Genomic DNA, 56,399 nt, shown 5'->3' with positions numbered 1-56,399 from the left:
TTGCTCTGTCGGTCGGATCCGTGTGTGCTGGGTGTGCACCCCCGCCGGCGGCCGGTGACCGCCGCCCGGGACAATCAACCGCGGTTGGATGAGCGCGGCGAACCTTGCCGCGGACCTGGACGCATGGCTGCGGATCCTGACCCTCCACGACGAGGCGGACCTCGCCGAGGCCGAGCCGCAGACCATGCGGCTGCGGATCTACCACCAGCCCGCCCGCCTCGCCCGTCCTGGGCCAAGGCTTTCGTCCTCGCCTGGAACCGCCTCACCGCCCTGCCACAACCGACTCGAACCGCACGACCGCATTCCGACGAGGGCCGGCCCCGCCCCGACGAAGACCAGGACGGAGGACACCCGCACTACCCCGGAAACGTGGAAACCGGCGCAGCCGCAGCGACACGCGAAGACCCCACCCGACAACCTCGGGAACAAACGGGGCGAACCGATCACCTCACCGAACAGCAATCACCGCTGACGAATCGAGGCTCGAACGAAATCCGGTTTGCCACAACGCACTGACCTCTACTCCCCGGCTTAACAAACCACCGCCAGATGCCGGGTCCTGAGGTCTTCATGCGCGACGAAGTCGTGTGCGCGGACCAGGTCGCGCGCGGTCTCATGTGCGTGGTCGAGCCGCCGACGACGCACTTTGCCGTGGAGCTGGGCAAAGACCCGGGCCTACGAGGGGCGGCGGTACCGGGGCCGTCCCGGCTGCGGCGAGCAGAGCCCGGACGACGGGCCGTACCCAGACCCGACGCACTCACCACCGGGCTCCGGCAGACCGGGACCGTCCCGGGTGTGCCTCCGGGGCTGCGCGCCGCACGACAGCGTACGAGCGCGGTGGCGTTCGCACCCCGGCCCCGGAGCGGACCCCCTCCAGGCTTCTCACGCACCCTCGTCGACGCAGCACATTCGGTGCCCGAGCCCATTGACAAGCCCGTTGATTTCTCCGAAACTCAGTCACCTTGCGAACCATTGTTCATTCAGCGAACGCGAGATTTCAGTGGGCCCACTCCGGCCTCTGCGGCAGGGAGACCGCGCCGCCTCCTTTCGGCGTGTATCGCGCGCATCGCATGTATCGCGACGAGTGTGAGAGAAGTGAGTATCTGTGACCACCCGCTCCGCCCCGCCCGAGCGCTCGTTCCGCGCCGTCGGCGCCGTCATAGCCCTGTGCTGGCTGGCCGTGTTCTTCGACGGCATGGACGTCAACATCTACGGCGCCGTGATGCCGCACCTGCTCGACGACCCCTCCCTCGGCTTCACCGCCTCGACCGCCGGCTCCGTCGGCAGCTGGACCACCTTCGGCATGCTGATCGGCGCCCTGGCCGCAGGCACGCTCACCGACTGGCTCGGACGCCGGCCTGTCGTGGTCTGGAGCGTCTCGCTGTTCTCCGTCGGCTCCGCACTGTGCGCGCTCGCGCCGTCCGCGACCGTCTTCGGCGCCGGGCGGTTCCTGGCCGGCCTGGGCCTGGGCGGGCTGATGCCGATCGCCCTGGCAATCGTCACCGAGTTCGCCCCGCCGCGCCGGGCCGCGCTCGCCATCGGCCTGCTGATGACCTCATACCACGCCGGAGGCATGGTGGCCACCGGCCTCGGCCTCGCCCTGGCGCCGGACTTCGGCTGGCGCGCCGTCTTCTGGGCCGGTGTGCTGCCCGCCCTGATCGCGGTGCCGCTGGTGCTGAAGTGGCTGCCCGAGTCGCCTGGGGTGCTGCTCGCCAGGGGTCGCGCCTCCGACGCCGAGGCTGTCGCCGCGCGTTACGGCCTGCCCTCGCCGACCGCGGCCGAGGCACCCGAGGCCGGGGCCAGAGGGCGATTCGCCGCAGTCGCGTCGCTGTTCGCGCCCGGTTCGCGGATCGCCACCCCGCTGCTGTGGGTCGCCTCCTTCGCAGGTCTGCTGCTCGTTTACGGCGTCTCCACCTGGCTGCCCCAGCTGATGCGGGCCTCTGGCTACTCCCTCTCCTCCTCCGTCACCTTCCTGATGATCATCAACGCGGGCGGCATCGTCGGTATGCTCCTGGCCGGCCGCGCTGCCGACCGCTTCGGCGCCGTGCGCGTCTCCGCGATCTGGTTCGTCCTGACCGCCTGCGGCACCTTCCTGCTCCGAGCCCACATGCCGCTCGGCGTCGCCTACATGGTCGTCTTCATGACCGGCATCTGGCTCTTCAGCGCCCAGGCCATGGTGTATTCGGCCACCTCCACCGTGTACGCGCCCGCCCAGCGGGCCACCGGCCTGGGCTGGGTCACCGGCATCGGCCGCACCGGCGCGGTCGTCGGCCCCTGGCTCGGCGGCGCCGTCATCGAGGGCGGCAACGCCGGCCTCGGATTCACCACCTTCGCCGTCGCCGCCGTGCTGGGCGCGGTCGCGATCTGCCTGGTGCCGATGGCACGTCGCACCCGGCGCGGGCCCGCTGTGCAGCAGACCTCGACACTGTCGGGTGCGATCGACTGACGCCCAGCCCCGCCCCACCTCGCGAGTGACGCGATCGGACGCGCCCGCGGAACCCCGGCCGACGCCGGGCGTTCCGCGGGCGCGTCCGTTTGATGCGGCGGGTACGCCTGGAAACCACGACGTCCGGAGCCGTTGACGAACCGGGTGCCGGGGGATCAGAATGAGGCAGCAATATGAACTTAAGTTCATCTGACGAACACGAGTAAGAGGCGGGCGGATGGACAAGGTGGTCGCCTCGGCCGCAGAGGCCGTGGCAGATGTCCATGACGGAGCGTCGTTCGCGGTCGGTGGCTTCGGCCTCAGCGGCGTACCGAACACGCTGATCCAGGCGGTGTACGACACCGGAGTCGGCGGAATGGGCGTGGTCTCCAACAACTGCGGCGCGATGGACTCCGGCCTTGCGGTCCTGCTCTCGGCGGGCCGGATCGCCCGGGTCACGGGCAGCTACATCGGCGCGAACAAGGAGTTCGCCCGGCAGTACCTCGCCGGTGAGCTGGAGGTCGAGCTCATCCCCCAGGGCACCCTGGCCGAGCGGCTGCGCGCCGGCGGTTGCGGCATCCCCGCCTTCTTCACGCCGGCCGGCGTCGGCACACAGGTCGCCGACGGCGGACTGCCCTGGCGCTATGACGGCACGGGCGGGGTCTCGGTGGCATCGCCGAGCAAGGAGACCCGCGCGTTCGACGGTGCCGAGTACGTGCTGGAGCGGGGTATCACCACGGACTTCGCACTGGTCCGGGCCGCCAGGGGCGACCGGCACGGCAACCTCGTCTTCAACAAGTCGTCCCGCAACTTCAACCCGCTGGCAGCCATGGCAGGCCGGATCACAATCGCCGAGGTCGAGGAGCTGGTCGAGCCGGGCGAGATCGACCCGGACCAGGTCCATCTGCCGGGCATCTTCGTCCAGCGGGTGGTGGCGCTCACTGCCGAACAGGCCGTGGACAAGAAGATCGAGAAGCGCACGACCCGGGAGGTGTCGGCCTGATGGCCTGGACACGAGACGAGATGGCCGCCCGCGCGGCCCGCGAGCTGGGCGACGGCGAGTACGTGAACCTCGGCATCGGGCTGCCCACACTGATCCCCAACCATCTACCCGCCGGTGTCCAGGTCGTCCTGGAGTCGGAGAACGGCATCCTCGGCACCGGCCCGTTCCCCCACGAGGACGAGGTCGACCCGGACCTGATCAACGCCGGCAAGGAGACCGTCACCGTCCTGCCCGGCGCCTCCTTCTTCGACTCGGCGCTCTCCTTCGGGATGATCCGCGGCGGCCACATCGACACCGCCGTGCTGGGCGCCATGCAGGTCTCCGCCCGTGGCGACCTCGCCAACTGGGCCGTTCCCGGCAAGCTGGTCACCGGCATCGGAGGGGCCATGGACCTGGTGCACGGGGCCCGGTGGGTCATCGTGACGATGACCCACACCGCCAAGGACGGCAGCCCGAAGATCGTCGAGGAGTGCACGCTGCCGCTCACCGGCCGGACCTGCGTCGATCGCATCATCACCGACCTCGGCGTCCTGGACGTCACCGACGACGGCCTCGTCCTGGTGGAGAGCGCCCCGGGCGTCACCGCCGAGGAGATCCAGCGACTGACCGCCGCCCCGGTCCGGATCAGTGCAGCCACCGAAGGGAGCGCGCGATGACCCGTCAGCTGTGCGACGTCTACATCGTCGACGCCGTCCGCACCCCGGTCGGCAAGTACGGGGGCGCCCTGTCCGGGGTGCGCCCCGACGACCTCGCCGCCGGTGTGCTGCGGTCCCTGCTGAGCCGTACGCCGGACCTCGACCCGGCCCGGATCGACGACGTCTTCTTCGGCAATGCCAACGGTGCCGGTGAGGAAAACCGCAACGTCGCCCGGATGGCCGTGCTGCTCGCCGGACTGCCCGTCACCGTCCCCGGCAGCACCGTCAACCGGCTGTGCGCCTCCGGTCTCGAAGCCGTCGTCCAGGCCGCCCGCGCCATCGCGGTCGGCGACGCCTCCGTCGCCGTCGCGGGCGGCGTGGAGTCGATGAGCCGCGCCCCCTGGGTGCTGCCCAAGCCCTCGCGTGCCTTCCCGGCCGGCAACCAGGAGCTGTTCTCCACCACGATCGGCTGGCGCATGGTCAACAAGGGCCTGGAGCCGCAGTGGACCGTCCCGCTCGGCGAGGGCGCCGAACTGATCGCCGACCGGTACGGCATCACCCGCGATCAGCAGGACGCCTTCGCCGTGGCGAGCCACGAGAAGGCCGCCCGCGCCTGGAAGAACGGCCTGTACGACGGCGAGGTCGTGCCCGTCGAAGGTGTCGGCCTCACCCGCGACGAGACCATTCGGGACAACACGTCGCCGCAGTCGCTGGCCGGGCTGAAGCCCGTCTTCCGCCCGGACGGTACGGTCACCGCCGGCAACGCCTCGCCGCTCAACGACGGCGCCGCCGCTCTGCTGCTCGTGGACGAGGAGGGCCTGAAGGCCACCGGGCGTGAGCCGCTGGCCCGCGTCCGTGCCTCGGCCGTCACCGCCGTCGAGCCGCAGTACTTCGGCCTCGGCCCCGTCGAGGCCGTCAGGAAGGCCCTGACCAGGGCCGGCCGCGGCTTCGGCGACCTGACCACGTTCGAACTCAACGAGGCCTTCGCCGCCCAGTCCCTGGGCTGCCTGACCGAATGGCCCGGCCTCGACCCCGCGGTCGTCAACCCGCGCGGCGGAGCCATCGCCATCGGCCACCCGCTCGGCGCCTCCGGTGCCCGTATCGCCGGAGCCGTCGCCCACCAGCTCGCCGCCGCGGGCTCCGGAACCGGCCTCGCCGCCCTGTGCATCGGCGTCGGACAGGGCCTCGCCCTGGTCCTGGAAAGGTAGGAAATCCCGTATGACCACCCCTCTGACCCAAGGTCGGATCTCCGAGGAGATAGCCGAGCGGCGCGAGTCCTACGCCAAGGCCGTGGCCGCCGGCGCGCCCGAACGCAGCCACCCCGACCGCGGTTACGCCCCGTACCGCAGCAGCGTCCTGCGCCACCCCGGCAAGCCGCTGGTCACCCTGCACGACCCCGAGGCCGTGGAACTCTCCGGCCCGGTCTTCGGCGTCACCGACGTCACCGCACTCGACCACGACCTCACCCGCCAGCACCAGGGCGAGCCGCTCGGCGAGCGGATCAAGGTCACCGGCCGGGTCCTGGACCGCGACGGCCGCCCGGTGCGCGGCCAGCTCGTCGAAGTCTGGCAGGCCAACGCCTCGGGCCGCTACGCGCATCAGCGTGACGACCACCCCGCCCCGCTCGACCCCAACTTCACCGGTGTGGGCCGCTGCCTGACCGACGACCAGGGCGCGTACGAGTTCGTCACCGTCAAGCCGGGCGCCTACCCCTGGCGCAACCACGTCAACGCCTGGCGCCCTGCCCACATCCACTTCTCGCTCTTCGGCAACGCCTTTACCCAGCGGCTGATCACCCAGATGTACTTTCCGGGGGACCCGCTCTTCGCCTACGACCCCATCCTCCAGTCCGTCACCGACGACTCCGCACGCGAGCGGCTCGTCGCGACGTACGACCACGACCTGTCCACCCCCGAATGGTCGCTCGGCTATCGCTGGGACATCGTCCTCGACGGTCCGGCCGCCACCTGGATCGAGGAGGGCCGCTGATGTCCACCACCCCGTCGCAGACCGTGGGTCCGTTCTACGGCTACGCGCTGCCCTTCGCCAAGGGCGGCGAGATCGCCCCCGCTGGACACCCTGACGCCCTCACTGTCCACGGCTACGTCTACGACGGCGCCGGGGCTCCCGTCCCCGACGCCCTCATCGAGATCTGGCAACCCGCACCCGACGGCTCGCGCCGCGGCGCGCCCGGGTCGCTGCGCCGCGACCCCGTCACCGGAGCGGTCATCGGCCGGGGCGACGTCGGCTTCACCGGCTTCGGCCGGGTCGGGACCGACGCGGACGGCCACTACGAGCTGCGGACGCTGCCGCCCGGCGGCGTCCCCTACCTCTCGGTGATCGTCTTCGCCCGTGGTCTGCTGCACCATCTGCACACCCGGATCTACCTGCCCGGCCTGACCGACACCGCGGCCGACCTGCTGCTCGCGGGCCTGGAGCCCGAGCGCCGCGCCACGCTCCTCGCCGTCGCGCACGGGGAGCGACTGCACCGCTTCGACATCCGGCTCCAGGGTGACGGTGAGCACGAGGAGACGGTCTTCCTTGCCTTCGACTGACTCCTCCGAGGATCTCGGCCTGCTCTCCCCGGGGCAGGCCGGGGCACCGGTCGAGGCCGCCACCGGCGATGCCGCCTACGTCCGCGCGATGCTTGATTCCGAAGCCGCGCTGACCCGCGCCCAGGCCGCACTGGGCCTCGCCCCCGCCGCGGCGGCGCAGGCAGTCACAGCGGCGGCCGCCGAGACCGGCCGCTACGACGTCCGGGATCTCGCGCTGCGCGCCCGCGCCGGCGGCAACCCCGTCATCCCGCTCGTCGCCGACCTGACCGCGGCCGTTGCCGAGCGCGACCGGCAGGCCGCCGCCCACGTCCACCGCGGCGCCACCAGCCAGGACATCCTGGACACGGCCGCCATGCTGGTCGCCGCCCGCGCCCTGGAACCCGTCCTCGCCGACCTCGGACGCGCGGCGGACGCCCTGGCGCGGCTCGCCGCCGAGCACCGCGACACACCGATCGCCGGACGCACGCTCACCCAGCACGCCGTGCCCACCACCTTCGGCCTCAAGGCCGCCGGCTGGCGCTCGCTCATGCTCGACGCCCACGAACGCCTCGCGGCTGTCCGGGCAGCGCTGCCCGCCCAACTCGGCGGAGCGGCCGGCACCCTGGCGGCCTTCCACGCGTTCGCCGAGGCCGGCCGCACAACCGCCGGCCGGGATCCCAGCCCGGACCTGGGCCTGCGGCTGCTCGCCGGCTACGCCGCCGAGACCGGACTGGCCGAGCCCACGCTGCCCTGGCACACCCTGCGCACCCCCGTCGCCGACCTGGCCGGCGCCCTCGCCTTCACCGCCGGGGCACTCGGCAAGCTCGCCGCCGACGTCCTGCTGCTGTCCCGTACGGAGATCGGTGAACTCGGCGAGGGCAGCGGCGGCGGCTCCTCCGCCATGCCGCACAAGACCAACCCGGTCCGCGCCACGCTGATCGCTGCCGCAGCCCGACAGGTCCCCGCCCTCGTGTCCGTGCTCTACGCCGGGCTCGCCGCCGAGGACGAGCGCCCGGCCGGCGCCTGGCACGCCGAGTGGCAGCCCCTGCGCCAGGCCCTGCGTCTCGTCGGCGGAGCCGCCCGCGACGCCGCCGAACTGGCCGAAGGTCTGCGCGTCCATCCGCACCGGATGCGGGACAACCTCGGCGCCACCGACGGCCTGATCGTCAGCGAGCGGCTCGCCGCAGTGCTGGCAGCTCTGATCGGCCGCGGCGACGCCAGGCACGCGCTCTCCCGGGCCTCCCGTCGCGCCGTCGAGCAGGGCATGGAACTCGACGAGGCCCTCCGGGAGGAGCCCGGCATCGCCGGTGTCCTTCCGCAGGACCGGCTACGCGAACTGACCGACCCGACGCAGTACGCGGGCTCTGCGGGCGCCCTCGTGGACCGCGCCCTGCGCCGCACCGGCGCCGCCCGGAACCCGACCTGACACCGCACCGCCACTGCCCAGGACCCGACCTGACGCGGCGTCGGACATCGACGGCGCCGGGCAGCCCCCGACCCGCCGCACCGTCCGGTGGCCGCGAGCCGTCCGCGACCCACCACCCACCGGATGGCCCCGCACACCCAGCACGAGGAGACCGCATGAGCACTTCTGCCCCCGCGCAGCGTCTGCTGCACCACCGCGTGGACGGCCGGGACTCCGCCCCGCCGCTGATCCTGGGCCCCTCGCTCGGCACCTCGCTTGCCGTGTGGGACCCGCAGACCCCGTCACTGGCCCGGACCCACCGAGTGGTGCGCTGGGACCTGCCCGGCCACGGCGGCTCCCCGGCCGGCCTGCTGCCCGACGGCGGCACCGTCGCCGACCTCGGGCAGCTGGTCCTCGGCCTCGCCGACGCGCTCGGCATCGAGGAGTTCGGCTACGCCGGCATCTCGCTCGGCGGTGCCGTCGGCACCTGGCTCGCCGTGCACCACCCCGAGCGGGTCACCTCGCTCGCAATCCTCTGCTCCTCGGCCCGCTTCGGTCAGCCGGAGGGCTGGTCCGACCGTGCGGCGCTGGTGCGCGCCGAGGGCACCGGCCCGGTCGTGGAGACCGCTCCCGCCCGCTGGTTCACCTCGTCCTTCGCGGCCTCCCCGGCCGCCAGGGCAGTGGTCGACGACTTGTCCGCGGCGGACCCCCGGGACTATGCCGGGCTCTGCGACGCACTCGCCGGCTTCGACCTGCGCGCCGAGCTGCCTCGTATCACCGCGCCGACCCTGGTCGTTGCGGGCCGTGAGGACCTCGCGACGCCCGTCGCGCACGCCCGCGAGCTGGCCGACGGCATCCCCGGCGCGGCCCTGACCGAGGTGGCGCACGCCGCGCACCTCGCCAACGTCGAGCGTCCGGTGCCCGTCCTGGCCGCCCTGTTGGGGCACTTCACGGCCGAGGCCACCCCGCCCACCGACGACGCCTCCCGGTACGGTGCCGGTATGGCCGTGCGCCGCGCCGTGCTCGGCGACGAGCACGTCGACCAGGCGATCACCCGCACCACCGACTTCACCGCCGGTTTCCAGGACTTCATCACCCGCTACGCATGGGGCGAGATCTGGACCCGGCCCGGACTGAGCCGCCGAACCCGCAGCTGCATCACCCTCACCGCGCTGGTGGCCCACGGCCACCACGAGGAGCTGGCCATGCATGTGCGGGCCGCGCGGCGCAACGGTCTCACCCCCGCGGAGATCGAGGAAGTCCTGCTCCAGTCGGCCGTCTACTGCGGCGTGCCCACAGCGAACGCCGCTTTCGCCATCGCGAACCGCATTCTCAAAGAGGAGAACTGACCGCCATGGATCACACCACCGTCGGCATCATCGGCGGCGGCCCCGCGGGCCTGCTGCTCGCCCGGCTCCTGCACAACTCCGGCGTCGACTGCGTCGTTCTGGAGAGCCGTGACCGCACCTACGTCGAGCAGCGCCAGCGCGCCGGCATCCTAGAACAGAGCACGGTCAACGTGCTGCGGGAGTCGGGGGCGGGCGAGCGGCTGGACCGCGAGGGTCTGGTCCACGACGGCATCGAGCTGCGCTGGGACCGCCGGTCACAACGCATCGACTTCCCGTCGCTCACCGGCGGCCGCAAGGTATGGGTGTACGCCCAGACCGAGGTCGTCAAGGACCTGATCGCCCTTCAGGTGGCCTACGGCGCACCACTGTTGTTCCAGGCCCAGGTGAACGCGGTCGCCGGAGCCGACACGGACCGGCCCGTCATCCACTACACCCACCAGGGCCAGGACAGGACTCTCAGCTGCGACTACGTCGTGGGCTGCGACGGGTTCCACGGCGTGACCCGTAGGGCGGTCCCGGACGGTGTCATGAGCACCTTCGAGCGGGTCTACCCCTACTCGTGGTTCGGCATCCTGGCCGATGTCCCGCCGTCCTGCGAGGAGCTGATCTACGCCCACTCGCCGCGCGGCTTCGCCCTGCACAGCATGCGCTCCCCCACGGTCAGCCGGCTGTATCTGCAGGTCCCGAACGGCACCGACCCGGCCGACTGGCCGGACGACCGGATATGGGACGAGCTCGACGCCCGTTTCGCAATCGACGGCGACTGGCGGCTCGCACGCGGCCCGATCACCTCCAAGGCCGTGCTGCCGATGCGCAGCTTCGTCACCGAGCCCATGCGCTGGGGCCGGGTCTTCCTGGCCGGCGACGCCGCGCACATCGTGCCGCCCACCGGTGCCAAGGGGCTCAACCTCGCTGTCTCCGACGTCGTCGTGCTCGCCCGGGCCTTCGCCCATCTGAAGGACAGCGGCTCCGCCGAACTGCTCGATGAGTATTCGGACACCTGTCTGCGCCGGGTGTGGCGCGCGGAGCACTTCTCGTACTTCATGACGACAGCCCTGCACACCGACCCGGGTCAGAGCGCATTCGAGACGCGGCTCCAGGTCTCCCAGCTGGACCGCGTCTCGTCGTCCCGGCACGCGGCCGCGGAGCTCGCGGAGAACTACGCGGGCCTGCGCATCGGTTGAACTCCCGCGGACGCGGCGGCGGTGCGGGGCCGGAAGAGGGCCACCCACCGCGGGCCTGGCCCGGGACCGGGTGCCGGTCACCCCGTCGGCTCAGGTGAAACGGGAGCGCAGGTGCTGGCCGCCCTGCGCGGTCGCAGGGTCCGCCGGGTACGGTTTCCGCACACCCTGGAGGCTCGACGAGGAGGACCGCATGCCGCATGCCGCGACCGCATCCAAGGCGGACGCCGCAGCACCCGGCGGCGACCCGGTCGGACCGCTGGAGCGCGGTCTGGCCGTGCTGCGCGCCCTGGCAGCCCACCCCGGGCCGCGGATGCGCCCCGGCGATCTGGTCCGCGCCACCGGCCTGGCCCGCTCCACCGTCGACCGCATCGTCACCACCCTCACCCACCTGGGATATCTGCGCATCGAGGACGACCGCGACGTGCTGCTCGCGCCGCGCCTGATGGAGCTGGGCAATGCCTACCTCGCCTGCTCCGGACTCCCCGACGCCCTGGAACCGCTCGCAGTCGCGTTGGCCGACGAGCTGGACGAGTCGGTCTCCCTCGCGGTGCCGGACGGCGCCGGAGTGCGGTTCATCAGCCAGTCCACCCGGCGCCGCACGATGGCGCTGGCCTTCCAGATCGGCGACCTGCTACCCGCCGAGCGCTGCGCCCCAGGTGCCCTCTTCGCCGCCGACTGGAGCCCCGAGCAGCAAGCGGCCTGGCGCACCCGGCTGCGCGACGACCCCCGCGACGCCGGCTTCCCCGCGGTTCCTCCCCGTCCGGCGCCACCGGCCCCCGACGAAGTGGAGTCGGCCTTCCGGCAACGGGTGGCCGACACACGGGACGCCCGCTGGGCCGTCGACGACCAGCTGATCGAGCCCGGTCTGGTCGCCGTCGCAGTCCCCGTCCACGCGCCCGACGGCAGCACCGTGTGCGCGCTCAGCGTGGTCAGTCACACCAGCAGGCACAGCGCTCGGTCGCTGGCCGAGCACGCCCTGCCCCGGCTGCGGGAGTACGGGGCGCGGATGGAGGCGGCCCTGGCTTCCCCCGCACCGGCGGCCACGCCGCTCGCACCCGGCGGCCCGGACACCTCACGCGCCGCCAAGGCGGAGCTGGGTCCGGAATTCCTGCAGTCGCTGACCCGGGGGCTGGCTGTGCTCACCGCCCTGGGATCGGCACCCGGTGGGCTCACTCTGTCCGGCGCCGCGGAGGCCACCGGCCTGGCCCGCGCCACCGCCCGCCGGGCGCTGCTCTCCCTCCAGCAGCTCGGGTACGCGGCCGCGGCCGGTGAGGGGCGCCGCTTCATACTGCTGCCCACGGTGCTGGAACTTGGCTACGCCCGGCTCTCCCGGCTGACCTTCGCGGAGATCGCGCAGCCCCATCTGGCCCGGCTGGTGGAGCAGGTGCACGACTCGGCGTCCGTCGCGGTGCTGGCCGACGACGACATCATGTACGTTGCCCGGGTGCACACCGTGCGCATCATGAGCGTCAACATCACGGTCGGCACCCGCTTCCCGGCGTACGCCACCTCCATGGGCCGGGTGCTGCTGGCCGGTCTGGCCGAGCAGGAGGCGGCCGAGCGGCTGGCCCGCGCCTCGGTGCGGCCGCTGACGCCGTTCACCCGGGTCGATGCCGCCGATCTCGCCGAGGCCGTGGCGCAGGCGCGACGGGACGGTCACGCCCTGGTGGACCAGGAGCTGGAGGAGGGCCTGCGCTCGATCGCGGTGCCGGTGCACGACCGTGCCGGCCGGGTGGTCGCCGCCGTGAACGTTTCCACCCACGCCAGCCGGGGCACCCTGGACGATGTGCGGCGCGCGGTGCTGCCCGCGCTCACGGCGGCGGCTGCCGCGATCGAGGAGGACCTGGCGGTCGTGACGGAACGGGTCCGGCTCACGATCCCCTGACAGCTCCGGCTCACGATCCCCTTGACGGGCCGGGCTCATGTCTCGTGACGGGTCGGGTCGTCCGCCCTCAGGTGAGTTCCGTGGCCGTCCCCTCCAGCACGGCGGGGGCCGGGCCCCGTGGATGATCCCGAGGCGCTGTGTCGCCCGGGTCAGTGCCACGTACAGGTCGTTCAGGCCGCGTGTCGACTGGGACAGAATCTCCGTCGGTTCGCCTCGGCCGTCATCAACGCCCGACCGCGCTCGTCGTCGTAGCGATCCGGATTCGTCTCGGAGATCTTCTGGCGTCCAATCGCGCAGAGCACGTATGGGCCCGTCCTCGCAGAGGAGGACGTGATCGGGACGAAGGTCCGCGCCCTCGCCGACCGCGGAGCGCCCCGTGACCTGATCGACGTATTCGCAGCAGCCTGCCGCTGGACCAATCGCGAGCTCGAGGAGTTCGGCCGCCGCCATGCACGCGGCCGCTTTGAGCGCGAGGATCTGCAGGCCAACCTCGCGGGCGCCGAGTGGACCGACGATGAGGCGCTCGCCGCCTACGGCCTCGACGAGGCCACCATGACAGCGCTGCGCGCCTGGGCCGTAATGTGGACCGACGACCTCGCGGCCCGTCTTCTCGATGAGTCCGACGAACCGGATGTCGACTGATCGGGTCCGGTGAGACATGGGCTCCGGCCTACCGGTAATGTCGGCTGGCCACTACGGAGGCAGGGAAACGGTCGGGTCTCCCCCAGCGCCCAGCAGCACCGTCGTAGCCTGGTGTTTCACCGCAGCGACGAGATTAAGGCTCTCCGACTCGTTCAGGGGGTCCTCCGCAGGGGGATGACGTCGGGGCCGGTGGGCATGGCGGGCCAGCGGATCGGGTTCCGGGACGGTTGGACGTGGTCCGCCGCCGGATGTGGATCTGGGCGACGGCGGAAGTTCCGGCAGCGCGGGTGGAAGTGGCGTTTCGCCAAGCCGGCGGGCGCGTTGTTCGTCGCGCTTGCAATCCCGCTGTTTCTCCGCATCACGGACGGCAGGCGGGCGAGCAGTAGACCTGCCTCAGACGGGGGTTGGCGGTGAACTCGCCGCCGCAGGCCGGGCAGCCTGGGCCCTCAAGTGTCGTATTGACCGTCCCAGGGGGCGGAAAAGCCAAAGCGATCGGGGTAGAGCTCGGCCCAGTCGTCTTCTCCTTCGCCCTCTTCGTGGCGTTCAGGGATCAAGCCGAAGATCACGCCGTCAGCGGCCAGCTGGAAGGGACGGATCGCAATATCCCCGTACTCGAGCTGGGGAAGTCCATCCAGCATCTCAGCCAGTCGACTCTCCGCGCGGGCCGGAACGGAGTCGTTGCCGTATGGATGTCGTTGTTGCTCGGCCCATGTTCCGGCGCACCAGATGTCTGAGTCGATGTGCCGCCCCTCGGAGTCGAACCGGTGGAGCACGGCATAGAGACGCTTATGTTCCTCCCATCCATCGCCAAGGCTGACCCCATTCGGGAAGGCGTAGGTGACCGAAGCGAGGAACTGACCTCCTTCATACCGCCCGATCGTCTCGGTGCGGTACTCAGGCTCGTGGGCGATCGGGACGATCTCGGGAACTGCCATGGCGAGAACCATAGACGTAGGCATTGATGCCTCAGAGGGCTGGGACTGTCCCACGTACGGCAGCGGCAACTGCACCGGGTCGTCGAACGGATACTTCGAGCGGTATGTCAACGGATCCAGCAACTCAACCAGTTGGTTCGCCATCACCAACTGACCGGCAAGCGCGAGGTGCAGCCCGGCACGGACATCCGGGCTGCACGGCGGAGCTCCCCCCTCAGGCGGTGCAACCGGTGTCGGCGATGACGAACCAGCCCGCCGGCGACTCCCGCAGGGTGTGCGTGACGAACACGTTGTACAGCCCCATGTTCTGCTCCGAGCCGTTGGCGTACACATAGCCGCCGGTCGTGTGCGCCCTGCCCGCCACCACCTGCGCGTAATTGGTCGCCGTGTAGCAGGTGTCGGTCGCTCCTCCGGTTGTGGTCGCCGTCACCTGGGACGAGACCCCGCCGACCGCGCCCGAGGCGTCGACCGCGGCCACCGTGTAGCGGTACGCGGTCCCGCCGGACAGCCCCGTGTCGGTGAACGCCGTCGACGCGGGCTGGGCGACCTTGCCACCGTCGCGGTAGACGGCGTACGAGGAGGCTCCCGCCACGGCGTTCCAGGACAGCGAGGCACTGGTCCCGGTGACACCGGTGACCGTCAGACCGGAGGGTGCGGGCAGCGGGTCCCCGCCGCCACCGCCCGGTGCGCCCTGGTCCAGCCCCCAGAAGACGCCCGTGTGGTACGTCGAGCAGATCGAGCTCAGGAAGTACGCGGCAGTCGTCCCGCACCGATCGGTTCCCGAGCCGGGGGAGACCGCCAGGCCGTGGCCCATGCCGGAGATGGAGTACGTCTCCACCGCGGGCTTACCGGAGGTGTCGTTGTAGACGCTCCGGGTGGTGTTGCCGGGGAGCGTGTCCGTGCTGGACGGGGTCTGGCCGATGCCCCAGACATCGGTCCACTGGTCACGCAGCGCGGTGGCGTTGGCGGGGTACACCGTGTAGTCGGACGTGCCCTGCCAGATGGCGACCCGCGGCCACGGGCCCGTGTAGCCGGGGTAGGAGCCGCGGACCTTGTCGCCCCACTGGGCGGGCGTCAGCTTCTGCGGGCCCGTCTGGCAGCCGGAAGCGGCCGCCTGGCTGGTGGCGCACTGCGCGGGCAGACCGGAGGCCACGGACCCGCCCGCGAACACGTCCGGGTAGGCGGCCAGCAGGTCGGCGGTCATTCCGCCGCCCGCCGAGAGTCCGGTGACGTACACCCGGCGCCCGTCGGAGCCGTACTGCTGCTTCGCGTGCTCCACCATCTGCACGATGGAGGCGGCCTCGCCCCTGCCCCGGGTGTCTTCCGCCGGATCGAACCAGCCGAAGCAGGACAGCGCGTTGTTGGCGGACGTGGTCTGCGGGAAGACCACGGCGAACTTCCACAGGTCGGCGTATTTCGGCCAGCCCGAGTTGGTGTAGTAGTCGTTGGCCGTCTGCGTACAGCCGTGCAGGGCGATCACCAGGGGTGCGCCCGCGGGCAGACCGGCGGGGGCGTACTCGTACATCTGAAGATTGCCGGGGTTCGAGCCGAAGCCGGTGACCTGCTGGAGGCCGCCGGCGGCAGCGGCCGGCGGGGTTGCGGCCACGGTGCTCAGTGTCGCCGCGACGACACCGAGGACAGCGGTGGACGCGATGCTTCGGAGCAGGCGTCGCAGGATGGATGGGCGCACGGGGGCCTCCCTGTTCGGAACGCGCGGGCCCGCGGGCCCGCGGACTGGTGCCGGAACCTAGGGCTCCGGACCGCTCCGGCCCATGGGGCGGGCTGACATCCCTCGGGCACCGCTGTGTGCGGCGCCGCTCTTGCGCCGCGAGCGCCGACGGGGAGCGGAGATTGACATCGAGCGTGCTCGAAGATGCAGACTCCCCGGTCAGCAACGCCCGCACCCGAGGCACGCCCGCCCGGCAGGCGGCGCTGCGGGCGGTGGCCGAGCAGACCGGGGCGACCGTCAACCAGGTGGTCCCGGCCCGGCTCATCGGCGGCGAGGTCCCGGTCGTCCCGCTGGTCGGCGCCTCCTCGGTGGCACAGCTGGACGAGAGCCTGGCCGCGGTGGACCTGGAGCTGATGGCGGAGCAGCGGGCGACGCTGGACGCGGCCCACTGAGTGCCCGGCCCGGGCCCGGGCCCGACGACAGGCGCTGCGGCCTCCACCCCCGCCCCGCACCATGTACGCCGCCACCATGCCGAAAGGTGACGGTATGTGCACCAACCCTGTGTGACGTGGGCTTCCGCCTCCTTACGGTGACGACCATGGAGACTCCCCAGCGCCCGGAACCCGGGCCCGCCCCGCTCACCGTCCCCCCGCCCGCAGACCGGTCCCTTGCCGGCCGTACCGCCCTGGTGACCGGTGCGGCAAGCGGCATCGGACAGGCCTGCGCGCAGGCTCTCGCCGCCGCGGGCGCCCATGTGTACGTCGTGGACAAGGCAGCCGACGCGGCGGAAGGACTGGCGGAGCGGATCGGCGGAACGGCCTGGGTCGTCGATCTGTCCGTGCCCGAGGCGGTGGACTCCCTGCCGGACGACGCGGACCTGGTGGTCAATAATGCCGGGCTGCAGCATGTGGCCCCCGTGCACGAATTCCCACCGGACCGCTTCGCCCTGATCCACCGTGTCATGGTGGAAGCACCGTTCCGCATCTTGCGCCGCACCCTGCCCGGCATGTACGAACGCGGCTGGGGGCGCGTCGTCAACATCTCGTCCGTCCACGGGCTGCGCGCCAGCCCCTACAAATCGGCATACGTATCGGCCAAGCACGCACTGGAGGGACTCAGCAAGGTGGTCGCCCTGGAAGCAGCACCGCACGGAGTGACCAGCAACTGCGTCAACCCCGGCTACGTACGCACGCCCCTGGTCGAGAACCAGATCGCGGCACAGGCCCGTACCCATGGCATCACGGAGGAGGAGGTGGTGGGCAAGGTGATGCTGGAACGCAGCGCCATCAAGCGCCTCATCGAACCCGAGGACGTCGCCGGGGCGGTGCTCTGGCTGTGCGGACCGGGTACCTCCCACATCACCGGCACCTCCCTGTCCATGGACGGCGGCTGGACCGCCAACTGACCCTCCCGGCTCCCCGCCCCTCCCGACGAACGATGGCCGCCCATGTCTGCACCCACCCCCTCCGCCGCGCCCCACCTGCGCCTCCTCCTCGACCTGCTGGCCGAGGACGCCCCCGCCGAGGCGCTGGGAGCCGTCTCCTCGAAGGCGCGGGCGGCCGGTGTGTCCGCGGGCGAACTCGCCGAGGTGGAGGCGGCCACCGCCACCGCCCTGCGGATCAGAGGCGTCCTGCGCCAGCACCGGCGTCGCGAGCTCCAGCTCACCGCGCTCTTCGACACCGCGGGCGACCTGGCCGCCTCCCGCGACCTGGACGAGGTACTGAAGGCGATCGTCCGCCGGGCCAGGATGCTGCTCGGCACGGACACGGCGTATCTCACGCTCCCCGACGAGGAGGCGGGCGACACCTACATGCGGGTCACCGACGGGTCGGTGTCGGTGCTCTTCCAGCGACTGCGGCTGGAGCTCGGCCACGGGCTCGGCGGTCTGGTGGCGCAGACCGCGAGCCCGTACGCGACCCCCGACTACCGCACCGACGACCGCTTCCACCACACCCGCAACATCAACGCCGGGGTCCTCGACGAGGGACTCGTCGCCATTCTGGGCGTGCCCCTGCTCCTCGGCTCCAGCCGCGGCGGCGCGGGAAAGGTCATCGGCGTCCTCTTCGCGGCCGACCGCGCGCCCCGCGTATTCAGCCCCGACGAGGTCGCCCTGCTGTGCTCGCTCGCCGCACACGCCGCGATCGCCATCGACACCGCCCGCGCCCTCGACGACACCCGGTCCGCACTGGACGAACTTGCCGAGAAGAACGCCGAGTTGGCCGAGGCCAATGCGGCCGTACGGGCCCACTCGGCGGCCATGCAGCGGGCAGAGGAAGCCCACGACCGGCTGACCGACCTGGTCCTGCGCGGCCGTGACGTCAAGGATGTCGCCGCGGCGGTCGCGGGGCTGCTGGACTCCCCGCTCACCATTCACGACCCCGGCGGGCGGCCCCTGGCTGCCGTCCGGCCCGACGGCGCGGACCTCGCCGCCGACAGCATGGACGCCGGGTGGCTCGCCGAGACCGCCGAGGAGTCCCGTACGGGCGCCCGCGCCGTGCACCGCGACGGCCGGTGGATCTGCGCGGTCCTGGCCGGCCGGGAACTCCTGGCCGGTCTGGTCCTGCACCGGCGTGCACAGCTCGACGACTCCGACCGGCGGCTGTTCGAGCGCGCCTCGGTGGTCACCGGACTCCTTCTGCTGCTGCGGCGCACGGTCGCCGAGACCGAGAACCGGATCCGCGGGGAGCTGATCAACGATCTGCTGACGGAAGCGGACCGCGACCCGGCCGGACTCGCCGAACGCGGCCGGCGCCTCGGCATAGACCTCGACCGTCCGCATCTGCTGCTGGTGGCCGAGGGCGGGGCCCGGGAGCGGCTGGCCCCTGCAGCGATGCGCTATCTGTTCGGCGGGGACATCCACGGGGTGAGCGCCGAACACGCGGGAAACGTGGTGCTGTTGATAGAAGCCGGTGACCCCGGAGCGGCTGCCGGTGACGCGGCGCGCGCGGCGGCGGCCCAGCTCGGCCAGCTCGTCCAGGCCCCCGTCACCGTCGCCGCCACCGGGCCGGCCCGCAGCGCCCGGGAGCTGGCCTCCGCCCACGGGGAGGCCGCCCGCTGCCTGCGCGCCATGCGGGTCCTCGGGCGTACGGGAGAAGGCGCGTGCGTCGAAGAACTCGGCTTCCTGGGCGTGGTGCTGGGAAACGCCCAGGACGTCGACGGTTTCGTCTCGGCGACGCTGGGACCCCTGCTGGAGTACGACGCGCAGCGCGGCACGCATCTCGTGCGTACGCTCGACGCCTATTTCGGATCCGGGGGCAGTCTCATCCGAGCCAAGGACGAACTCCACGTGCACGTCAACACGGTGGTGCAGCGGCTGGACCGGGTGCAGGTGCTGCTGGGGCGGGACTGGAACGAGCCCGGGCGGGCGTTGGAGCTGCAACTCGCATTGCGGTTGCACTTGTTGACGGACGGCCGGGAGCGGTAGCGGGACCTCCGGCCGTCCGGGGTGCGTTCTGTTCTCTGTGCCCTCAAGCGCCGGACGGGCTGGGGACGCCGGACATGGTGAGCAAGCGGCGTGCGACCTCCCCGCCGCCCGCGTCGCCCGTCAGCAGCGTGTAGTGGTTGACGTCCCGCACCGGCACCGGTGTCACCTCCGTGCCGCCGAGGTCGGCCGCTGCCAGCCGGGTCTCGTCGTACAGGCCCTGCTCCTCGTTCATCAGGCCCCGCTGTGCCCACAGCAGCGTCGTCGGCGCCGACAGCTTCCGTACCGCCGTCAGCACCTCCTCGTCGAAGAGGCCGATGCCGTCGGTGCGTACCGCCTCGATCCGGCAGGTCGAGTGCATGGCGGGCTCGTCCCCGGTCAGATCGCGCTGGATGTACGCGTCCACCTCCTCCGACCACGCACCCGCGAACGCCGGGTGCGCCTGCCAGAAGGAGCGGTAGGCGGCCCGGTCGGGGAAGGTCATCGACAGCCGGTCCATGGCCGGGCCGATCACGGCGGTCAGCAGCTCGTCCGGGGAGAGGTGCGTGGGAGCGGGGAAGCCGATGCCGCCGTCGACCAGCAGCAGCGGCCCGAACCGTTCCGGGTGCCGTACGGCGGCCAGCGCCGCCACGAACGCGCCCATCGAATGGCCGGCCAGCACCACCCGGTCCAGGCCCAGAACCTTGGCCAGGGCGGCGACGTCGTCGGCGTGCGTGGCCATCCCGTACGGCCCCGGCAGGGCCGAACTCCCGGCCCTGCCGCGCAGATCCGGGGCGACCAGGGTGACGCGGCCGTCCAGCTGCCTCGCCACCGGGCCCCAGGACAGCGCGTTGGCCGTGATGCCGTGCACCGCGACGACGACCGGCGCGTCCGGCACGCGGGCCGGCCACCTCAGGACCGTCAACTCGCCCCCGGCAACGGGGACCTGTACCTCTTCGTACGGAATCACGGGCGTCCGTTCTCCTTCCGGGCCTTCACGGCCGGGGGCGTTTCGGTGGCGACGGGCCCGCGGCGTACCGCGGCCAGCCGGGACGGCAGCCGGGCCAGGCCGCCCGGCAACAGGTGTACCACGGCCACGAACAGCACACCGAGCAGGAACAGCGGCTGGGAGAGCGGCACCCGCAGCACCGCGGGAAGGTCGGCGACCGCGCCCGATCCGGCGAGATCGCCCAGCCGGTGGTCGGCCCAGGTGTAGAGGATGCCGCCGACCATCGGGCCCCAGCGGGTGCCCGATCCGCCCAGCACCACCATCACCAGCAGGGAGAGGGTGAAGTCGGAGGTGGTCGTCTGGGGGGTCGAGCCACCGGTGAGCAGCAGATGGACGAGCCCGCCGAGCGCGGCCAGCGCACCGGCCAGGACGAACGCCGTCAGCTTGAACCCGTACGGCTTCAGCCCCAGCACCTCCACCCGGCGCTCGTTCTCCTTGATGCCCTCCCAGACCCGGCCTGTCGGGGAGCGGACCGCCCAGTGGACGACGGCCAGGGTGAGGACGAGATAGCCGAGCGCGACCCAGTACAGATTCGCCGTGTGCTCGATGCCCACGAGCCCGGACGGCAGTAGCTCGGCGGGCGCGGCCCGGCCCTCCTCGCCGCCGGTGAAGCCGCCGGGGTTGCGGGAGACGAGGATCGAGCCCGCCTGGGCGAAGGCCAGCGTCACCATGGAGAAGCCGATGCCGGTGACGCGCAGGCTCACCGACCCCAGGACCAGTGCGAGTGCGATCCCGAAGCAGACGCCGACCGGCGCGGAGACGGCGAACGGCAGTCCGGCCTCCAGCATGATGGTGTTCGTGGCGTAGCTCCCCGCCGCGAAGTACAGGGCATGCCCGAAGGAGAGCAGCCCGGTCCGGCCGAGCAGCAGGTCGTAACCGGTGGCAAGGGCACCGAACAGCAGGCAGGTGGCGAGGAGTTGCAGACTGCCCGGACTGCCCAGCGGGCCGTCGAGCAGCCCCGGCAGCGGCAGTGCGCTGTACGGCGCGACGATCAACAGCACCAGCACGACGGCCGGCCACCAGCGCAGCAGCCGGGCCGTGTTCGCGCGCACCGGCACGTCGGACGGTGCCGCCGGTGTTCCGCTCGTGCGGTCGGGTGTCCCGGTCACGGTGCTCACGCGAGCCTCCCGGTGAGTCCGCGCGGCCGTACGAGCAGCAGCGCGGCGAGCAGGACGACGACGGCCAGGTCGCCGAGGCCCGCTGCGGTGTAGTAGTTGGCGAACTGCTGGACCAGGCCGATCACGACGGACGCCACGGCGGCGCCGGTCGCCGAGCCCATGCCCCCGGTGACGACCACGACGAACGCGAAGATCAGCAGCGAGGTGCCCTGCCGGGGGTCGACCGAGCCGAAGTACAGCCCGCCGAGCGCCCCGCCGAGCGCGGCGGCGCAGCCGCCGATCGCGAAGACGAGAGTGAACGCCTTACGGACGTCGATGCCGAGCGCGGTCACCATCGCGCGGTCCTCGACCCCCGCCCGTACGACCAGTCCGTGCCGGGTCCGTCCGAGGAAGAGCCGCAGTGCGATCAGCACCACGACCGCCGCCGCGATCAGTACCAGCCGATTGACCGGGACCTCCGCGCCCAGCAGGGAGAACGTGCCGGACAGTGCCTCGGGCCCGGGGAAGGTCCGGGCGTCCGAGCCCCAGATGCCCGACAGCAGTGCCGGGACGGCGAGCCCCACCCCGACCGTGGCGAGCACCTGTTCGCGCGGCCGGGTGTAGAGCGGGCGGACGACGGTGAGCTCCAGCAGCACCGCGGCGGCGGTACCCACCGCCGTACCGAACAGGACCGCGAGGACGAAGCCCGCACCGCCGGGGCCCGCGCCCGGCAGGTTGCCGGACGCCGCCCACCAGGTGCCGTACGCGCCGATGGAGAGCAGCGCGCCGTGCGCGAAGTTGAGCACGTCCATCAGACCGAAGATCAGCGAAAGCCCCGACGCGATCAGGAAGTAGAGCGCCCCCAGACCGAGTCCGGTCATGGTGAGCAGCACAAGGGTGGACATCAGGAATCTTCCTCCGCGTTCCGGGAAGGCACGTGGGCGGCCGGGCCGTGCCCCACGCCCAGCAGCCGGCGCGCCGCCTCCGCGTCGCCCAGCAGCTCACCGGCCGGTCCCTGATGGGCGGTCCGGCCGTCGGCGAGCACCGTGCAGTGCGCGGCCAGGCGCCGTACGACGGCGAGGTTCTGCTCCACGAGCAGTACCGGCACCGCCTCGGCGGCGCGCTCCAGCACCTCGGCGACCTCGGTGACCACCTTGGGTGCCAGACCCTTGGTGGGTTCGTCCGCGATGATCAGCCGGTTTCCGCCCAGGAGGGTGCGCCCGATGGCGACCATCTGCTGCTGACCGCCGGACAGTGTCCCGGCCAACTGGCGCTCCCGGCGCTTCAGTTCGGGGAACAGCTCATGGACGAGGGCGTACGCGGGTGCGCCCGCCCCGCGCCGCTCGGCCAGCCGCAGGTTCTCCGCCACGGTCAGTCCGGCGAAGACGCCGCGGTCCTCGGGGGCGTAACCGATGCCCCGCCGCACCAGCGTGTGGGTGGGCAGCGTCACGGTCTCCTCGCCGTCGAGCCGGACGCTTCCGGTGCGCGGAACGAGGCCGAGGACGCCGCGTACGGTCGTGGTCTTCCCGGCGCCGTTCCGGCCGAGGAGCGCGGTCACCCCGTGGCGGGCGACATCGAGGTCCACGCCGTGCAGGATGTGCCGTCCGCCGATGAGAACTCGCAGGTCCCGCACGGCGAGCAGGGATTCCGTGGTCACAGCCCCTCCCCGAGGTACGCCTGCTGCACGGTCGGGTCGGCGGTCACGGCCTCGGGGGTGTCCAGCGCCAGCAGCCGGCCGTGGTGCATCACGGCCAGCCGGTCGGCGAGCCCCAGCAACACGTCCATGTGGTGCTCGACCATGAGGACGGTGCGGCCCTCGTCCCGGTGCAGGGTGCGGATCAGTTCGGTGAGCGGGGGGACCTCCTCCGCGCTCACCCCGGCCATCGGCTCGTCGAGCAGCATCAGCCGCGGCTCGCCCACGAGCAGCACCGCCAGCTCCAGCTTCCGCTTCTCGCCGTGCGACAGCTCGGACGCCAGCGCCCGGGCGCGGTGGCCGAGTCCGGTGCGCTCCAGTACGCCGCGCACCTCGTCGGTGTACGGGGAAGCGCGCCGCCACACGCGGTACGAGCCGCCCCCGGCGGCCTGGGCGGCCAGCCGGACGTGGTCGGCCACGCTCATTCCCGGCCAGAGGCTGGACGTCTGGAATGTCCGGCCGATGCCGCGCCGGGCCCGGACGTGCGCGGGACGGCCGGTCAGGTCCGCACCGTCCAGCGCGATGGTGCCCGAGGTGGCCGTCGTCAGCCCACTGATCAGATTGAACAGCGAGGTCTTGCCGGCCCCGTTGGGGCCGATGAAGGCCAGGAACTCGCCCTCGCGGACATCCAGGGTGACGTCCTCGACGATGGTCGCCCCACCGACGCCCCAGCCCAGTCCGGCCAGTTGAAGCACGGGGGCGGCGGAGTGCGCCGCGCTCCCGCGATCCGTCGTGATGTCAGGTGCTGCCACCGGTCAGCCCGCCGAGGGCTTCGCGGGCGGCGCCACCTTGTCCATCGGCTCGGTGGTCACCAGCTCCGGCTTCGCGGTGGCGCCCTTCCCGGTCAGCTTTGCCACGAACATCGGCTGCAGCAGCGCGTGGTCCTCGGCCCGGATCTGCTCCTTGCCCTTCACCCCGTCGAAGCTCCAGCCCTCCAGGGCCTTCGCCATGGCGGCGGGATCGGTGGCGCTGCCCTCCTCCACGGCGTGCACGATCATCTGCGCCGCGGTGAAGCCGTCGGGGGTGAACAGGTCGGGGGTGCCGCCCGCCTTGGCCACCGATTCCAGCATGGCCTTCTCCACGGCGTTGCCGCCGCCCGCGCCGGGGAAGTAGTGCGCCAGGAACGAGACCTTGGAGCCCGCCGCACCGAAGACCGGGTACGAGGCGGTCCCGGCCAGCCCGGTGACCACCTTGGAGGCGCTCGGCACCCCCTGCTGGTCCAGGGCGGTCCACAGCGCGGGGGCGGTGGAACCCGCCCAGGCGACGAAGACCAGATCGGGACCGGCGGCCTTCACCTGCCGGGCGAACGGGGTCAGGTCCGTGGCGCTCGGCGGGGCCAGCACGGAACCCACCTTCGCGCCCTGGCCGCCGAGCACGGCCTTCACGGCGGCGACGTTGGCCTGGCCGAACGTGGAGTCCTGGGCCAGCACGGTGACCTTCTTGCCCTCGGCCCCGCCGAGCATCGTCCCGGCGGTGAGGATGTCCTGGTAGGACTGCCGGCCGGAGCGGAACGTGTAGGCGTTGATCCCGGTCACGGCGTCGGTGGCGGCGGGCCCGCTGACGTACAGGACCTTGTTCTGCGCGGCGAGCGGCGCCATCTGCAGGGCGACCCCGGAGTCCGTGGTCCCGGCCAGTACCTTGTAGCCCTTGCCGATCAGGTTCTTCGCCGCCGCGACCGCCTTGCCGGGGTCGCCCGCGTCGTCCTGCTCGGTGACCTCGATGCGGTGCCCGGCCACCTTGCCGGTGCCCTTCGTCGCGTAGTCCAGACCCGCCATGAAGCCGTCGCGGTACTGCTTCCCGTAGGCCGCGAGCAGCCCGGTGCGGGAGTAGACCAGCCCCACGTCGACGGTCCGGTCCTTCGCGCCCTTGCCGGACGCGGTGTCCGCCTCGCCCGCTTTGCCGGCGGCGGTGCAGCCGGTCAGCAGGAGGCCGGCGGCGGCCAGTGTGGCGAGTGCGGAGAGGGATCTGCGGTGGTGGACGGTGCCTGTGGTTCTGCGACGCATGGTGACCGGCTCCTCGGCGGGATTCCTGTGATGTCGCCGAACCGTATGAACCCCGCGCCGCCGTCGACATGGTGCAGGAGCCCCCACCTGAGGCGGTGTACATGTGGGGGCCGCACATGGGCCGGAGCCGGGGGCAGGGGGCGCGGGCCGCGGGCCGCGCCCCGTCATCCGCCCGGGCGGCCGTCCGTCGGTGACGTCAGACGCCGCTGACGGCCTGGACCGTGGCCACGAGGAACCCGATGCCCGCGAAGGCGCAACCGATGATCCCCATCACCATTCCGGCGGTCGCCTGGCCGCGGGCGCCGCCCTCGCCCCGGTCCGCCATGCGGCGGGCCGAGATACCCAGGCACAGGGCGATGACGGGCGCCACGATCGGAATGAGCAGCAGTCCGACGATGCCGAGCACCATCGAGGCGGTCGCCTTGCCGGTGGGCAGTGCGGCGCCCGTGGGGTACCCGTAGCCGTAGGGGGCCTGGGCGCCGACGCCGTACCCCGGCGCCGTCCCGGGGTGAACACCCGGGTTCTGCCATCCCGGCGTGCCGCCTGCCATACCTGACTCGTCAGCCATGTCTTCCTCTCCATCGGTGCTGGTCAGGTACATGCTAGTGCCGTGACCGGCAATGTTTGCCCCGTCAGGAGCGTCGTCCGGTGCGTGCGATCGCAAGGCGGCCGGAAGTCCTTGGATGGGGTCTCCCCTGCTCGAACGGAGTTGAGAGCTTGGGGAAGGAGCTACCAGGGCTTTTGGCCAACGCGGCGAGCGTGCGTGCCGGGCGGTGCGACGGGGCAAAGCTTGCCGGGAGGGGCACTAGGAGAGATGTGAGGGTGCCCGGCACAGAGGTGTGAGGGATATGTGGTCGACCGGTGACGCCACGGACCCGACCCCGTTCGCCCAGGGCCGTCCGCGGCGAGGTGCCGTAGGTGTCCTCGTCCGCCCGCCGGGGATGACGGGACAGTCGTGGTCAGGGGGCGTCCGGTGGCGTCGTCACGTCGATCAGCCGGCACACCGTCTCGATGTCTGTCTTCACCTGCGCGATCGACGCCCGCCCCGACAGCCAGGTGATCAGCGCCGAGTGCCAGGTGTGCTCGATGACCCGGACCGCGGACAGCTGCTCCGGCGTCGGGTGCCGGAGCCCCATCGAGTCCAGGATGATGGCCGTCGTGATCCGCGAGACGGTGTCCACCTCGGGACTGACGCTGCGGTCCGCGAAGGTCAGCGCACGCACCATCGCGTCCGCCAGGTGCGGTTCGCGCTGCATCGCGCGGAACGCCCGCATCAGGATGTCGGCGACCCGCGCCGCCGCGTCGTCCCCGGCCGGGGGGCGCTTGCGCAGCGTCCCGTGCATGTGCTGGAGCTGGTCCTGCATGGTGGCGACCAGGAGGTGGATCTTGGAGGGGAAGTACCGGTACAGCGTGCCCAGGGCGACCCCGGCGGCCTCCGCCACCTCACGCATCTGCACCGCCTCGAACCCGCCCCTGCCGGCGAGCTGGGCGCTGGCGTGCAGAATGCGACGGCGACGGGCCTCCTGCCGTTCCGTCAGGGGCGGCGATGCCGGCTTGGCTTCCGCTGTCATGTGTCCCCATCCATGGCTTCTGTCCGCAACCGGGGGAGGCGTCCGGGCCCCGGCGGCGCACAGCATGCCAGGGTGCCCGGTGGTGGCGCGAATCACCTGATCCGGCCGTTGCGCCGACGCTACCTGCCGGTAGATTCGTAGCTCATCGAACGATCCGGTCTGAAACTTGTTCTAGATTAGCGTGAGCGGTTACGCTCCGGCGAACACGCAGTGAGAAGGGGGCCGAGTGTGACCGCTGAGGCCGTAGAAGCGGGCCCCCGCGCGGGCGGCCACGCGTCGGGCAGCACCGACGGGCGACCGCTGCGCATCGCACTTCTCACCTACAAGGGCAACCCGTTCTGCGGCGGTCAGGGCGTGTACGTACGCCACCTCGGCCGCGAGCTCGCCCGCCTCGGCCACAGCGTCGAAGTGATCGGCGCCCAGCCCTATCCCGTACTCGACGAGGGCGTCCCGCTCACCGAGCTGCCGAGCCTGGACCTCTACCGCCAGCCCGACCCGTTCCGCACCCCCGGACGCGGCGAGTACCGGGACTGGATCGACGCCGCCGAGGTCGCCACCATGTGGACCGGCGGTTTCCCGGAACCGCTCACCTTCAGCCTCCGCGCCCGCCGCCATCTCGCCGCCCGTCGCGGCGAGTTCGACGTCATCCACGACAACCAGACCCTCGGATACGGGATGTTGGCGGATCTCGGCGCACCCCTCGTCACCACGATCCACCACCCCATCACCGTCGACCGGCAGTTGGAGCTGGACGCCGCGGGCAGCAGCCGCCGCCGCGCCTCCGTGCGCCGCTGGTACGCCTTCACCCGCATGCAGAAGCGGGTCGCGCGCCGGCTGCCGTCGGTTCTCACCGTCTCCGGCTCCTCCAAGCAGGAGATCGTCGACCACCTCGGGGTGCGGCAGGACCGGATCCACGTCGTGCACATCGGTGCGGACACCGACCTGTGGTCGCCCGACCCGAAGATCGCCGAGGTGCCGGGCCGGATCGTCACCACCTCCAGCGCCGACGTCCCGCTGAAGGGTCTCGTCCACCTCGTCGAGGCGCTCGCCAAGCTCCGCACCGAGAACCCGCAGGCGCACCTCGTGGTCGTCGGCAAGCGGGCCGAGGACGGACCGGTCGCGCAGGCCATCGAGCAGTACGGACTCCAGGACGCCGTCGAGTTCGTCAAGGGCATCAGCGACGCCGAACTTGTCGACCTGGTGCGCAGCGCCGAGATCGCCTGTGTCCCCTCGCTGTACGAGGGGTTCTCGCTGCCCGCCGCCGAAGCCATGGCCACCGGCACCCCGCTCGTCGCCACCACCGGAGGTGCGATCCCCGAGGTCGCCGGCCCGGACGGCGAGACCTGCCTGGCCGTGCCTCCCGCCGACGCCGGGGCGTTGGCCGCCGCGCTCGCCCGGCTGCTCGGCGACCCGGAACTGCGGGCCCGGCTCGGTGCCGCGGGCCGCGAACGGGTGCTGTCCCGGTTCACCTGGAAGCAGGCCGCCATCGGCACCGCGGAGCTCTACCGGCAGGCGATCGCCGCCCGCGCCGCAACCACATACTCCGGCGGCCGTCGGTGACCCCGGAACCCGTCATCGCCGTCCCCGCTCTTTGACCCCTCGACCCCCGACCGCGAAAGCAGGCATTCGTGCTGACCGTGGACTTCACCCGCTTCCCGCTCGCCGCAGGCGACCGAGTGCTCGACCTCGGCTGCGGCGCCGGACGCCACGCCTTCGAGTGCTACCGGCGCGGCGCCCAGGTGGTGGCACTCGACCGGAACGGCGAGGAGATCCGCGAGGTCGCGAAGTGGTTCGCGGCGATGAAGGAGGCCGGCGAGGCCCCCGCGGGCGCCACCGCGACCGCGATGGAGGGCGACGCGCTCAACCTGCCGTTCCCCGACGAGTCCTTCGACGTCGTCATCATCTCCGAGGTGATGGAGCACATCCCCGACGACAAGGGCGTGCTCGCCGAGATGGTCCGGGTCCTCAAGCCCGGCGGCCGGATCGCGATCACGGTGCCGCGGTACGGCCCCGAGAAGGTCTGCTGGACGCTCTCCGACGCCTACCACGAGGTCGAGGGCGGCCACATACGCATCTACAAGGCCGATGAACTCCTCGGCAGGATCCGCGGCGCCGGTCTCAAGCCGTACGGCACCCACCACGCCCACGCCCTGCACTCGCCGTACTGGTGGCTGAAGTGCGCGTTCGGAGTCGGCCGCGACGGCAAGGACGCGGCGCTCCCGGTCCGCGCGTACCACAAGCTGCTGGTCTGGGACATCATGAAGAAGCCCGCCGTCACGCGGGTCGCCGAGCAGCTGCTCAACCCGGTCGTCGGGAAGAGCTTCGTCGCGTACGCCACCAAGCCGCACCTGCCCACGGCCGCGGCCGCGGACGACCTCACGAAGGCCGAGGCGTGACCACTCCCGAGCAGACCGAACACCTCGTGCTGCCCGGAGTACTCACCGCCGAGCAGGCCACCGAGACCGTCACCGCGCTGCTCGCCGTGCAGTGCGAGGACGGCGCGCTGCCCTGGTTCCGCGGCCACCACCTCGACCCGTGGGACCACACCGAGGCCGCCATGGCCCTCGACGCCGCGGGCGAGCACGCCGCCGCGGGACGCGCCTACGAGTGGCTGGCCCGGCACCAGAACGGCGACGGCTCCTGGTACGCCGCCTACCACGACGGCGACCCCGACCGGCCGACCGACCGGGGCCTGGAGTCCAACTTCTGCGCGTACGTGGCCGTCGGCGTCTGGCACCACTACCTCGCCACCGGCGACGACGCGTTCATCGACCGCATGTGGCCGACCGTCTACGCGGCCGTCGAATTCGTCCTCCGGCTCCAGCAGCCCGGCGGCCAGATCGGCTGGAAGCGTGAACCCGACGGCACCCCTGTCGACGACGCCCTGCTGACCGGCTGCTCCTCCATCCATCAGGCCCTGCGCTGCGCACTCGCGATCGCCGAACAGCGCGAGGAACCGCAGCCCGACTGGGAGCTGGCGACCGGCGCGCTCGCGCACGCCATCCGCAACCACCCCGAGCGCTTCCTCGACAAGAGCCACTACTCGATGGACTGGTACTACCCGGTCCTCGGCGGCGCGCTCACCGGAACGGCCGCCAAGGAACGGATAGAGGAAGCCTGGGACCGCTTCGTCGTTCCCGGCCTCGGGGTGCGCTGCGTGCTGCCCAACCCCTGGGTGACCGGCGGCGAGAGCTGCGAACTCGCCCTGGCGCTCTGGGTGATGGGCGAGTCCGACCGGGCGCTGGAGATCCTCCAGTCCATCCAGCACCTGCGTGCCGAGAGCGGCATGTACTGGACCGGCTACGTCTTCGAGGGCAACCGGGCGTTCTGGCCGGAGGAACACACCACCTGGACCGCCGGCTCGCTGCTGCTCGCCGTGGCCGCCCTGGGGGGCGACGAGGCGACCACCACGGTCTTCGGCGGCGAACGGCTGCCGAAGGGGCTGGAGCCGGACTGCTGTGAGGGGACTTCGCGCGCCTGCTGACCGGGCGCGCACGCTGCGCCGGAGGGCCGGTCAGTAGCGGCGGATACGGCCCGCCACCGCATGTCCGACGAAGAGGTAGACGACGGCGGCGAGGCCGTATCCGGCGACGACGCGCGCCCACGCCTCGTCGAACGTGAACAGGTCGTACGACCAGCCGGCCAGCCAGCGGGCGGCGCCCCTGACGAAGTCCACCAGGTTGTTGTCCCGGTTCGCGTCCAGCAGGTACATCAGGATCCACAAGCCGATGATGGCGGCCATGACATCGGCCGCGACGGCTATGACACGTGCGGCGGTGCTGCTTCTCGTGCCTTTTCCAGGAGACATGAACACCGGGTTGCCGTTTTCCCTGGCCCGAAACCCGGACGGCGCCTCCTGAGTGGCGCGGCACCCGGGCCGGGATGAGCCTGGCCGGGAGTGCCGGACCGTGTCACTCCCCGCAGAACTCACCGTGTGCCCGTTCAGGGAGGCCCGCTGTGCCCAGTTCCGTACCGCTCCGCCGTCTGTTCGTGGCGTTGCTGCTGTCCTGCACCGTGCTGGTGGGCGCCACCGGGTGCGGCGGGGGCTCCGGCAGCAGTTCGAGCTCCTCCCCGGCCCCGAGCGGTACGGCGTCGGCGGAGAAGCAGAAGCTCGCGAAGACGCGGTTCGTCGCCAACGCGGGGCTCGCGGCGGGTGCCACGTATCAGTGGATCGTCAAGCCGTACCGTGCGGGCGCGTTCAAGAAGGGCGCTGACGGGCGGAAGACCGCACTGGTCAAGGCGGGGCTCGCGGGCGGGTTCGCGTACAACCGGCTCAAGGCGGCGGCGGAGAACGCCAAGGGCGACCCGCTGCTGTCGAAGGCGGTCGCGCCGCTGACGGCGGGCATCGCATCGCTCAAGGAGCTCGGGACCAAACTCCGCACGGGCGAGGCGGGCGCGGGGGACGTCGGTGCCTTCGAGAACGTCATCAACGGCATCAAGGACGCGGGCAAGAGCGCGGGCGCCGAGGTGAAGGACAAGGTGCCGTCCACGTCCCAGCTCGGCGGATGACCGGATGTGGGCTGCGAGGCGGCCGCAACAGGGTGCCGCCATGACGCTCCGGACCGGTGTACGGACGGGAGCGGAACCGCCCGTCCATCTCAACAGGGGCCTCGCGCCTCAGTACGTGCCGGATGACCTCGACGTACTCGCGGGTGACGGTCAGCGGGCTCCTCGGGAACGGGCGCCCGTACCAGCCCTCCACCACCTGCATCAGATCGCTTGGTGCGGACGGAGAGTACGGCAGCGGCCCCCCGCCCGGAAGGGGCGAGGGGCCGCGGAGCGGGAGTGCTGTCAGCCGCGCTGGATGCCCGTGGTGTCCTGCAGAACACCACGGCGGCCGTCCTGGGTCTGGGCGATGAGGCCCGGACCGCGCTGCTCGACCGCGAGGTACCAGGTGCCCGGCGCCAGTTCGGCGATCGGGCTCGGCGAACCGTCCTCGCCGTACAGCGGACGGGCCACCGGCACGGCGAACCAGAACGGCGTGAAGTCACCGGCCGGCGCGGCGCCGCCCTGCGGGGCCTGCTGCGCCTGCGCGTTGGCGGGGTCGGGCTGTCCGGGCTGCGGCTGGGCACCGTACGGCTGGGGCTGACCCGGCTGCGCACCGTACGGCTGCTGCTGGGCGCCCGGGTAGCCGTAACCCTGGTCGGGCTGCGGCTGGCCGCCGTACGGCGCCTGCATGGCCTGCGGACGCGGGGCACCCATCAGGGGCGCCTTCAGCGCGGGGACCAGCGGGGTGGCGATCGCACCGCCGGCGAGCACGAGCGAGGCGATGAGGCCGAGGACGAGACCGGCACCGGCGTCGACCTGGCCGAGGTCGATGATCGTCCAGAAGACGTTCCACGCGGTGAAGACCGTGGCCGCGACACCGAACTGGCCGAGTTCCAGGCCGACGATCTTGCGGGGCTGGGGCTGCGAACGGGAGAGCACGATGAGTGCCGCACCGATCACGCCGATCATGTACACGCCGATCGCATTGCCCAGTGAGTCCCAGGCGTTCGGCGCGTCGACGCCGAGACCGTTGTAGGAGACGAAATCGAGGAAAGAGGCGATGAACAGCACCACCGCTGCTCCGATCACCACGCCATCGCCTCTAGTGAGTGAGCGGATATTCACGTGAAGGTCCTTAGTCGGTCGTCTCGTCGGGGCGGTCGTCGCTGCCGCCGGTACGGCGGACACGGCGCGAAGCTCGGGCGCGGCTCCCCATCGTACGGATGAATCTATCGTCTGCCGGGGCGGGTTGTGCCCTGGCCCGGACCTTGGACGGTCATCCCCCTGAATAACCCTGCATAATCACCGCACAACCACCGCATAACCAGGGTTGCTTACCCGCGCAGGTAGGAACTGATGCCATCCGCAATGCCCTGTGCGGCCTTCTGGCGCCAGCCCGCGCTGGTGAGCAGGGCGGCGTCCTTCGGATCACGCATATTGCCGCACTCGATGAACACCTTGGGCACCGTGGACAAATTGAGTCCGCCCAGATCCTTGCGGGTGTCCAACCCCGTATTGCGGCCCACGTAATTGGAAGGTGCACTTCCGGTAGCCCGGACGAAGAGGCCGGCGATCCGGGTGCCGAGTTCGCGCGACGGTTCGACGATTTTCGAGGTGTCCGCAGCCCCGCCGCGCACGAGCGCGGGAAGGATCACATGGAAGCCGCGGTTGCCGACCGCGGAACCGTCCGCGTGCACCGACACGACCGCATCGGCCCCGGCGTTGTTGCCGATCCGGGCCCGCTCGTCGACACACGGCCCGTACGGGCGGTCGTTGTCGTACGTGAGGACCACCTCGGCGCCCTGCGCCTGCAGCAGTGCCCGCAGCCGGTGCGACACATCGAGGGTGAACTCGGCCTCGGCGTAACCCGAGTCGGTGGACGTACCGGTGGTGTCGCACTCCTTGTGCGCGGTGCCGATGTCCACCTGGCGGCCGATCTCGCGGGTGTGCTCGTGGTTGCGCGGGTTGTGCCCGGGGTCGATCACGACCGTCTTCCCCGACAGCGGCCCGGACACCGTGCGGCTCGCGGACTTCGACGGGGAGGGCGGCGCCGAGGCCGTCCTCGCCGGACTGCTCTTCGCGGGCGAAGGCGACAGGGACGGCGTGGACGACGTGCCACCACCGCCCTCGCGCGGCTGCGCCGCCGCTCCACCGCCGCTGCCACCCCCGCAGCCCGCGACCAGGCACACGCAGCCCAGCGCGGCGGCGGCGAGCAGGGTCCGGCGGCGCCGCGCGGGGCGCGGGGTGGGAGAAACGCTGGTGTCGTACGGCACGTCGCGATGCTATCCGGCGGCTCAGATCCCCGTTCCGGTACGGCGCAGGACGCGCAGCGAGTCCGTGACCGACACCTCGGTGAACGCCCCGGACTCCAGCGCCCGCAGATACACCCGGTACGGCGCCTGACCACCGTGCGCGGGATCGGGGAACACGTCGTGGATCACGAGCAGCCCACCCTCGGCGACATGCGGCGCCCAGCCCTCGTAGTCACCGTTCGCATGCTCGTCGGTGTGTCCGCCGTCGATGAAGACGAAGCCGAGCTGCCCGCCCCAGACGGCCGCGACCTGCGGGGACCGTCCGACGAGCGCCACGACGTGGTCTTCGAGGCCCGCCGCGTGCAGCGTGCGGCGGAAGGTCGGCAGCGTGTCCATCCGGCCGACCTCCGGGTCCACGACGGTCGGGTCGTGGTATTCCCAGCCGGGCTGCTGCTCCTCGCTGCCCCGGTGATGGTCGACGGTGAGTGCGGTCACACCGGCCGCCCGGGCGACGTCGGCGAGCAGGATCGTGGACCGCCCGCAGTACGTCCCGACCTCCAGCAGCGGCAGACCGAGCGCGGCGGCGTCGGTGGCGGCCGCGTGGAGGGCGAGCCCCTCGACCGCCGGCATGAAGCCCTTGGCCGCCTGGAAGGCGGCGAGAATCTCCGGCGAGGGCTCGGCGGCCACGGGGTTCCTCCTGGTCGTACGGGAAATGAAACGGCGCCTCATCGTGCCGTACGGGCCGGTCGGCGCTGTCGACGGGGTGGCTTGTGCCGACAGGGCCGACACCTGGCGCGGCCGCAGGAGCGGTGGGCCCGCCGGCCCCGGCCGACCGTTCCATGAAGCGGTCGTGAACGTCCGTGTACGGCTCGCGCAGGGGCTGCGCACCATGCCGTACGCCCCCGCCGGAACAGGTCCGGCGGGGGCGTACGAGGGGTGGGCCCGGGTCGGGGCGGCCCCTGGCGAAGCTGCGGTATCGGCTCAGCAGCTCTGCCAGAGTCGGGTCATGACGCGGACCCCGAACCGCAGCCCCTCCAGCGGGACGCGCTCGTCCACGCCGTGGAAGAGCCGGCCGTAGTCCAGGTCGTGCGGCAGCTTCAGGCCCTTGAAGCCGAAGCAGCGGATGCCGAGGTGGGTGAAGGCCTTGGCGTCCGTGCCGCCGGGGTTGCAGTACGGGACCGGGTGTCCGTCCGGGTCCTCGGCGCGTACGGCTTCGCACATCGCGTCGACGAGCGGGCCGTCGAACGTCGTCTCCATCGCGATGTCGTGGTTGACCCACTCGCGGCTGACCGACGGCAGGAGCAACTGGTCGATGGTGTCGATGAGTTCCTGCTCGTGTCCGGGGAGGAACCGGCCGTCGACGCGGGCCGTGGCCTTTCCCGGGATGACGTTCGTCTGGTAACCGGCGCTGAACATGGTCGGGTTCGCCGAGTTGCGCAGGACGACCTGCATGAAGTCGGAGACCGGGCCCAGCTTCGCCAGGCTGCCCTCGATGTCGTCCTCGTCGAAGTCGACCCCCTGGAGGCGGGCGGCCTCTTCGAGCAGCGCGCGGACCGGCTCGATCAGGCGGATCGGGAACGTGTGGCGGCCGATCCGGGTCAACGACTCGGCGAGGTCGGTGACCGCGTTCTCGTCGTTGGGGGACGAACCGTGGCCGGCCCGACCGGTGGCGGTGAGCTCCATCCAGGCCATGCCGCGCTGGGCGTTCTCGATCGGATAGAGGCGCCTGGTGCCGTCGATGGCGAAGGAGAAACCGCCGCCCTCGCCGATCGCCTCGGTCACCCCGGAGAACAGTTCCGGACGGTGCTCGACCAGCCAGTGCGCGCCGAACCTGCCGCCCGCCTCCTCGTCGGCGAGGAAGGCGAGGACCAGGTCACGGGAGGGCTTCGTGCCCGTGCGGGCGAAGTGCCGGGCGGTGGCGATCACGACCGCCACCGTGTCCTTCATGTCGATCGCGCCGCGGCCCCAGAGGTAGCCGTCCCGGATCTCGCCGGAGAACGGCGGCACCTGCCACTCGGACGCGTCGGCCGGGACCACGTCGAGGTGACCGTGGACCAGCAGGGCGCCGCGCTCGGGGTCGCGGCCGGCGATGCGGGCGACGACGTTGGCCCGGCCCGGGGCGGACTCGACCAGCTCGGAGTCGATGCCCACCTCGGCGAGACGGCCCACCACCCAGTCGGCGCTCGCGCGTTCGTTGCTGGTGGGGTTGGAGGTGTCGAACCGGATCAGTTCGGCGCAGAGGTCGATGACCTCGGCCTGAGCCTGGTCGGACGCCGGGACGAGGGGGGCGGCGGGGCCGGGGGTGGTCATGCCGCTCCCACGGAGGTCGTTGCGCGGGCGGCGGGGACAGCGCTGTCCTCGTCGCCCAGGGTGGAGGTGCCGTACGGCTTGACCCAGCCCAGCAGGCCGAGCACCGCGTACAGCACGAAGGCCGTGCCCAGCGAGTTGAGCGCCGGGATGCCGCCGTCGTAGAACTTGCCGACGCAGAACGCCACGATCCAGATGGCTATGGACATCGGCACCCAGGTCGGCGAGGTCCTCGGCAGCGCCTCGGCCTCACGGGTGTCGTCCAGCGGCTTGCGCATCCTCTTCACGACCCAGTACTCGGCCACGATGATGCCGCCGATCGGCGGGATGGCCACACCGAGGATCGAGAGGAACTCGGTGAAGTGGGTCATGATCCCGATCGCGGACAGGGCCGTGCCGGCGATGCCGAGGACGATCGTGACCGCGCCGCGGTGCAGCCGCTTGCCGAAGACGACCTGGAAGAAGTTGACGACGCCGAGCGAGGAGCCGTACAGGTTCCAGTCGTTGATCTTCGCGGTGGACATCAGGACCACGATGACGCCGAAGGCGCCCGAGGTGGAGAGCACGATGTGCGACACCTCGTTGCTCTTGACCAGGTGGCCGAGGAGTACACCGGTCATGCCGACGATGTACTCGGAGAGGATCATCGACGAGGCGCTCTGGATGAAGACGTGCGAGCCCTTGCGGTTGTAGCGGGTCATCTCCGGGGCCACGATCGCGCCGGTCATGAAGCCGCCCGCGATGGCGGTGGCGGCGACGGCGAGCGGGATCGTCCGGCCGGGCGGCGGCGAGTTGATCAGGTCACTGATCGAGTGGTCCTTGAGCGTCGAGACGACGGACCAGGCGACCATTGCGAAGAAGAGCGGGGTGACGATCTTCGCGAAGACCGCCATGTAGCGGAAGCCCAAGATCACCAGGGCGGTGATGGCCATGCCCGCGAGCACGCACCACATCCAGGACGGTCCGCCGACCAGTGCCGAGACGCTGTTGCCGAAGATCGTGTTCTGGACCCCGAACCAGCCGACCAGGCTGACCGCGATGACAAAGCTCACCAGCGCCGAGCCATTGCGGCCGAAGCCGACCCAGCGGGTCAGCATCGGGGTCGCCAGGCCCTCGCGCATCCCGGCCAGACCGATCGCGAAGATGACGATCTCCAGGATCACCGCGCCGAGCGTGAAGGCGAGGAAGGCGTTCCCGAAGGTCATGCCGACGCCGATGGTGGCGCCGAGCGTGAACTGCGAGATCGAGCCGGACTGGGCCAGCCACTGCAGCAGCATGGACCAGAATCCGAACCTCTTGTCGCGCGGGACGCGCGAGAGGGAGTAGTCGTCGCTGCCGATGCTCTTGGCCTCGGCCTGCGGGGCGGCGGCTGTCATCAGGACTCCTGGGGTGTACGGCCGAAGGTCTGCAGGTGAGCCAGCGACCCGTAGCGGTTGACGAGGTTGTCGAACTCCACCGCGTCGTGGAAGTCCAGGTGGCCACTGCCGTAGGCCTTGGCGACCTCCACGGCGTAGCGGGCGGCGGACGCGATGTCCGTCTCGTGGCTCGCGCCCGTCTGGCAGCCCGGCACCGCGGCGGCCGAGGTGACCGCGAGGCCGACGACCGGAGCGGCCGTCGCGGTGGAGGGCTGCAGGATGGAATTGATGTGATGTGCACCGTTACCGTACGGTGTGATGTCCTGCGTGGTCACCGGGTAGGTGACCAACGGCTCACCGGTGACGACGGCGAGCAGCTCGCCGAGTTGCTCGCTGACCCGGAGCACCCACCCCTCCTTGACGGTGGGGGAGAGGGCCAGGCCCTTGTGGTTGATGATCCGGTTGCCCTTGGTGGTGTCGATGGAGAGCACGGCCTCCATCTCGCCGGTCACCTCGTGCCGGTTCATCGTGGCGATGTCCACGGGCGAGCCCATGAACGGCACCGGTTCGTGGGGCTCGGTCGGCGCGTCCGGGCAGATGTGGGTGGCGACGATCACGTCGCCGGGAAGTACATCGCCGCGGCGGCGCATGTCGAGCAGCTTGGCCGCGGTGGCCACGGCGGCTGCCGCGCCGTCGGCGTCGGAGACCAGACCGGTCACCTCGGGCCGTGCGCCGATGCCGCCGAGGCGGCCGACCACACCGAGGGTGCGGGCGCTGCCGCCGGAGGTGCGGCCCTGGCTGCCGGGGATCCTCACGAGCACGAAGTCCGTGGAGCCCCGTTCGCCGGCGACCGTGGTGACCTGCGCGGATGAGCCCTCGGCCCCCGCTACGGAGTCGAGGTACCCGACGACCGTCCTGCCGTTGACCTGGGGGTCGTCCAGCAGGTCAAGGATGTCCAGCACGTACTTCAACATGGGGGGCCTTTCTCACGCATCCATCACACCCGTCCGGCGCCCGGCAGGGAGTCACGGACGCCGGACGGGGTGCTGAGAGCAGATTCGGGATCGGATAGCGTTGAGCGCAACTGTTTCCCGTTATTTGCAATTCAGGTCTGAATGGTGAGATGACGATGGCGGACTTCGATCTGGACCGGCGCACCCCCGCCGGGGCCCTGCAAACCGTCGACCGGGCGCTCCTCGTGCTGCTCGCGTTCGAGCGGACCAGGCCGGACTGGGGTGTGACCGAGGTCGCCGAGGAGTTCGGCTGGGACACCTCGGTGGCCCAGCGGCTCCTCGCGACGCTCGCCGGCCGCGGCTTCCTGGTCTCCGACCCGGCCACCCGCCGCTACCGCATCGGCCCCGCCGTGCTGCGGCTCGGCCGGCTCTGGGAGCGCTCCGGATCGCTGGAACTGCTCGCCGGGCCGGTCCTGGAGGAACTGCGCCGGGCCACCGGTGACACCGTCCTGTTCTGCCTGCCGGACAGCTTCCACATGCGGTGCGTGGCCGCCGAGGAAGGCGAGACCGGACCCCTGCGCTACTACCCCCTGGTCGGCGAGCTCTACCCGGCGCACGCCGGGGCGACCAGCAAGTCGTACTACGCCTACCTGCCCGATGAGCAGCGCCACCGGCTGTTCCGCGGCCGTCCCATGGCCCGCTTCACCGAGCGGACCGTCACCGACCCGGACCAGCTGGAACAGGAGTTCCTGAAGGTCCGTGCCCAGGGGTACGCCTGCACCATCGGCGAGTACGACACCGGGATCGCGACCGTCGCCGTTCCGGTGTTCCTGGGGCGCGAGCCGTACGGGAGCCTCAGCCTCGGCGGTGGCGAGGAGCGGTTCCGGGGGGCGCCCGAGGACCGGCTCGACGCCCTGCGCCAGGCGGCCCAGCTCCTGGAGCAGAGGCTCACCCACCCACCGCAGCGCCCGAAGCCGCGGGCCCGCCGCCCCCGTACCACCGACTGACCCGCCCGAACGTCCGGGTCACCGGGATACCGGTGCCCGAGTCACCCGAACCGTCTGAATCACCTGAGTCGTCCGAGGAACCCTGTGAATCTGCTTCTGCTCTCCAACTCCACCCAGCACGGCCGTGGTTACCTGGAACACGCCCTCGACACCGTCATCGGATTCCTGCCCTCCGGTGCCCGACTGGCCTTCGTCCCCTACGCGCTGGCCGACTACACCACGTACACCGCACGCGTCCGTGACGCCCTGGAGCCGTCCGGCATCACCGTCCGCGGTGTCCATGAGAACGCCGACCCGGCCGCCGAACTCGCCGCGTCCGACGCCGTGTTCATCGGCGGCGGCAACTCCTTCCGGCTGCTCAGCGCCCTCTACCGTACCGGGTTGCGCGACGCTGTCATCGAGGCGGTGCGCGCCGGGCTGCCGTACATGGGGGCCAGCGCGGGTACGAACATGGCGGCGCCCACCCTCCGTACCACCAACGACATGCCCATCGTCCAGCCGCCGTCCTTCGAGGCGCTCGGCCTCGTCCCGTTCCAGATCAACCCGCACTACCTGGACCCGGACCCGGCCAGCACTCACAAGGGCGAGACCCGCGAGGAGCGGCTGACCGAGTTCCTGGAGGAGAACGACGTGCCGGTGCTCGGCCTGCGCGAGGGATCCTGGCTGCGCGTCAACGGCCGCCAGGCCCGGGTGCAGGGCGCCCGTCCCGCCCGGCTGTTCACCCGCGGCGCGCAGCCGCAGGAACTCCCGGCGGGGTCGGACGTCTCCCATCTGCTCATGACGGCACCGCGGTTCGACGCTCCGGTGCGCTGACCGTCAGCACGAGGTCGATCTCGACAGGCGGTCCGCTCGCCGGGTACGCCGCCGGGCGGGCGCGCGGCGCGTACCCGGTGGCGGACCCGGCCAGCACGAAGCTGCCAGCGGACGGGGCGGTCAGGGCGTAGCGGCCGGCCTCGTCCGTGACGGTGAGCCCCGCCTGCCGGCCCGTCCGGTCGATCAGTGTGACGTTGGCGCGGGCCACCGGTGTGCCGTCCGCATCCAGCACCCGGCCGCGAAAGCCGCCCGAACCGACGACGGGACGCGACGCCTCCTGGCCGGGCGCCGCCTCGTCCGCGCTGCTCGCCAGCAGCACCGGCCGCATCGCGTCGCGCTGCGAGGGCAGGAACGCGGCCAGCACCAGACCGATCACCACCGCACCCGTCGCGATCATGAACGAGGTCCGGAACCCCTCCATCGAGGGAAGCGACACCGGTCCCATCCGCACCGAGGTGTTGGCGAGCACCATGCCGATCACGGCACTCGACACCGACGTACCGATCGACCGCATCAGGGTGTTCAGACCGTTGGCCGCACCCGTCTCGGACGGATCGACGGCCCCGATGATCAGCGCGGGCAGCGAGGAGTACGCGAGTCCGATACCGGCCCCGAGCACCACCGCGATCACCACGGTCTGCCAGGCGGCACTCATCAGACCGAGCCCCGCCCCGTACCCGATCGCGATGATCAGCATGCCGAGCATCAGCGACACCTTGGGCCCGCGGCGGGCGGACAGCCGGGCGTACAGCGGGGCGACGAACATCATCGTCAGACCCAGCGGCGCCACGCACAGCCCCGCCACGACCATCGACTGCCCCAGGCCGTACCCCGTCGCCGTCGGCAGCTGCAGCAGTTGCGGCAGGACGAGCGAGACCGCGTAGAACGCGACGCCGACCATCACCGATGCGAGGTTGGTGAGCAGCACCTCGCGCCGGGCCGAGGTCCGCAGATCGACCAGCGGCGCCGGGCTGCGCAGCTCGAAGAGCCCCCACAGCGCCAGGATCAGCAGGGACAAGGCGATCAGACCCAGCGTGGTGCCCGAGGTCCAGCCCCAGTCGCTGCCCTTGGTGATCGGCAGCAGCAGACAGACCAGACCGAGCGAGAGCCCGAGCGCACCGGGCAGATCGAACCGGCCGGGCGCGCGCAGCGAGGTCTCCGGTACGACGAGGACGGTCAGGGTCATCGACAGCACCCCGAGCCCGGCGGCGCCGAAGAACAGCGTGTGCCAGTCGGCCTGCTGCGCGACCAGCGCGGCGCCGGGCAGCGCGAGTCCGCCGCCGACCCCGATCGAGGAACTCATCAGCGCCATGGCCGAGCCGAGCTTCTCGCGCGGCAGCTCGTCGCGCATGATGCCGATGCCCAGGGGGATGGCGCCCATCGCGAAGCCCTGGAGCGCCCGCCCCACGATCATGACGACGAGTTCATCGGTCAAGGCGCAGACCAGCGAACCGATCACCATGACGGCGAGGCTGGCGAGCAGCATCCTCCGCTTGCCGTGGAGGTCGCCGAGCCGGCCCATGATCGGCGTGGCGACGGCCCCCGCGAGCAGTGTCGCGGTCATCACCCAGGTGGCGTTGGACGGATCGGTGTGAAGAAGGGCGGGCAGGTCCTTGATGACGGGGACGAGCAGGGTCTGCATCACCGCGACGGTGATACCCGCGAAGGCGAGTACGGGGACGACACCGCCACCCGCGCGGCGCCCCCGCGGATCGGGGAGCGGCTGCTCCTCGGCGTGCTGATCGTTCGTCGTCTGCGGCATACGTGCGGCCTCCGGGCAGCGGAAGAAGAGGGGGAGGAGGGCGGAGTGCGGGTCCGGTGGCGGGCAGCACCGACCGCCACATGTGTGCACCCTGAACACTTCCGGAGTCCCGAGGTATTCCGGTGAACGCGGTACGAACGGGACGCGGCGCGGCACTCGGCCGGAACCGCACTGTCATCTGACCTTCCGGCACCTCCTCGCGCAGGTCGGCCGCCGCGTCCAGCCCGCTGCGATCCGGGAGTTCGACGTCGAGGAGTGCCACATCGGGACGGGACAGCAGCGCGGCGTTCACGAGCTCGCGCCTGTCACACGGTCCTCGCGGACCGACGGTACGAGACGACGGCGTATGTACCGAACAGCAGGAGCCACCCGGCGAGCACGGCGATCGTTCCGGCGGAGGGTGCGTGGCCGCCCGTGGTCGCCCAGCCCAGGTCGGCGAACCGGTGGGCGGGCGTGTACGTGCCGATGGAGCGGAGCCAGGACGGGTACGCGGAGAGCGGGAACCACAGTCCGCCGACGATCGCGAACCCCATCAGGCAGGCCACATTGACCACTCCGGTGGCCTGCGGGGTGAGCCGGTAGCCGTTGCCGATGCCGAGCAGGGTGAACGGCAGTGCGCCGATCCACAGCAGCAGCGTCAGTGCGAGCCACTGCCAGACCTCCAGTCGTACGCCGTTGACCAGCGCGCCGGCCAGCAACACCGTCAGGATGGTCGGCAGCACGGTCACCGAACCGCTGATCGCGCGTCCGGCGACCACCCGGGACGGGGCGAGCGGGGTGATCCTCAACTGCTGGAGCCAGCCGAGGGACTTGTCGGACGCGACGCCCGTACCGATCGACATGGCGGCGCCCAGCGCCCCGTACGCGGCCATACCGACCATCGAGAAGGCCTTCCACCCGCTCGCGTCGTCCCCGCCCCCGCCGAGGTTGGTGAAGAGCAGGTACATCAGGACCGGCATCCCGATCCCGAAGATCATGAAGACGCCGTCGCGCAGGGTGCGCCGGATCTCGAGCACGATGTAGGGGAGCATCACACGGTCTCGCTCTCGGAGTCGGTGGCGGGGGAGGTCAGCGAGAGGAACGCGTCCTCGAGCGTGGCCCGGGAGACCTGGAGATTGCGGATCCGGCCGAGGCGGGCCAGCTCGATCACCGTGGCGTCCGAGTCGTCCGTGCGCAGCAGGACACGGTCCCGGCGGACCTCGACGGTGTTGACGCCGGGCAGCAGCTCCAGCCCCTCGGTCGGTCCGCCCGCCAGGTCGAAGGAGACGTGGTTGCCGCCGACGGACTCCTTGATGCGTTCGCCGCTGCCGTCCGCGACGATCCGGCCGCGGTCGATGACGACGATCCGGTCGGCGTTCTCGTCGGCCTCCTCCAGGTAGTGCGTGGAGAAGAGGACCGTGTTGCCGCGCCGGGCGTAGGCGCGCATGGATTCCCAGAATGCCCGCCGGGCCTCGACGTCCAGGGCGGCGGTCGGCTCGTCCAGGACGACCAGCTCCGGGTTGCCGGCCAGCGCGACAGCGAACCGGACGCGCTGGATCTGCCCGCCGGAGAGCTTGTCGATGCGCCGGTCGGCGTACGCGGAGACACCCGCCAGGGCCAGCGATTCGGGGACCGGCATCGGGCTGGGGTAGGTGGAGGCGACGAACGTGATCAGTTCGCGGACGGTGACCCGGGGGATCGGCCGCCCGTCCTGCAGCATGGCGCCGACCCGGCCGGCCCGTACCGCCTGTTCGGGGGTGGAGCCGAGCAGCTGCACACCGCCGGAATCCGGCTCGTTCAGACCGAGCAGCAGACTGATGGTGGTGGACTTGCCCGCGCCGTTGCGGCCGAGCAGCGCGACGGTCTCGCCGCGCTCGACGGTCAGATCGATCCCGTCGACGGCCCGTACGGTCTGCTCCGCCCGGCCGAAGGTCTTGACTGCCCCGGTGAAGATCACCGCGGGCCCGCTCCCCGTTGTCGTTTCCATGCCCCTGACGGTACGGAGCCGGTCCGGTGCCCGGCAGAGGCGCTTGTACGGACTCCGCGATGACAAATGTCATGGCCCGGCTCATCAGCGGGTTCCTGATCGCCTGCTCGGCACGGTGTCTGACGAGGCATCAGCAGTCTTCGCGACTGCTGGGAGCTGCGTCACACATAGGGCCGACCGGCTGGAACGCGTTCTGGAACGAGTGTGTCGGCCGGTCCCGCACGACCTCGGTGCGTCCGACGGTGCGGACGGCCGCACCGAGGTCTTCCCACCATCAAGGAGCGGCTCCCCCATGCCCATTGATGCCGCAAAGGCGATCGCCGCCGAACTCCGGACCGCAGAGATCGGCTGGGACCACAAGGACATCCACAAGGGAGGGCCTCCGCAGCCGAACAGCGCTGCGGAGGCCCTTCCTTCACTCGTTCCCTCGTTGATTTCCGTTGCGGTCAGGCCGCTCTGCTGCCCCCCTCGGCGGGGCGCCGGTGGCGACCGTGCGGCTGCCGGTCCGTGCTCTCCATCGACGCACCCCCTCGGTGCTTTCCGGAGCCGCCGGCGTCGGCCCGTGCGGCGTCCGCCCCCGGCGGGCGCGTCTGGGTCGTGTCGGTTCGGGCTTCAGACATGTGGGAAGTCACCCCGTTGTGATCGCTTACGTGTGTGTCACCGGGACCATCGCGCCACCACCACCCGACACGGTCACCGTCGGCAACCGTGCCCATCGGCTTGCAGGGGTGCCCCCTGGCCCCGGCCCAGAATTCAACCAGGTGCCGTGCGCCCCATGAGAGGCGCCTCGCCCAGTGGAACCGGCTTGCACACAGGAAGAGGCGCGGCAGCCGCGGACGGTTGCCTACCGCTTTCCGTGACCGCCGTCCACGCGGACCCGGCGCCGCGTTCCCCGTCCTCCGGTGCCTGCAGCAGGGCCACGCCGCACGGCACGTCCCGGCAGGCGTACGGGAGCTTGAGGGAGCCGTCCCGGGTCCACAACCCGGACCCGGCCAACCAACCTTCCGGGGCGGCGAATTGGTACAGCCTGCGCCCCACCGGACGCCACACCCCGACCCAGCTGCCGGCTGCCCCGTCGATCCGCAGCGCCACCGCACAGCTCTCCGGCATCAGCGTCTGCCCCGGCTGCACGGCGAACGGTGTCAGCGCGATATCCGCCGGACGTAGACACTCCGGAAAGCGCACCGGCAGACAGCTGCCGAGCACCCCCCATCCGAGCCGGTCGTGGCCCGGCGCATCGGAACGGATCAGCAGCAGTCCGCTGTCCGCATCGGCGAGCAGCAGCCGGTCGTTGCTGTCCGGCGTGATCTGCAGCAGCGGCGTCACCTCGCCGCCCCGGTCCAGATCCACGGCGACCGCCTTCACCGGACCGCCGCCCACGGGCTCCCGGTCCAGGGCCAGCATCCGCCCCGCCCGGTTCAGCCAGACCCCTCCGGAGCACCGTCCCGGCACCTCGGCGACCTGCTCCGGCCCGAACGCCCCGCCCGCCACCAGCCAGACAGCGGTGGAGTGTTCGCCGACCGACAGCGCGTACGCGCTCGCACCGTCCGGCGACGGCGGCAACAGGGTCAGAGGGGTGCCGTCGGCGTACTCGAGGGCGCCGAGGTGTAGTTCGCCGGTGCCGGGCCCGATCGGATAGAGCAAGGAGAAGGCGTGCCGGTCCGCCACCCGCCGCCGGATCAACACCCGCCCGTCGGCGAGCGGCAGCACGTCGGAGTCCGGCTCCTCGGGCTGGTCGAGGGGGAGCGGCACGGCATACGGCTCGGGCCCGTCGAGCGTCCAGCGCTCGGGGAACCAGGCGGCGTCGGACGCCTGCCCGGCGAGCGTGAGCCGCGCCGCGTACGAGCCGTCCGCGGCGATGATGAACGTACCGGCCCCGACGGCGGCAGCAGCCCCGCCCGGCCCGGCGGACCCGCCGGGCCCGTCGGGGACACTCGGCTCGCCGAACTCGCCTTGCCCGCCGGGCTCGATGAACCCGTCCGGCTCCTCCGGCTCGTCCGAGCCCCCGGGTTCTTCCGCTTCTCCGGACGCGGGATCCACCGTCACGGCGGCCCCGGCCGACTCCCCCTCGATGGCACGGGCAGACATGGACCCATCACCTCCGGCAACCGAAGCTAGTTTTCGCACTTCCTGCCGAACAACACAAGAACCACCACTTCACACATAAGGGTGGCGATGCCCGGATTCGCCTGAGGGCGAGAGGGCGGTTGTGCTGCCGACGAAGGGCATAGCTAAGGTTAGGCATCCCTAAGTACTCCCTGTGAGTCCCTCGACTGGAGCAAGTGACCACATGATGTCCATACGACGCCGCAGCACCGCAGCGGTCGGCCTGGCAGTGGCCGCCGCCCTCGCCCTCTCCGCCTGCGGCGGCGACGGCGACGGAAAGGCGGGCGACTCGGTCACGTCCGCCGACGGCGACAAGAAGGCGGCCGTGGCGACGGGCGGCAAGGACTTCGGCGACGCGGCGAAGAAGACGGCCGCGTACGGGACGGACGCCGCGGCGGGCCAGTTCCCCCGGACCCTCACCCACGCCATGGGCAGGACCGAGCTGAAGTCCGCCCCGAAGCGGGTCGTCGTGCTGGACGTCGGTGAGTTCGACAACGTCGTCTCGCTGGGTGTGAAGCCGGTCGGCTACGCCCCCTCCGAGGGAGACGAGGCCATTCCCTCGTACCTGAAGAAGGACGCGGGCAACCCATCGAGCGTCGGCACGATCAACAACCTCAACCTCGAGGCGATCGCGGGCTTGAAGCCGGACCTGATCCTCGGCAGCCAGCTGCGCGCCGCCGACAAGTACGACCAGCTCTCCAAGATCGCGCCGACCGTGTTCTCCATCCGTCCGGGCTTCACCTGGAAGGAGAACTACCTCCTCAACGCCGCGGCGCTGGACAAGACCGCCAAGGCCAGGAGCGAGCTCGACGCGTACGAGAAGAAGGCCGCGAAGCTCGGCGAGGACATCGGCCCCGACAAGCCGACCATCTCCATGGTCCGTTACCTGCCGGACCGCATCCGCCTCTACGCGAAGGCGTCGTTCATCGGCACGATCCTTGAGGACGCCGGTCTGCCGCGGCCCAAGAACCAGCAGATCGACGACCTCGCCGCCGAGATCAGCCCCGAGAAGATCGACGAGGCGGACGCCGACTGGATCTTCACCGGCGTCTACGGCGACCCGAAGGCGACCAAGCGCGACACCGCGCAGTCCAACCCGCTGTGGAAGAACCTGAAGGCGGTCAAGGAGGGCCGGGCGAAGGATGTCCCGGACGAGACCTGGTACCTCGGCCTCGGCGTCACCGCGGCCAACCTGGTCCTCGACGACCTCCGCGCCGACCTGGTCGAGTAACCGACCGGGCGGAACTGCGCGTAACGATACGTAACCGGCTGTCGCCCGGCCCGCACGGGTCACCGCAGCCATGGGCAACGGGGCACGGACGGAAGGTAGCCTTTCCTCCGTGCCCCGTCTGTCTGAAGTCCTCACCGCGCTCGACGCCCTCTGGCCCCCCGAGCGGGCCGAAGGATGGGACGCGGTCGGAACGGTCTGCGGAGACGTGGACAACCCGGCCGCCGAAGTCGACCGCGTGCTCTTCGCCGTCGACCCGGTCCAGGAGGTCGCCGACGAGGCGGTCGGACTCGGAGCCCAGCTCATCGTCACCCACCACCCCCTCTATCTGCGGGGTACGACGACGGTCGCGGCCGACACCTTCAAGGGCCGGGTCGTGCACACCCTCATCAAGCACGACATCGCCCTGCACGTCGCGCACACCAACGCCGACACCGCCGACCCCGGGGTCTCCGACGCCCTCGCCGGCGCCCTCGACCTGCGGGTCACCGGGCCCCTCGTACCCGACCCGACCGACTCCAAGGGCCATCGCGGCCTCGGCCGGATCTGCGAACTCGACCACCCCGAGACCCTCCGCGACTTCGCGGCCCGCGCCGCCGCCCGGCTGCCCGCCACCGCGCAGGGCATCCGCATGGCCGGCGACCCGGACGCGCTCGTGCGCACCGTCGCGGTCAGCGGCGGCTCCGGCGACGGCCTCTTCGACGCCGTGCGCGCCGCGGGTGTCGATGCCTTCCTCACCGCCGATCTGCGCCACCACCCGGCCTCCGAGGCCGTTCGGCAGTCTCCGATCGGCCTGATCGACGCCGCGCACTGGGCCACCGAATGGCCCTGGTGCGAGCAGGCCGCGGCGCAGCTCGACGCGATTTCCGACCGCCACGGATGGGGCCTGCGGGTCCATGTCTCGAAGCAGGTCACCGATCCGTGGACCACCCACCACTCTTCTGGAGCCCCCAACTGAACGCCGCGCCCGCCGACCAGATCCGACTTCTCGACGTCCAGGCCCTGGACGTACGGCTGTCGCAGCTCGCCCACAAGCGCAAGTCGCTGCCCGAGCACACCGAGATCGCCTCGCTCACCGCCGACCTGGCACAACTGCGTGACCTGCTGGTCGCCTCGCAGACCGAGGAGAGCGACACCGCCCGCGAGCAGACCAAGGCGGAGCAGGACGTCGACCTGGTGCGCCAGCGCGCCGTCCGCGACCAGCAGCGCCTGGACTCCGGCGCGGTCACCTCGCCGAAGGACCTGGAGAGCCTGCAGCGTGAGATCACCTCGCTGGCCAAGCGCCAGGGCGACCTGGAGGACGTCGTCCTCGAAGTCATGGAGCGCCGCGAGTCCGCGCAGGAGCGCGTCACCGAGTTGACCGCACGGGTCTCCGCCGTCCAGGCCAAGGTCGACGACGCGACCGCCCGCCGGGACACCGCGACGAAGGGGCTCGACGAGGAGGCCGCGACCGCCACGAAGGAGCGCGAGCTCGTCGCCGGCTCCGTACCGGCCGACCTCCTCAAGCTGTACGACAAGCTCCGCGCCCAGTCGGGCGGGGTCGGCGCCGCCCGGCTCTACCAGCGCCGTTGCGAGGGCTGCCGACTGGAGCTGAACATCACCGAGGTCAACGACGTGAAGGCGGCGTCCCCGGACACGGTGCTGCGCTGCGAGAACTGCCACCGCATTCTGGTCCGTACGGCGGAATCGGGCCTGTAATGACGGAGCCGCGCCAGTTCGTCATCGAGGCCGACGGCGGCTCCCGGGGCAACCCGGGGCCCGCCGGTTACGGCGCGGTCGTGATCGACCCGGTCACGGGGGAGACGCTCGCCGAGGCCGCCGAGTACATCGGCATCGCGACGAACAACGTGGCCGAGTACAAGGGCCTCATCGCGGGCCTGAAGGCCGCGAAGGCGCTGGTGCCGGACACGTCGGCGGACGGTGCGCTGCGGGTGCGCGTCCGGATGGACTCCAAGCTGGTCGTGGAACAGATGTCGGGCCGCTGGAAGATCAAGCACCCCGACATGAAGCCGCTCGCGGCGGAGGCGGCCCGGATCCTTCCGGCGTCCGCCGTCACCTACGAGTGGATCCCGCGCGAGAAGAACAAGCACGCGGACCGGCTCGCCAACGAGGCGATGGACGCGGGCAGGCGAGGCGAGCAGTGGGAGCCGTCGGCGTCGACGGCCGCACTCGACCTGCCCCCGGTCTCCGGTCCGCCCGGGGACGCGGCGGCAGGCGCCGCGAAGGCGCGGGCGGCGATGTCCACCCGCCGTGAACCCGCGGCCACCCCACAGGTCGGCTGGGGCGCCGCCCCCGACATGGCTGCGCCCGCGACGTTCGTCCTGCTCCGCCACGGCGAGACGGCCCTCACCCCCGAGAAACGGTTCTCCGGCAGCGGCGGCTCCGACCCCGAGCTCTCGGCGGCCGGCCGCCACCAGGCGGAGCGCGTGGCCGAGTCCCTCGCGGCCCGCGGCACCATTCAGGAGATCGTCAGTTCGCCCCTGCGCCGCTGCCGCGAAACGGCGGCGGCGGTGGCCGCACGCCTGGGCCTGAGCGTCGAGATCGAGGAAGGCCTGCGCGAGACGGACTTCGGTGCCTGGGAAGGCCTGACGTTCGCCGAGGTCCGTGAACGGTACGGCCCCGACCTGGACGCCTGGCTCGCCTCCACGAGGACGCCCCCCACGGGCGGCGGTGAGAGCTTCGCCGAGGTGGCCCGCCGGGTCTCGTCCACCCGCGACCGCCTGACCACCCGCTATGCGGGCCGCACGGTGCTTTTGGTCACGCACGTGACCCCGATCAAGACCCTCGTCCGTCTGGCCCTGGGCGCCCCACCGGAGTCCCTGTTCCGCATGGAACTCTCGGCGGCGTCGCTGTCCGCGGTGGCGTACTACGCGGACGGCAACGCGTCACTGCGACTGCTGAACGACACGTCGCACCTGCGGTAGGGGCGGAAGCCCCTGCCCCGGGTTCTTTCGCTCCCGGCGGTGGCGCGTCCGGGCGGCGCGAGGCTGCCGCTGCCGGAGGGGGCGATCCCCTCGGGGTGCGACGTTGTTGCTCGTGGAGGGCGCAGGCCACGTGACCCGCTTCCGCAGGGCCGACGGCGCACTCGATCGCGCAGCGACGTAAGGATGGTCCGCGGCGTGCGAAGCTGCGCCGCGTGGAAACGCGAGGGGCATCCTCACGCGGCGCCATGTCCCGCTCCCGCAGGGGGCGATCCTCACGCGGCGCCATGTCCCGCTCCCGCAGGGGGTGGCCCCGGGCGGGTGTCGCTCTCGCCAGGGGCGACGGAGCGGTTCCCCGCGCCGCCGAGCTGCCGTTTCCCCGGGGTACGGGGTACTCCGTACACGCCCGCCGGGGTCCGGGGCGGGGTCCCGGTTCCGGGACGGGCGGAGAGAGGGAATCAGCCGCGCAGCGCCGCCGCCTCGCCCGCCAGCCGCTCCACCCGCGCCCAGTCCTTCGCCGCCACCGCGTCCCCCGGCACCATCCAACCGCCGCCCACGCACCCGACGTTCGGCAGTGCCAGATACGACGGAGCCGACGCGGGCGAGATGCCGCCCGTCGGGCAGAAACGAGCCTGGGCGAGTGGTGCGGACAGCGCCTTGAGGTAGGCCGTGCCACCCGCCGCCTCCGCCGGGAAGAACTTCATCTCGGTGATCCCACGCTCCAGCAGCGCCACGACCTCGGACGTCGTCGAGACGCCCGGCAGGAACGGCACCCCCGACGTCTTCATCGCGTCCAGCAGCGCATCCGTCCAGCCGGGGCTGACCAGGAACCGGGCCCCGGCCGCCACCGTGTCGGCGACGTTCTGCGCGGAGATCACCGTGCCCGCGCCCACCACCGCGTCCGGCACCTCCGCCGCGATCGCCTTGATCGCGTCCAGTGCCGCCGCCGTCCGCAGCGTCACCTCGATGGCCGGGAGCCCGCCCGCGACCAGGGCCCGGGCGAGCGGCACCGCGTCGGCGGCGTCGTCCAGGACGACTACGGGGACTACGGGGGCAAGGTCCAGCACGGAGGAGGAGGTCATGGCCTCATCCTGCCGCGCTCACCGCACAGTACGCAACGAGCGTTGCACATGCTGCAACGGTTGTCCGGTGTCAGTGGATCTCCGTCACGACCACATCGAGCGCCCACGGCCGCCCCGCCCGCACCGGAGCCTCCGCCTCCACCATGTACCCCAGCTCCCGCAGCGCTTCCACCAGCTCCGCGGGCCCCTTCGGCCGGTTCCCCGACTGCAGCAGGTCGCGGACCATTCGTCCCTTCGTCGCCTTGTTGAAGTGGCTGACCACCGACCGCTTCTCCACCCCGTCCACCACCTGGGAATGCAGCACCCGCACACTCGCCGTGCGCTCCGCCACCGCGCCCTTCGGCTGCCACGCCGCTGTGTACGCGGACGAGCGCAGGTCCAGTACGAGCCCGTCCCCGGCCGCCTCCGGCATCACTCCGGCCATCGGCGCACGCCAGTACGCGCCCAGCGCGCCGAGTCCCGGCAGCTTCACCCCCATCGAGCAGCGGTACGACGGAATCCGGTCGCCCACCCGCACCGCGCCCCACAGACCGGAGAAGACCAGCAGCGACTTCCCGGCCCGCCGGCGGGCCGCCGTGTCCAGGGACGCCAGGTCCAGAGCGTCGTACAGCACCCCGGTGTAGATCTCCCCGGCGGGCCGCGTCCCCGCCGTCCGCAGCTCGACGTTCTTCGCGATCTCGCCGCGCAGCCCCTCGCTCAGACCGAGCACCTCGCGGGCCTTCTCCTCGTCCGCCGCGCACAGCTCGACCAGCTCGTCGAGGACCGCGGCCCGGGCCTCGGCCAGCCCCGGCAGCGACAGCGACTCCGGCTTCAGGGGTGCTCCGCGCCCCGAGGCGGCCTTTCCTTCGGAGGGCGGCAACAGCACGAGCACGGCGGTTCTCCTTCGTACGAACAGGGAAGCGGCCCCCCACAACTGCCCAAGGCCTGCCTGCCAGCGTACGGGGACGCTCGGACCGCCCGGGCCCGGCATCCGAACCGGCCCGGCCCGGTCCGGCCCGGCACCGGACCACTCGGGCCCGACAGACCCGGATCGCAGGACCATCCGCCCCCGGGACCGCGGACCTGTCCCCGGACCGCGGGGCCGTCGGCACCCGGGATGCCGGTCGCCCCGCCGCGCCATACGCTCGGTCCATGCCCCGCCGCCATCTCCACATGACCGGCGCAGCCGACACCCCGCTGCGGGCGGCCCTGCGCGAACTGCGCACCGCGTTCGGACTGCCCGCCGGCTTTCCGAACGAGGTCCTGGCGGAGGCGGAACAGGTGGCGAAGTCCCTCGTCCTGACCGGACACCGGGACGCGCGGGACCTTCCCCTCTTCACCATCGACCCGCCCACGTCCACCGACCTCGACCAGGCGATGCACATCGAACGCCGCCCGCACGGCTTCCGGGTGCACTACGCCATCGCCGACGTCGCCGCCTTCGTGCGTCCCGGCGGCGCACTCGACACCGAGGCCCACCGCCGATTGACGACCCTCTACTTCCCCGACGGCAAGGTGCCGCTGCACCCCACCGTGCTCTCCGAGGGCGCGGCCAGCCTCCTCCCCGGACAGACCCGCCCCGCCCTGCTCTGGCGGATCGACCTCGACGCCGAGGGCCGCCCGGTCGCCAATGACGTACGCCGGGCCCTGGTCCGCAGCCGCGCCAAGCTGGACTACGCGGGCGTCCAGCGGCAGATCGACGCGGGCACCGCCGAGGAACCCCTCGCCCTGCTGAAGGACATCGGCCGGCTCCGCGAGGAGCAGGAGGTCGCCCGCGGTGGGATCTCGCTCGACGTGCCCGAGCAGGAGATCGTCCAGCGTGACGGCGCATACGGCCTGGAGTACCGCGCCCCACTGCCCGCCTACGGCTGGAACGCCCAGATCTCTCTCCTCACCGGCATGGCCGCCGCCCGTCTGATGGCCGAGGCGGGCACCGGCATCCTGCGGACGCTCCCGGTCGCCCCGGACGGCGCCGTCGCCCGTCTGCGTCGCTCGGCCGAGGCCCTGCACATCGACTGGCCGCACCACGTCCCGTATGCCCAGGTCGTCCGGTCGCTCGACCCGAAGAGGGCGAGCCACGCCGCGTTCCTCCAGGAGTGCACCACCCTGCTGCGCGGCGCCGGCTACACGGTCTTCGACCACGGCGAACTCCCGACCCCCGCCGTCCACGCCGCCGTCGCCGACCTCTACACGCACTGCACCGCGCCCCTGCGCCGCCTCGTCGACCGGTACGCGACCGAACTCTGCGTCGCGGCGGTCGCGGACCAGGAGCCGCCCGAGTGGGTGACGGCCGCGCTTCCCGGCCTCCCGAAGGAAATGGCCGAAGGAACCCGCCGCGCCAACACGGTGGAACGCGAGTGCGTCGACCTGGTCGAGGCGGCACTCCTCAGCGACCAGGTGGGCGAGGTATTCGACGCGTACGTGGTCGACGTGCAGGACCAGGAACCCACCATCGGCACGGTCCACATCGAGCACCCCGCCATCGTCGCCCGCATCGACGGCGGCACGACACAGCTCCCCCTGGGGGAACGACTACGGGTCCGCCTCACCCAGGCGGACCCGGGGGCGGCGAAGGTACTGTTCGCCCCCGCGTGAGCGCGGCCACGGCGGCACCCGGATCATCCGCATGGAACCGCACCGTCCGCGCCCACCGACGCAACGGCAGGGTCAAGCGCTCACCGCACCCGTCCGCATCTGACAACTCCGCACCCTCCTGTGCCACGATCGAAGGAAGTACTCCCATCTCACGGACGGCTGATCCACTGATGTCCCAATCTGGCGAGCGACCGAGGAAGGGGCGTGACATGACTGCCATGCCGCACGAACCGCTCACGCAGGCGGACGTCCTGCTGGAGGGCTTCCTGGCGCTGGATACGCCGGAGGGCTTCCGGGCCGAGCTGATCGAGGGGGAGATCGTCGTGACGCCGCCGCCGGACGGGGACCACGAGGACTACATCAGCCTGATTCTGAAGCAGGTGATCAGGCTCGCCCGGACCGATATGGACTTTTCCGGGAACAAGGGACTGAAGCTCAAGAGCGGCGGACGGTGCCCCAAGAACCACGTCATTCCCGACGGCACCTTCGCCCCCACCGAACTGCGTCTGTACCGGGGAGCGGACCCCTGGATGCCGTGCGAGGGGGTGGCCCTCGTCGTCGAGGTCACCTCGTCCAAGCCCCGGGCCGACCGCACGGACAAGCGTCACTGCTACGCCCGCGGACCCGTCCCCCTCTACCTCCTGGTCGACCGTGAGCAGTCTTCGGTGACGCTGTTCAGCGACCCGGAGGGGGACGACTACCGTCAACACTGCACGATTCCGTTCGGCAGGCCGCTTTCCCTTCCCGCTCCGTTCGCCTTCGACCTGGAGACCGAGGCGTTCATCTGAGCGCCCCGTCCGGCGGCTCCCGCCAGGCGGGTAGCATGGTCGACACGGCAGACGAGCCGGGCGGACGGCCGCGTGGGGATTTCCGGATCCTCCCGAGGAACGTCCGGGCTCCACAGGGCAGGGTGGTGGCTAACGGCCACCCGGGGTGACCCGCGGGACAGTGCCACAGAAAACAAACCGCCGGGGACTTCGGTCCTCGGTAAGGGTGAAACGGTGGTGTAAGAGACCACCAGCGCCTGAGGTGACTCAGGCGGCTAGGTAAACCCCACCCGGAGCAAGGTCAAGAGGGGCCGTCGCAGGATGGCCCTGCGCGAACGTCCGAGGGCTGCTCGCCCGAGTTCGCGGGTAGACCGCACGAGACCGGCAGCAATGCCGGTCCTAGATGGATGGCCGTCTCCCCGGCCGCCGCGAGGCGACCGGGTGACAGAACCCGGCGTACAGCCCGACTCGTCTGCCATTCGGGCTCTGACCTGGATATTTGGTTAGTTGCGGGATCTCGAATGTGAGGTTGACCGCGGCTGGCCTAGGTGGCCGTGGCGTACGGCGTTGGCGCTGAGTTCGGCCGTGATGAGGGTGAGTGTCTCGTTGACCGGGGTCGTGTACGGGTGGCCCCAGTCGTTCAGGCGGTGCGAGACAAGTCGGCGAGCGAGGCGGGCCCCGCGCGGAGTTGAGGTGAAGCGCATGGTGAACTCGCGTTCGGGTGCGGGACGCTGTGGCATGTGCCCGTTCGGAGGAGTTGCTGACTTCATGGGGTCAACGGTCGCGGACTCTGCGTAGCGTTGACCAGGAGCGATGCGCTGACGAGTGCGGGCTGTACACGTGGGCGGTGCGCTTGTACGTGATGTTGGGCGTGACCGGTTCCCAGGCCGTGCGCTGGGCGGACGGCGTCCGGTGACTGTGATGGTCGTACGGGAGGAGTTGCGGCGTGGACGACGAGGTTCAGCAGCCGGAGTATGAGGTCGGGACAGGCGTTTTGTGCGTGTTCGGGCGGCAGTTGAAGCTGTTCCGGGAGCGCGCGGGGATGGACCGCGCGAAGCTCGGGTCGCTGACCGGGTACTCGGCCTCGACGATCGCGTCGTTCGAGCAGGGGAGACGTATCCCGCCGCCGAAGTTCATCGACCGAGCCGATGAAGAGCTTGACGCGGGTGGGGTGTTGAGCGCGAGCAAGGAGGAGGTGGCTCGGGCTCAGTATCCGGCGTTCTTTCGGGATGCGGCACGGTTGGAGGCGGAGGCCGTCGAACTGCATGTGTACGCGAACCAAGCGGTGCCCGGACTCTTGCAGACGGAGGAGTATGCGCGGGCCATCTTCATGATGATGCGGCCACCCATGGATGACGAACTGATCGAACAGCGAGTGTGCGCACGCCTGGCCCGGCAGGAGGTCTTGTCCAGCCGTGATGCGCCGCTCGCCAGCTTTGTCATCGATGAGGCCGTATTGAGGCGTCCTATCGGAGGCCGAAGCGTCCTGCGGGGCCAGCTTGAGCACATCCTCCTGATGAGGGAGCGACGGAACATCGAGATCCAGGTGATGCCGCTCGACCGTGAGGAGAACGCGGGTATGGCTGGTCCCTTCACCTTGATCGAAACGAAGGAAGGGCGGAGGATCGCGTACGCCGAGGTACAGAACGTGAGCCGCCTGCAGACGGAGCGAGAACGCGTCCGTGCGCTGGAGGCCAAGTACGGGATCATCCGGGCGCAGGCCCTGACTCCTCGTGAATCATTGGCGTATGTAGAGAAGTTGCTGGGAGAGCCATGAACGCGCATGTACATCAGCCGCACATAGACCAGTTGGTATGGCGCAGGAGCAGCTACAGCAGCGAGGAAGGCGGCGAATGCGTCGAGATCGCCGTCCGCCCCGCCAGGGTCCACGTCCGCGACTCGAAGGACACAACCCGCGCCGCCCTAGCCGTAGAACCCACGGCGTGGACCGCCTTCGTCGAGTTCGCGGCACTCTGACAGAGGCGGCACCGATGGCAGGGACTTCCGGTGGGCGTGTGCTTGCCGGGGGCCCTGCGCATGTCCGCCTCCGCAGTGCCTTCAGCAGCCCTCGCGCCTTGCTCGCCGGGTGCCGCGCCGGCGCTGGCTACCACGGTGATCAACGTCCACCCAGAGACGCTCGGTTCGCGACGGCGGTCGCCCTCCCGGGTGACGATCTACATCGTGGCGGACTCAGCCCGCACACCACAACTACTCACATCAAGAGGCCACAACTGGGCATGTGCAATCCGGCCCTTGGAATGCGGGGCCACTGTAGGTTCCTGCTTTGACGCTCTCCCTCCTGAAGGAGGGAGATTCTTACGGCTCGCGCCGTGAGACTTCCTGTTTCATCGCCGACTGCCCGCCCGGAGTTCTCCGTTG

At 71.4% G+C, this 56,399-nt stretch carries 50 protein-coding genes, 1 other RNA gene and 5 pseudogenes; 30 read left to right on the top strand and 26 right to left on the bottom strand.

What is annotated here, in order from left to right; all coding sequences use genetic code 11:
• Positions 1-88 precede the first annotated feature (88 nt).
• The 12 genes and pseudogenes from AB0I23_RS12240 to AB0I23_RS12185 all read left to right on the top strand — a co-directional run.
• The gene (locus tag AB0I23_RS12240; protein ID WP_359109151.1) at positions 89-472 is read left to right on the top strand and encodes a hypothetical protein; all 384 of its coding nucleotides are present in this window, start codon (positions 89-91) and stop codon (positions 470-472) included.
• A gap of 633 nt (positions 473-1,105) precedes the next feature.
• Positions 1,106-2,446 carry an MFS transporter gene (locus tag AB0I23_RS12235; protein ID WP_359109150.1) on the top strand — a complete coding sequence of 447 codons (1,341 nt, stop codon included), beginning with the start codon at positions 1,106-1,108 and terminating at the stop codon, positions 2,444-2,446.
• A gap of 217 nt (positions 2,447-2,663) precedes the next feature.
• Positions 2,664-3,428 carry a CoA transferase subunit A gene (locus AB0I23_RS12230; protein ID WP_359109149.1) on the top strand — a complete coding sequence of 255 codons (765 nt, stop codon included), beginning with the start codon at positions 2,664-2,666 and terminating at the stop codon, positions 3,426-3,428.
• Positions 3,428-4,084 (top strand): CoA transferase subunit B, encoded by a 657-nt coding sequence (locus AB0I23_RS12225; RefSeq protein ID WP_359109148.1) that lies wholly within the window; start codon positions 3,428-3,430, stop codon positions 4,082-4,084. The genes AB0I23_RS12230 and AB0I23_RS12225 overlap by 1 nt, the downstream gene beginning before the upstream one ends.
• The gene (locus tag AB0I23_RS12220) at positions 4,081-5,271 is read left to right on the top strand and encodes a thiolase family protein (RefSeq protein WP_359109147.1); all 1,191 of its coding nucleotides are present in this window, start codon (positions 4,081-4,083) and stop codon (positions 5,269-5,271) included. The genes AB0I23_RS12225 and AB0I23_RS12220 overlap by 4 nt, the downstream gene beginning before the upstream one ends.
• 10 nt (positions 5,272-5,281) lie before the next feature.
• Positions 5,282-6,052: a protocatechuate 3,4-dioxygenase subunit beta gene (gene pcaH, locus AB0I23_RS12215; protein ID WP_359109146.1), complete on the top strand. Its 771-nt coding sequence runs from the start codon at positions 5,282-5,284 to the stop codon at positions 6,050-6,052.
• Complete coding sequence (pcaG, locus tag AB0I23_RS12210; RefSeq protein ID WP_359109145.1) at positions 6,052-6,618, top strand: protocatechuate 3,4-dioxygenase subunit alpha; 567 nt, start codon at positions 6,052-6,054, stop codon at positions 6,616-6,618. Before pcaH ends, pcaG begins: the two co-directional genes overlap by 1 nt.
• Positions 6,605-8,023 carry a 3-carboxy-cis,cis-muconate cycloisomerase gene (pcaB, locus tag AB0I23_RS12205; RefSeq protein ID WP_359109144.1) on the top strand — a complete coding sequence of 473 codons (1,419 nt, stop codon included), beginning with the start codon at positions 6,605-6,607 and terminating at the stop codon, positions 8,021-8,023. The genes pcaG and pcaB overlap by 14 nt, the downstream gene beginning before the upstream one ends.
• A 155-nt stretch (positions 8,024-8,178) precedes the next feature.
• Positions 8,179-9,351, top strand: a complete 1,173-nt coding sequence (pcaDC, locus tag AB0I23_RS12200) for a bifunctional 3-oxoadipate enol-lactonase/4-carboxymuconolactone decarboxylase PcaDC (RefSeq protein WP_359109143.1) — start codon at positions 8,179-8,181, stop codon at positions 9,349-9,351.
• Between the two features lie 5 nt (positions 9,352-9,356).
• The gene (locus tag AB0I23_RS12195; RefSeq protein ID WP_359109142.1) at positions 9,357-10,535 is read left to right on the top strand and encodes a 4-hydroxybenzoate 3-monooxygenase; all 1,179 of its coding nucleotides are present in this window, start codon (positions 9,357-9,359) and stop codon (positions 10,533-10,535) included.
• A 190-nt stretch (positions 10,536-10,725) separates the two neighbouring features.
• Positions 10,726-12,420, top strand: a complete 1,695-nt coding sequence (locus tag AB0I23_RS12190) for an IclR family transcriptional regulator domain-containing protein (protein ID WP_359109141.1) — start codon at positions 10,726-10,728, stop codon at positions 12,418-12,420.
• Between the two features lie 264 nt (positions 12,421-12,684).
• Positions 12,685-13,062 (top strand): annotated as a pseudogene (locus AB0I23_RS12185) (nucleotidyl transferase AbiEii/AbiGii toxin family protein); the annotation flags it as partial.
• Between the two features lie 446 nt (positions 13,063-13,508).
• On the opposite strand, the gene AB0I23_RS12180 reads toward AB0I23_RS12185, so the two are convergent.
• Positions 13,509-13,997, bottom strand: coding sequence for a hypothetical protein (locus AB0I23_RS12180; RefSeq protein ID WP_359109140.1), 489 nt, complete (start codon positions 13,995-13,997; stop codon positions 13,509-13,511).
• A 214-nt stretch (positions 13,998-14,211) separates the two neighbouring features.
• Positions 14,212-15,687, bottom strand: coding sequence for an extracellular catalytic domain type 1 short-chain-length polyhydroxyalkanoate depolymerase (locus AB0I23_RS12175; protein WP_359109139.1), 1,476 nt, complete (start codon positions 15,685-15,687; stop codon positions 14,212-14,214).
• Between the two features lie 215 nt (positions 15,688-15,902).
• Between AB0I23_RS12175 and AB0I23_RS12170 the strand changes: the two are divergent.
• The 3 genes and pseudogenes from AB0I23_RS12170 to AB0I23_RS12160 form a co-directional block, all read left to right on the top strand.
• Positions 15,903-16,118 (top strand): annotated as a pseudogene (locus AB0I23_RS12170) (aldo/keto reductase); the annotation flags it as partial.
• Positions 16,119-16,264: 146 nt separating this feature from the next.
• Positions 16,265-17,071: a 3-hydroxybutyrate dehydrogenase gene (locus AB0I23_RS12165; RefSeq protein WP_359109138.1), complete on the top strand. Its 807-nt coding sequence runs from the start codon at positions 16,265-16,267 to the stop codon at positions 17,069-17,071.
• Between the two features lie 42 nt (positions 17,072-17,113).
• Positions 17,114-19,090 carry a helix-turn-helix domain-containing protein gene (locus AB0I23_RS12160; protein ID WP_359109137.1) on the top strand — a complete coding sequence of 659 codons (1,977 nt, stop codon included), beginning with the start codon at positions 17,114-17,116 and terminating at the stop codon, positions 19,088-19,090.
• A 43-nt stretch (positions 19,091-19,133) separates the two neighbouring features.
• Here AB0I23_RS12160 and AB0I23_RS12155 read toward each other — a convergent pair whose 3' ends face one another.
• From AB0I23_RS12155 to AB0I23_RS12120, 8 genes are all read right to left on the bottom strand, one after another.
• Complete coding sequence (locus AB0I23_RS12155) at positions 19,134-20,036, bottom strand: alpha/beta hydrolase (protein ID WP_359109136.1); 903 nt, start codon at positions 20,034-20,036, stop codon at positions 19,134-19,136.
• The gene (locus AB0I23_RS12150) at positions 20,033-21,193 is read right to left on the bottom strand and encodes a branched-chain amino acid ABC transporter permease (RefSeq protein ID WP_359109134.1); all 1,161 of its coding nucleotides are present in this window, start codon (positions 21,191-21,193) and stop codon (positions 20,033-20,035) included. Before AB0I23_RS12150 ends, AB0I23_RS12155 begins: the two co-directional genes overlap by 4 nt.
• The gene (locus tag AB0I23_RS12145) at positions 21,190-22,077 is read right to left on the bottom strand and encodes a branched-chain amino acid ABC transporter permease (RefSeq protein WP_359109133.1); all 888 of its coding nucleotides are present in this window, start codon (positions 22,075-22,077) and stop codon (positions 21,190-21,192) included. Before AB0I23_RS12145 ends, AB0I23_RS12150 begins: the two co-directional genes overlap by 4 nt.
• Positions 22,077-22,829 (bottom strand): ABC transporter ATP-binding protein, encoded by a 753-nt coding sequence (locus AB0I23_RS12140; RefSeq protein WP_359109132.1) that lies wholly within the window; start codon positions 22,827-22,829, stop codon positions 22,077-22,079. The genes AB0I23_RS12145 and AB0I23_RS12140 overlap by 1 nt, the downstream gene beginning before the upstream one ends.
• Positions 22,826-23,617, bottom strand: a complete 792-nt coding sequence (locus tag AB0I23_RS12135; protein ID WP_359109131.1) for an ABC transporter ATP-binding protein — start codon at positions 23,615-23,617, stop codon at positions 22,826-22,828. The genes AB0I23_RS12140 and AB0I23_RS12135 overlap by 4 nt, the downstream gene beginning before the upstream one ends.
• Before the next feature lie 3 nt (positions 23,618-23,620).
• Positions 23,621-24,868, bottom strand: coding sequence for a substrate-binding domain-containing protein (locus AB0I23_RS12130; protein ID WP_359109130.1), 1,248 nt, complete (start codon positions 24,866-24,868; stop codon positions 23,621-23,623).
• 196 nt (positions 24,869-25,064) lie between these two features.
• Positions 25,065-25,436 (bottom strand): DUF4190 domain-containing protein, encoded by a 372-nt coding sequence (locus AB0I23_RS12125; RefSeq protein WP_359109129.1) that lies wholly within the window; start codon positions 25,434-25,436, stop codon positions 25,065-25,067.
• A 391-nt stretch (positions 25,437-25,827) separates the two neighbouring features.
• Positions 25,828-26,439, bottom strand: a complete 612-nt coding sequence (locus AB0I23_RS12120) for a TetR family transcriptional regulator (RefSeq protein ID WP_359109128.1) — start codon at positions 26,437-26,439, stop codon at positions 25,828-25,830.
• A 228-nt stretch (positions 26,440-26,667) separates the two neighbouring features.
• Here AB0I23_RS12120 and AB0I23_RS12115 point away from each other — a divergent pair, with 228 nt between their 5' ends.
• The 3 genes from AB0I23_RS12115 (at position 26,668) to AB0I23_RS12105 (ending at position 29,923) form a co-directional block, all read left to right on the top strand.
• Positions 26,668-27,999, top strand: coding sequence for a glycosyltransferase family 4 protein (locus AB0I23_RS12115; protein WP_359109127.1), 1,332 nt, complete (start codon positions 26,668-26,670; stop codon positions 27,997-27,999).
• Between the two features lie 68 nt (positions 28,000-28,067).
• Positions 28,068-28,835 (top strand): class I SAM-dependent methyltransferase, encoded by a 768-nt coding sequence (locus tag AB0I23_RS12110; protein WP_359109126.1) that lies wholly within the window; start codon positions 28,068-28,070, stop codon positions 28,833-28,835.
• Positions 28,832-29,923 (top strand): prenyltransferase, encoded by a 1,092-nt coding sequence (locus tag AB0I23_RS12105; protein WP_359109125.1) that lies wholly within the window; start codon positions 28,832-28,834, stop codon positions 29,921-29,923. Before AB0I23_RS12110 ends, AB0I23_RS12105 begins: the two co-directional genes overlap by 4 nt.
• Before the next feature lie 30 nt (positions 29,924-29,953).
• On the opposite strand, the gene AB0I23_RS12100 is transcribed toward AB0I23_RS12105, so the two are convergent.
• Positions 29,954-30,247 (bottom strand): hypothetical protein, encoded by a 294-nt coding sequence (locus tag AB0I23_RS12100; RefSeq protein WP_359109124.1) that lies wholly within the window; start codon positions 30,245-30,247, stop codon positions 29,954-29,956.
• A gap of 149 nt (positions 30,248-30,396) precedes the next feature.
• Between AB0I23_RS12100 and AB0I23_RS12095 the strand changes: the two genes are divergently transcribed.
• Positions 30,397-30,948 (top strand): hypothetical protein, encoded by a 552-nt coding sequence (locus tag AB0I23_RS12095; RefSeq protein WP_359109123.1) that lies wholly within the window; start codon positions 30,397-30,399, stop codon positions 30,946-30,948.
• Here AB0I23_RS12095 and AB0I23_RS12090 read toward each other — a convergent pair.
• The 7 genes and pseudogenes from AB0I23_RS12090 to AB0I23_RS12060 all read right to left on the bottom strand — a co-directional run.
• Positions 30,896-31,147 (bottom strand): annotated as a pseudogene (locus AB0I23_RS12090) (LLM class flavin-dependent oxidoreductase); the annotation flags it as partial. The gene AB0I23_RS12095 and the pseudogene AB0I23_RS12090 sit on opposite strands and share 53 nt — an antisense overlap.
• Positions 31,148-31,230: 83 nt before the next feature.
• Positions 31,231-32,019, bottom strand: a complete 789-nt coding sequence (locus AB0I23_RS12085; protein ID WP_359109122.1) for a hypothetical protein — start codon at positions 32,017-32,019, stop codon at positions 31,231-31,233.
• A gap of 242 nt (positions 32,020-32,261) precedes the next feature.
• A complete protein-coding gene (locus tag AB0I23_RS12080) occupies positions 32,262-33,200 on the bottom strand; it encodes an N-acetylmuramoyl-L-alanine amidase (RefSeq protein WP_359109121.1) in 939 nt (312 codons plus the stop codon).
• Positions 33,201-33,221: 21 nt separating this feature from the next.
• Positions 33,222-33,908 carry a class I SAM-dependent methyltransferase gene (locus AB0I23_RS12075; protein WP_359109120.1) on the bottom strand — a complete coding sequence of 229 codons (687 nt, stop codon included), beginning with the start codon at positions 33,906-33,908 and terminating at the stop codon, positions 33,222-33,224.
• Positions 33,909-34,160: 252 nt separating this feature from the next.
• Positions 34,161-35,489 carry a M20/M25/M40 family metallo-hydrolase gene (locus AB0I23_RS12070; protein ID WP_359109119.1) on the bottom strand — a complete coding sequence of 443 codons (1,329 nt, stop codon included), beginning with the start codon at positions 35,487-35,489 and terminating at the stop codon, positions 34,161-34,163.
• Positions 35,486-36,862: a cytosine permease gene (locus tag AB0I23_RS12065; protein WP_359109118.1), complete on the bottom strand. Its 1,377-nt coding sequence runs from the start codon at positions 36,860-36,862 to the stop codon at positions 35,486-35,488. Before AB0I23_RS12065 ends, AB0I23_RS12070 begins: the two co-directional genes overlap by 4 nt.
• Positions 36,862-37,815: a DUF1177 domain-containing protein gene (locus AB0I23_RS12060; protein ID WP_359109117.1), complete on the bottom strand. Its 954-nt coding sequence runs from the start codon at positions 37,813-37,815 to the stop codon at positions 36,862-36,864. The genes AB0I23_RS12065 and AB0I23_RS12060 overlap by 1 nt, the downstream gene beginning before the upstream one ends.
• 155 nt (positions 37,816-37,970) lie before the next feature.
• Here AB0I23_RS12060 and AB0I23_RS12055 point away from each other — a divergent pair, with 155 nt between their 5' ends.
• Positions 37,971-38,801, top strand: a complete 831-nt coding sequence (locus tag AB0I23_RS12055) for an IclR family transcriptional regulator (protein ID WP_359109116.1) — start codon at positions 37,971-37,973, stop codon at positions 38,799-38,801.
• Positions 38,802-38,885: 84 nt separating this feature from the next.
• Positions 38,886-39,614 (top strand): dipeptidase PepE, encoded by a 729-nt coding sequence (gene pepE, locus AB0I23_RS12050; RefSeq protein ID WP_359109115.1) that lies wholly within the window; start codon positions 38,886-38,888, stop codon positions 39,612-39,614.
• On the opposite strand, the gene AB0I23_RS12045 is transcribed toward pepE, so the two are convergent.
• From AB0I23_RS12045 to AB0I23_RS12025, 5 genes and pseudogenes are all read right to left on the bottom strand, one after another.
• Positions 39,577-41,376 (bottom strand): MFS transporter, encoded by a 1,800-nt coding sequence (locus AB0I23_RS12045; RefSeq protein ID WP_359109114.1) that lies wholly within the window; start codon positions 41,374-41,376, stop codon positions 39,577-39,579. The two genes, pepE and AB0I23_RS12045, sit on opposite strands and share 38 nt — an antisense overlap.
• Before the next feature lie 183 nt (positions 41,377-41,559).
• Positions 41,560-41,674, bottom strand: a pseudogene (locus AB0I23_RS12040) (DNA-binding response regulator); the annotation flags it as partial.
• Positions 41,675-41,681: 7 nt separating this feature from the next.
• On the bottom strand, positions 41,682-42,407 hold the full coding sequence (locus tag AB0I23_RS12035; protein WP_359109113.1) for an ABC transporter permease: 726 nt from the start codon (positions 42,405-42,407) through the stop codon (positions 41,682-41,684).
• Positions 42,407-43,342: an ABC transporter ATP-binding protein gene (locus AB0I23_RS12030; RefSeq protein WP_359109112.1), complete on the bottom strand. Its 936-nt coding sequence runs from the start codon at positions 43,340-43,342 to the stop codon at positions 42,407-42,409. The genes AB0I23_RS12035 and AB0I23_RS12030 overlap by 1 nt, the downstream gene beginning before the upstream one ends.
• 753 nt (positions 43,343-44,095) lie before the next feature.
• Positions 44,096-45,430: a hypothetical protein gene (locus AB0I23_RS12025; RefSeq protein WP_359109111.1), complete on the bottom strand. Its 1,335-nt coding sequence runs from the start codon at positions 45,428-45,430 to the stop codon at positions 44,096-44,098.
• A 205-nt stretch (positions 45,431-45,635) separates the two neighbouring features.
• Between AB0I23_RS12025 and AB0I23_RS12020 the strand changes: the two genes are divergently transcribed.
• The 4 genes from AB0I23_RS12020 to AB0I23_RS12005 all read left to right on the top strand — a co-directional run bounded on the left by AB0I23_RS12020 (position 45,636) and on the right by AB0I23_RS12005 (position 49,600).
• Positions 45,636-46,679, top strand: a complete 1,044-nt coding sequence (locus tag AB0I23_RS12020; RefSeq protein WP_359109293.1) for an ABC transporter substrate-binding protein — start codon at positions 45,636-45,638, stop codon at positions 46,677-46,679.
• A gap of 109 nt (positions 46,680-46,788) precedes the next feature.
• Entirely contained in the window at positions 46,789-47,634 is an 846-nt protein-coding gene (locus AB0I23_RS12015; protein WP_359109110.1) for a Nif3-like dinuclear metal center hexameric protein, read from the top strand.
• Positions 47,631-48,374, top strand: coding sequence for a zinc ribbon domain-containing protein (locus tag AB0I23_RS12010; protein WP_359109292.1), 744 nt, complete (start codon positions 47,631-47,633; stop codon positions 48,372-48,374). The genes AB0I23_RS12015 and AB0I23_RS12010 overlap by 4 nt, the downstream gene beginning before the upstream one ends.
• The gene (locus AB0I23_RS12005) at positions 48,374-49,600 is read left to right on the top strand and encodes a bifunctional RNase H/acid phosphatase (RefSeq protein WP_359109109.1); all 1,227 of its coding nucleotides are present in this window, start codon (positions 48,374-48,376) and stop codon (positions 49,598-49,600) included. The genes AB0I23_RS12010 and AB0I23_RS12005 overlap by 1 nt, the downstream gene beginning before the upstream one ends.
• A 455-nt stretch (positions 49,601-50,055) precedes the next feature.
• Here the strand turns inward: AB0I23_RS12005 and eda are convergent, their stop codons facing one another.
• On the bottom strand, positions 50,056-50,679 hold the full coding sequence (eda, locus tag AB0I23_RS12000; RefSeq protein ID WP_359109108.1) for a bifunctional 4-hydroxy-2-oxoglutarate aldolase/2-dehydro-3-deoxy-phosphogluconate aldolase: 624 nt from the start codon (positions 50,677-50,679) through the stop codon (positions 50,056-50,058).
• 70 nt (positions 50,680-50,749) lie between these two features.
• Positions 50,750-51,550, bottom strand: coding sequence for a peroxide stress protein YaaA (gene yaaA / locus AB0I23_RS11995; RefSeq protein ID WP_359109107.1), 801 nt, complete (start codon positions 51,548-51,550; stop codon positions 50,750-50,752).
• A gap of 260 nt (positions 51,551-51,810) precedes the next feature.
• On the opposite strand from yaaA, the gene AB0I23_RS11990 reads away from it, so the two are divergent.
• From AB0I23_RS11990 to rnpB, 3 genes are all read left to right on the top strand, one after another.
• The gene (locus tag AB0I23_RS11990) at positions 51,811-53,253 is read left to right on the top strand and encodes an RNB domain-containing ribonuclease (RefSeq protein WP_359109106.1); all 1,443 of its coding nucleotides are present in this window, start codon (positions 51,811-51,813) and stop codon (positions 53,251-53,253) included.
• 218 nt (positions 53,254-53,471) lie between these two features.
• On the top strand, positions 53,472-54,041 hold the full coding sequence (locus AB0I23_RS11985; protein ID WP_359109291.1) for a Uma2 family endonuclease: 570 nt from the start codon (positions 53,472-53,474) through the stop codon (positions 54,039-54,041).
• A 52-nt stretch (positions 54,042-54,093) separates the two neighbouring features.
• Positions 54,094-54,495, top strand: an RNA gene (rnpB, locus tag AB0I23_RS11980) — RNase P RNA component class A.
• 70 nt (positions 54,496-54,565) lie between these two features.
• On the opposite strand, the pseudogene AB0I23_RS11975 reads toward rnpB, so the two are convergent.
• Positions 54,566-54,724: pseudogene (locus tag AB0I23_RS11975) on the bottom strand (ATP-binding protein); the annotation flags it as partial.
• 242 nt (positions 54,725-54,966) lie between these two features.
• Here AB0I23_RS11975 and AB0I23_RS11970 point away from each other — a divergent pair.
• A complete protein-coding gene (locus AB0I23_RS11970) occupies positions 54,967-55,797 on the top strand; it encodes a helix-turn-helix domain-containing protein (protein WP_359109105.1) in 831 nt (276 codons plus the stop codon).
• Positions 55,794-55,997 (top strand): DUF397 domain-containing protein, encoded by a 204-nt coding sequence (locus AB0I23_RS11965; RefSeq protein WP_359109104.1) that lies wholly within the window; start codon positions 55,794-55,796, stop codon positions 55,995-55,997. The genes AB0I23_RS11970 and AB0I23_RS11965 overlap by 4 nt, the downstream gene beginning before the upstream one ends.
• Positions 55,998-56,399: the final 402 nt, after the last annotated feature.

The sequence above is a fragment of the Streptomyces atratus genome (assembly GCF_040655115.1).
GTDB classification, from domain to species: domain Bacteria; phylum Actinomycetota; class Actinomycetes; order Streptomycetales; family Streptomycetaceae; genus Streptomyces; species Streptomyces atratus_D.
Note: the sequence above shows the minus strand (reverse complement) of the source record. Positions and strands in the feature narration are given on the sequence as shown.

What these genes read in the sequence shown, in the direction of transcription:
- AB0I23_RS12225 (WP_359109148.1), top strand. Translation starts at nt 3,428, where the DNA reads ATGGCCTGGACACGAGACGAGATGGCCGCCCGCGCGGCCCGCGAGCTG.
- AB0I23_RS12075 (WP_359109120.1), bottom strand. Translation starts at nt 33,908, where the DNA reads ATGAGGCGCCGTTTCATTTCCCGTACGACCAGGAGGAACCCCGTGGCC.
- AB0I23_RS12035 (WP_359109113.1), bottom strand. Translation starts at nt 42,407, where the DNA reads ATGCTCCCCTACATCGTGCTCGAGATCCGGCGCACCCTGCGCGACGGC.
- AB0I23_RS12060 (WP_359109117.1), bottom strand. Translation starts at nt 37,815, where the DNA reads ATGTTGAAGTACGTGCTGGACATCCTTGACCTGCTGGACGACCCCCAG.
- AB0I23_RS12020 (WP_359109293.1), top strand. Translation starts at nt 45,636, where the DNA reads ATGTCCATACGACGCCGCAGCACCGCAGCGGTCGGCCTGGCAGTGGCC.
- AB0I23_RS11990 (WP_359109106.1), top strand. Translation starts at nt 51,811, where the DNA reads ATGCCCCGCCGCCATCTCCACATGACCGGCGCAGCCGACACCCCGCTG.
- AB0I23_RS12070 (WP_359109119.1), bottom strand. Translation starts at nt 35,489, where the DNA reads ATGACCACCCCCGGCCCCGCCGCCCCCCTCGTCCCGGCGTCCGACCAG.
- AB0I23_RS12145 (WP_359109133.1), bottom strand. Translation starts at nt 22,077, where the DNA reads ATGTCCACCCTTGTGCTGCTCACCATGACCGGACTCGGTCTGGGGGCG.
- AB0I23_RS12025 (WP_359109111.1), bottom strand. Translation starts at nt 45,430, where the DNA reads ATGTCTGCCCGTGCCATCGAGGGGGAGTCGGCCGGGGCCGCCGTGACG.
- AB0I23_RS11965 (WP_359109104.1), top strand. Translation starts at nt 55,794, where the DNA reads ATGAACGCGCATGTACATCAGCCGCACATAGACCAGTTGGTATGGCGC.
- AB0I23_RS12045 (WP_359109114.1), bottom strand. Translation starts at nt 41,376, where the DNA reads ATGCCGCAGACGACGAACGATCAGCACGCCGAGGAGCAGCCGCTCCCC.
- AB0I23_RS12190 (WP_359109141.1), top strand. Translation starts at nt 10,726, where the DNA reads ATGCCGCATGCCGCGACCGCATCCAAGGCGGACGCCGCAGCACCCGGC.
- AB0I23_RS12230 (WP_359109149.1), top strand. Translation starts at nt 2,664, where the DNA reads ATGGACAAGGTGGTCGCCTCGGCCGCAGAGGCCGTGGCAGATGTCCAT.
- AB0I23_RS12005 (WP_359109109.1), top strand. Translation starts at nt 48,374, where the DNA reads ATGACGGAGCCGCGCCAGTTCGTCATCGAGGCCGACGGCGGCTCCCGG.
- pcaG (WP_359109145.1), top strand. Translation starts at nt 6,052, where the DNA reads ATGTCCACCACCCCGTCGCAGACCGTGGGTCCGTTCTACGGCTACGCG.
- AB0I23_RS12195 (WP_359109142.1), top strand. Translation starts at nt 9,357, where the DNA reads ATGGATCACACCACCGTCGGCATCATCGGCGGCGGCCCCGCGGGCCTG.
- AB0I23_RS11985 (WP_359109291.1), top strand. Translation starts at nt 53,472, where the DNA reads ATGCCGCACGAACCGCTCACGCAGGCGGACGTCCTGCTGGAGGGCTTC.
- AB0I23_RS12055 (WP_359109116.1), top strand. Translation starts at nt 37,971, where the DNA reads ATGGCGGACTTCGATCTGGACCGGCGCACCCCCGCCGGGGCCCTGCAA.
- eda (WP_359109108.1), bottom strand. Translation starts at nt 50,679, where the DNA reads ATGACCTCCTCCTCCGTGCTGGACCTTGCCCCCGTAGTCCCCGTAGTC.
- AB0I23_RS12160 (WP_359109137.1), top strand. Translation starts at nt 17,114, where the DNA reads ATGTCTGCACCCACCCCCTCCGCCGCGCCCCACCTGCGCCTCCTCCTC.
- pcaDC (WP_359109143.1), top strand. Translation starts at nt 8,179, where the DNA reads ATGAGCACTTCTGCCCCCGCGCAGCGTCTGCTGCACCACCGCGTGGAC.
- AB0I23_RS12180 (WP_359109140.1), bottom strand. Translation starts at nt 13,997, where the DNA reads ATGGCAGTTCCCGAGATCGTCCCGATCGCCCACGAGCCTGAGTACCGC.
- AB0I23_RS12125 (WP_359109129.1), bottom strand. Translation starts at nt 25,436, where the DNA reads ATGGCTGACGAGTCAGGTATGGCAGGCGGCACGCCGGGATGGCAGAAC.
- AB0I23_RS12120 (WP_359109128.1), bottom strand. Translation starts at nt 26,439, where the DNA reads ATGACAGCGGAAGCCAAGCCGGCATCGCCGCCCCTGACGGAACGGCAG.
- AB0I23_RS12130 (WP_359109130.1), bottom strand. Translation starts at nt 24,868, where the DNA reads ATGCGTCGCAGAACCACAGGCACCGTCCACCACCGCAGATCCCTCTCC.
- pcaH (WP_359109146.1), top strand. Translation starts at nt 5,282, where the DNA reads ATGACCACCCCTCTGACCCAAGGTCGGATCTCCGAGGAGATAGCCGAG.
- AB0I23_RS12100 (WP_359109124.1), bottom strand. Translation starts at nt 30,247, where the DNA reads ATGTCTCCTGGAAAAGGCACGAGAAGCAGCACCGCCGCACGTGTCATA.
- AB0I23_RS12165 (WP_359109138.1), top strand. Translation starts at nt 16,265, where the DNA reads ATGGAGACTCCCCAGCGCCCGGAACCCGGGCCCGCCCCGCTCACCGTC.
- AB0I23_RS12220 (WP_359109147.1), top strand. Translation starts at nt 4,081, where the DNA reads ATGACCCGTCAGCTGTGCGACGTCTACATCGTCGACGCCGTCCGCACC.
- AB0I23_RS12030 (WP_359109112.1), bottom strand. Translation starts at nt 43,342, where the DNA reads ATGGAAACGACAACGGGGAGCGGGCCCGCGGTGATCTTCACCGGGGCA.
- AB0I23_RS12240 (WP_359109151.1), top strand. Translation starts at nt 89, where the DNA reads ATGAGCGCGGCGAACCTTGCCGCGGACCTGGACGCATGGCTGCGGATC.
- AB0I23_RS12065 (WP_359109118.1), bottom strand. Translation starts at nt 36,862, where the DNA reads ATGACAGCCGCCGCCCCGCAGGCCGAGGCCAAGAGCATCGGCAGCGAC.